The 56,760-nt window shown below is 71.7% G+C and carries 51 protein-coding genes (1 of these 51 only partly in view); 31 read left to right on the top strand and 20 right to left on the bottom strand.

Annotation, left to right across the window (positions count from 1 at the left end):
- Positions 1-655, top strand: partial view of an AI-2E family transporter gene (locus GD970_RS12860; protein WP_152203300.1) — the end only. Its footprint begins 710 nt before the window's first position; 655 of the gene's 1,365 nt are visible here — the last part of the coding sequence; its start codon lies off the left edge, out of view; it ends in the stop codon at positions 653-655.
- Positions 652-1,866 (top strand): threonine ammonia-lyase, encoded by a 1,215-nt coding sequence (gene ilvA, locus GD970_RS12855; protein WP_226925326.1) that lies wholly within the window; start codon positions 652-654, stop codon positions 1,864-1,866. The genes GD970_RS12860 and ilvA overlap by 4 nt, the downstream gene beginning before the upstream one ends.
- A 93-nt stretch (positions 1,867-1,959) precedes the next feature.
- Here the strand turns inward: ilvA and greA are convergent, their stop codons facing one another.
- Positions 1,960-2,469 carry a transcription elongation factor GreA gene (gene greA / locus GD970_RS12850; RefSeq protein ID WP_152203299.1) on the bottom strand — a complete coding sequence of 170 codons (510 nt, stop codon included), beginning with the start codon at positions 2,467-2,469 and terminating at the stop codon, positions 1,960-1,962.
- Positions 2,470-2,611: 142 nt separating this feature from the next.
- Positions 2,612-3,052 carry a DUF4307 domain-containing protein gene (locus GD970_RS12845; RefSeq protein WP_152203298.1) on the bottom strand — a complete coding sequence of 147 codons (441 nt, stop codon included), beginning with the start codon at positions 3,050-3,052 and terminating at the stop codon, positions 2,612-2,614.
- Positions 3,053-3,210: 158 nt separating this feature from the next.
- On the opposite strand from GD970_RS12845, the gene mca reads away from it, so the two are divergent.
- Together mca and GD970_RS12835 are read left to right on the top strand one after the other, a co-directional pair.
- The gene (gene mca / locus GD970_RS12840) at positions 3,211-4,230 is read left to right on the top strand and encodes a mycothiol conjugate amidase Mca (protein WP_319593465.1); all 1,020 of its coding nucleotides are present in this window, start codon (positions 3,211-3,213) and stop codon (positions 4,228-4,230) included.
- The gene (locus GD970_RS12835; RefSeq protein ID WP_152203297.1) at positions 4,227-4,595 is read left to right on the top strand and encodes a hypothetical protein; all 369 of its coding nucleotides are present in this window, start codon (positions 4,227-4,229) and stop codon (positions 4,593-4,595) included. The genes mca and GD970_RS12835 overlap by 4 nt, the downstream gene beginning before the upstream one ends.
- 69 nt (positions 4,596-4,664) lie before the next feature.
- Here GD970_RS12835 and GD970_RS12830 read toward each other — a convergent pair whose 3' ends face one another.
- The gene (locus GD970_RS12830) at positions 4,665-5,645 is read right to left on the bottom strand and encodes a PPK2 family polyphosphate kinase (RefSeq protein WP_152203296.1); all 981 of its coding nucleotides are present in this window, start codon (positions 5,643-5,645) and stop codon (positions 4,665-4,667) included.
- A 52-nt stretch (positions 5,646-5,697) separates the two neighbouring features.
- Positions 5,698-6,399 (bottom strand): PAQR family membrane homeostasis protein TrhA, encoded by a 702-nt coding sequence (gene trhA, locus GD970_RS12825; protein ID WP_152203295.1) that lies wholly within the window; start codon positions 6,397-6,399, stop codon positions 5,698-5,700.
- 185 nt (positions 6,400-6,584) lie between these two features.
- Between trhA and GD970_RS12820 the strand changes: the two genes are divergently transcribed.
- Both GD970_RS12820 and GD970_RS12815 read left to right on the top strand, forming a co-directional pair.
- The gene (locus GD970_RS12820) at positions 6,585-7,343 is read left to right on the top strand and encodes an isoprenyl transferase (RefSeq protein WP_211489757.1); all 759 of its coding nucleotides are present in this window, start codon (positions 6,585-6,587) and stop codon (positions 7,341-7,343) included.
- A gap of 308 nt (positions 7,344-7,651) precedes the next feature.
- A complete protein-coding gene (locus GD970_RS12815; RefSeq protein ID WP_152203293.1) occupies positions 7,652-9,064 on the top strand; it encodes a PhoH family protein in 1,413 nt (470 codons plus the stop codon).
- A gap of 76 nt (positions 9,065-9,140) precedes the next feature.
- On the opposite strand, the gene GD970_RS12810 is transcribed toward GD970_RS12815, so the two are convergent.
- Both GD970_RS12810 and GD970_RS12805 read right to left on the bottom strand, forming a co-directional pair.
- On the bottom strand, positions 9,141-10,460 hold the full coding sequence (locus GD970_RS12810; protein WP_346266131.1) for an NAD(P)/FAD-dependent oxidoreductase: 1,320 nt from the start codon (positions 10,458-10,460) through the stop codon (positions 9,141-9,143).
- A gap of 31 nt (positions 10,461-10,491) precedes the next feature.
- On the bottom strand, positions 10,492-11,142 hold the full coding sequence (locus GD970_RS12805; RefSeq protein ID WP_152203291.1) for a carbonic anhydrase: 651 nt from the start codon (positions 11,140-11,142) through the stop codon (positions 10,492-10,494).
- 230 nt (positions 11,143-11,372) lie between these two features.
- Between GD970_RS12805 and GD970_RS12800 the strand changes: the two genes are divergently transcribed.
- From GD970_RS12800 to GD970_RS12785, 4 genes are read left to right on the top strand one after another with little or no spacing between them, the layout of a single operon-like run.
- A complete protein-coding gene (locus GD970_RS12800; RefSeq protein ID WP_152203290.1) occupies positions 11,373-12,659 on the top strand; it encodes an extracellular solute-binding protein in 1,287 nt (428 codons plus the stop codon).
- Entirely contained in the window at positions 12,656-13,645 is a 990-nt protein-coding gene (locus tag GD970_RS12795; RefSeq protein ID WP_152203289.1) for a carbohydrate ABC transporter permease, read from the top strand. Before GD970_RS12800 ends, GD970_RS12795 begins: the two co-directional genes overlap by 4 nt.
- A gap of 2 nt (positions 13,646-13,647) precedes the next feature.
- On the top strand, positions 13,648-14,487 hold the full coding sequence (locus GD970_RS12790) for a carbohydrate ABC transporter permease (RefSeq protein WP_152203288.1): 840 nt from the start codon (positions 13,648-13,650) through the stop codon (positions 14,485-14,487).
- A gap of 29 nt (positions 14,488-14,516) precedes the next feature.
- Positions 14,517-15,791 carry an ABC transporter ATP-binding protein gene (locus GD970_RS12785; protein ID WP_152203287.1) on the top strand — a complete coding sequence of 425 codons (1,275 nt, stop codon included), beginning with the start codon at positions 14,517-14,519 and terminating at the stop codon, positions 15,789-15,791.
- A 239-nt stretch (positions 15,792-16,030) separates the two neighbouring features.
- Here GD970_RS12785 and GD970_RS12780 read toward each other — a convergent pair whose 3' ends face one another.
- The 4 genes from GD970_RS12780 to GD970_RS12765 all read right to left on the bottom strand — a co-directional run bounded on the left by GD970_RS12780 (position 16,031) and on the right by GD970_RS12765 (position 19,427).
- The gene (locus GD970_RS12780; protein WP_319593464.1) at positions 16,031-17,170 is read right to left on the bottom strand and encodes a carbohydrate kinase family protein; all 1,140 of its coding nucleotides are present in this window, start codon (positions 17,168-17,170) and stop codon (positions 16,031-16,033) included.
- Positions 17,167-17,481 carry an exodeoxyribonuclease VII small subunit gene (locus tag GD970_RS12775; protein WP_152203286.1) on the bottom strand — a complete coding sequence of 105 codons (315 nt, stop codon included), beginning with the start codon at positions 17,479-17,481 and terminating at the stop codon, positions 17,167-17,169. Before GD970_RS12775 ends, GD970_RS12780 begins: the two co-directional genes overlap by 4 nt.
- 12 nt (positions 17,482-17,493) lie before the next feature.
- The gene (gene xseA / locus GD970_RS12770) at positions 17,494-18,909 is read right to left on the bottom strand and encodes an exodeoxyribonuclease VII large subunit (protein ID WP_226925325.1); all 1,416 of its coding nucleotides are present in this window, start codon (positions 18,907-18,909) and stop codon (positions 17,494-17,496) included.
- Between the two features lie 92 nt (positions 18,910-19,001).
- Positions 19,002-19,427 (bottom strand): DUF3151 domain-containing protein, encoded by a 426-nt coding sequence (locus tag GD970_RS12765; RefSeq protein ID WP_193314932.1) that lies wholly within the window; start codon positions 19,425-19,427, stop codon positions 19,002-19,004.
- 79 nt (positions 19,428-19,506) lie between these two features.
- Here GD970_RS12765 and GD970_RS12760 point away from each other — a divergent pair, with 79 nt between their 5' ends.
- Entirely contained in the window at positions 19,507-20,622 is a 1,116-nt protein-coding gene (locus GD970_RS12760; RefSeq protein ID WP_152203283.1) for a 4-hydroxy-3-methylbut-2-enyl diphosphate reductase, read from the top strand.
- A gap of 134 nt (positions 20,623-20,756) precedes the next feature.
- Here GD970_RS12760 and GD970_RS12755 read toward each other — a convergent pair whose 3' ends face one another.
- Positions 20,757-21,983 carry a DNA recombination protein RmuC gene (locus tag GD970_RS12755; RefSeq protein WP_152203282.1) on the bottom strand — a complete coding sequence of 409 codons (1,227 nt, stop codon included), beginning with the start codon at positions 21,981-21,983 and terminating at the stop codon, positions 20,757-20,759.
- Between the two features lie 122 nt (positions 21,984-22,105).
- Here GD970_RS12755 and ychF point away from each other — a divergent pair, with 122 nt between their 5' ends.
- The 3 genes from ychF (at position 22,106) to GD970_RS12740 (ending at position 26,939) form a co-directional block, all read left to right on the top strand.
- The gene (ychF, locus tag GD970_RS12750; protein ID WP_152203281.1) at positions 22,106-23,191 is read left to right on the top strand and encodes a redox-regulated ATPase YchF; all 1,086 of its coding nucleotides are present in this window, start codon (positions 22,106-22,108) and stop codon (positions 23,189-23,191) included.
- Positions 23,192-23,514: 323 nt separating this feature from the next.
- On the top strand, positions 23,515-24,501 hold the full coding sequence (locus tag GD970_RS12745) for a hypothetical protein (RefSeq protein WP_152203280.1): 987 nt from the start codon (positions 23,515-23,517) through the stop codon (positions 24,499-24,501).
- Positions 24,502-24,581: 80 nt separating this feature from the next.
- Positions 24,582-26,939, top strand: a complete 2,358-nt coding sequence (locus GD970_RS12740) for a hypothetical protein (protein ID WP_152203279.1) — start codon at positions 24,582-24,584, stop codon at positions 26,937-26,939.
- A 408-nt stretch (positions 26,940-27,347) separates the two neighbouring features.
- On the opposite strand, the gene GD970_RS12735 is transcribed toward GD970_RS12740, so the two are convergent.
- Entirely contained in the window at positions 27,348-28,454 is a 1,107-nt protein-coding gene (locus GD970_RS12735; RefSeq protein ID WP_152203278.1) for a tyrosine-type recombinase/integrase, read from the bottom strand.
- 54 nt (positions 28,455-28,508) lie between these two features.
- Positions 28,509-28,748: a helix-turn-helix transcriptional regulator gene (locus tag GD970_RS12730; protein WP_152203277.1), complete on the bottom strand. Its 240-nt coding sequence runs from the start codon at positions 28,746-28,748 to the stop codon at positions 28,509-28,511.
- Between the two features lie 119 nt (positions 28,749-28,867).
- On the opposite strand from GD970_RS12730, the gene GD970_RS12725 reads away from it, so the two are divergent.
- Entirely contained in the window at positions 28,868-29,488 is a 621-nt protein-coding gene (locus GD970_RS12725) for a helix-turn-helix domain-containing protein (RefSeq protein ID WP_152203276.1), read from the top strand.
- Here GD970_RS12725 and mobF read toward each other — a convergent pair.
- Positions 29,478-32,045 (bottom strand): MobF family relaxase, encoded by a 2,568-nt coding sequence (gene mobF / locus GD970_RS12720; protein WP_211489755.1) that lies wholly within the window; start codon positions 32,043-32,045, stop codon positions 29,478-29,480. The two genes, GD970_RS12725 and mobF, sit on opposite strands and share 11 nt — an antisense overlap.
- A gap of 505 nt (positions 32,046-32,550) precedes the next feature.
- On the opposite strand from mobF, the gene GD970_RS12715 reads away from it, so the two are divergent.
- Positions 32,551-33,540, top strand: a complete 990-nt coding sequence (locus GD970_RS12715; RefSeq protein WP_152203275.1) for a phospholipase D-like domain-containing protein — start codon at positions 32,551-32,553, stop codon at positions 33,538-33,540.
- Positions 33,541-33,783: 243 nt separating this feature from the next.
- On the opposite strand, the gene GD970_RS12710 is transcribed toward GD970_RS12715, so the two are convergent.
- Both GD970_RS12710 and GD970_RS12705 read right to left on the bottom strand, forming a co-directional pair.
- A complete protein-coding gene (locus tag GD970_RS12710; RefSeq protein ID WP_152203274.1) occupies positions 33,784-34,248 on the bottom strand; it encodes a hypothetical protein in 465 nt (154 codons plus the stop codon).
- Positions 34,245-35,423, bottom strand: a complete 1,179-nt coding sequence (locus GD970_RS12705; RefSeq protein ID WP_152203273.1) for a hypothetical protein — start codon at positions 35,421-35,423, stop codon at positions 34,245-34,247. Before GD970_RS12705 ends, GD970_RS12710 begins: the two co-directional genes overlap by 4 nt.
- A gap of 703 nt (positions 35,424-36,126) precedes the next feature.
- Between GD970_RS12705 and GD970_RS12700 the strand changes: the two genes are divergently transcribed.
- Positions 36,127-37,059: a diacylglycerol/lipid kinase family protein gene (locus tag GD970_RS12700; RefSeq protein ID WP_170297350.1), complete on the top strand. Its 933-nt coding sequence runs from the start codon at positions 36,127-36,129 to the stop codon at positions 37,057-37,059.
- Here the strand turns inward: GD970_RS12700 and GD970_RS12695 are convergent.
- A complete protein-coding gene (locus GD970_RS12695; protein WP_152203271.1) occupies positions 37,051-37,713 on the bottom strand; it encodes a phosphatase PAP2 family protein in 663 nt (220 codons plus the stop codon). The two genes, GD970_RS12700 and GD970_RS12695, sit on opposite strands and share 9 nt — an antisense overlap.
- A gap of 126 nt (positions 37,714-37,839) precedes the next feature.
- Positions 37,840-37,908, bottom strand: coding sequence for an alanine:cation symporter family protein (locus GD970_RS22690; RefSeq protein WP_211489893.1), 69 nt, complete (start codon positions 37,906-37,908; stop codon positions 37,840-37,842).
- 311 nt (positions 37,909-38,219) lie between these two features.
- Here GD970_RS22690 and glsA point away from each other — a divergent pair, with 311 nt between their 5' ends.
- The 4 genes from glsA (at position 38,220) to GD970_RS12670 (ending at position 42,368) form a co-directional block, all read left to right on the top strand.
- The gene (glsA, locus tag GD970_RS12685; protein ID WP_152203270.1) at positions 38,220-40,022 is read left to right on the top strand and encodes a glutaminase A; all 1,803 of its coding nucleotides are present in this window, start codon (positions 38,220-38,222) and stop codon (positions 40,020-40,022) included.
- Between the two features lie 357 nt (positions 40,023-40,379).
- On the top strand, positions 40,380-40,730 hold the full coding sequence (locus tag GD970_RS12680; RefSeq protein ID WP_152203269.1) for a carboxymuconolactone decarboxylase family protein: 351 nt from the start codon (positions 40,380-40,382) through the stop codon (positions 40,728-40,730).
- A gap of 219 nt (positions 40,731-40,949) precedes the next feature.
- Positions 40,950-41,540, top strand: a complete 591-nt coding sequence (locus GD970_RS12675; protein WP_152203268.1) for a DinB family protein — start codon at positions 40,950-40,952, stop codon at positions 41,538-41,540.
- 123 nt (positions 41,541-41,663) lie between these two features.
- Entirely contained in the window at positions 41,664-42,368 is a 705-nt protein-coding gene (locus tag GD970_RS12670) for a VOC family protein (protein WP_152203267.1), read from the top strand.
- Positions 42,369-42,439: 71 nt separating this feature from the next.
- Here GD970_RS12670 and GD970_RS12665 read toward each other — a convergent pair whose 3' ends face one another.
- Entirely contained in the window at positions 42,440-42,823 is a 384-nt protein-coding gene (locus tag GD970_RS12665; protein ID WP_152203266.1) for a hypothetical protein, read from the bottom strand.
- A 193-nt stretch (positions 42,824-43,016) separates the two neighbouring features.
- On the bottom strand, positions 43,017-43,304 hold the full coding sequence (yidD, locus tag GD970_RS12660; RefSeq protein ID WP_152203265.1) for a membrane protein insertion efficiency factor YidD: 288 nt from the start codon (positions 43,302-43,304) through the stop codon (positions 43,017-43,019).
- A 118-nt stretch (positions 43,305-43,422) separates the two neighbouring features.
- Here yidD and GD970_RS12655 point away from each other — a divergent pair, with 118 nt between their 5' ends.
- The 10 genes from GD970_RS12655 (at position 43,423) to GD970_RS12610 (ending at position 56,602) form a co-directional block, all read left to right on the top strand.
- Positions 43,423-44,226 (top strand): carbon-nitrogen hydrolase family protein, encoded by an 804-nt coding sequence (locus GD970_RS12655; protein WP_152203264.1) that lies wholly within the window; start codon positions 43,423-43,425, stop codon positions 44,224-44,226.
- Positions 44,227-44,333: 107 nt separating this feature from the next.
- Positions 44,334-44,795 (top strand): spore germination protein GerW family protein, encoded by a 462-nt coding sequence (locus tag GD970_RS12650; protein WP_152203263.1) that lies wholly within the window; start codon positions 44,334-44,336, stop codon positions 44,793-44,795.
- Between the two features lie 659 nt (positions 44,796-45,454).
- Positions 45,455-47,074, top strand: coding sequence for a peptide ABC transporter substrate-binding protein (locus GD970_RS12645; protein WP_152203311.1), 1,620 nt, complete (start codon positions 45,455-45,457; stop codon positions 47,072-47,074).
- A gap of 209 nt (positions 47,075-47,283) precedes the next feature.
- Positions 47,284-48,210 carry an ABC transporter permease gene (locus GD970_RS12640; RefSeq protein ID WP_152203262.1) on the top strand — a complete coding sequence of 309 codons (927 nt, stop codon included), beginning with the start codon at positions 47,284-47,286 and terminating at the stop codon, positions 48,208-48,210.
- Positions 48,203-49,189, top strand: coding sequence for an ABC transporter permease (locus tag GD970_RS12635; protein WP_152203261.1), 987 nt, complete (start codon positions 48,203-48,205; stop codon positions 49,187-49,189). The genes GD970_RS12640 and GD970_RS12635 overlap by 8 nt, the downstream gene beginning before the upstream one ends.
- Positions 49,186-50,916, top strand: a complete 1,731-nt coding sequence (locus GD970_RS12630; protein WP_152203260.1) for a dipeptide ABC transporter ATP-binding protein — start codon at positions 49,186-49,188, stop codon at positions 50,914-50,916. The genes GD970_RS12635 and GD970_RS12630 overlap by 4 nt, the downstream gene beginning before the upstream one ends.
- Positions 50,917-51,127: 211 nt before the next feature.
- On the top strand, positions 51,128-52,111 hold the full coding sequence (locus tag GD970_RS12625; RefSeq protein WP_152203259.1) for an ABC transporter permease: 984 nt from the start codon (positions 51,128-51,130) through the stop codon (positions 52,109-52,111).
- Entirely contained in the window at positions 52,108-52,995 is an 888-nt protein-coding gene (locus GD970_RS12620; protein ID WP_152203258.1) for an ABC transporter permease, read from the top strand. The genes GD970_RS12625 and GD970_RS12620 overlap by 4 nt, the downstream gene beginning before the upstream one ends.
- A complete protein-coding gene (locus GD970_RS12615) occupies positions 52,992-54,818 on the top strand; it encodes a dipeptide ABC transporter ATP-binding protein (protein ID WP_226925324.1) in 1,827 nt (608 codons plus the stop codon). The genes GD970_RS12620 and GD970_RS12615 overlap by 4 nt, the downstream gene beginning before the upstream one ends.
- A gap of 107 nt (positions 54,819-54,925) precedes the next feature.
- Positions 54,926-56,602: an ABC transporter family substrate-binding protein gene (locus GD970_RS12610; protein WP_152203257.1), complete on the top strand. Its 1,677-nt coding sequence runs from the start codon at positions 54,926-54,928 to the stop codon at positions 56,600-56,602.
- Positions 56,603-56,760: the final 158 nt, after the last annotated feature.

Raw genomic sequence — 56,760 nt, 5'->3', positions numbered from 1 at the left:
CCGCGGCTGGGTGACCCTGGGCGGCTACGCCCGCACCCAGATCCTCGTGGCGTTCGTCGACGCCGTCGGCATCTCGCTGGGCGCCTTCATCCTCGGCGTCCCGCTCGCCCTGCCGATCGGCGTCCTGGTCTTCCTGTTCTCCTTCATCCCGATCGTCGGTGCCTTCATCTCCGGCGCGGTCGCCGTCCTCGTCGCGCTCGTGGACCAGGGCCCGGTCACCGCGCTGATCATGCTCGCGATCGTCCTGGCGGTGCAGCAGCTCGAGGGCAACGTCCTCCAGCCCTGGCTGCAGGGCAACGCGCTGGCGCTGCACCCCATCGCCATCCTGCTCGCCGTCACGGCGGGCACCGGCCTCGCCGGCGTCCTCGGCGCGCTGTTCGCGGTCCCGCTGGTCGCGGTCGTCAACACGGTGATGCTCTACTTCACCGGCCACGACAAGTACCCGCACCTGGCCACCGACATCCACCGCCCGGGCGGCCCGCCCGGGGCGCTCGAGGCCGCCATCGCCGCCTCCTGGGAGCGGGAGGTGGAGGACGACGGCGCCGAGGCCGGTGAGCCGGCCCGCCCCAACCGCGAGGACGACGACGCCGAGCCCGCCGCCGCGGGCGACCACCTGGCCACGGCCCGGCGCGCGGAGGACGGCGAGCAGCCGTGACCCAGCAGACCGCCGACCTGGCCACCTTCCAGGAGGCGGCCCGCGTGGTCGCGGCCGTCGCCCAGCGCACCCCGGTCGACGCCTCCACCACCCTCGGGCGGCTGCTCGGGGTGCCGGTCTACCTCAAGGCGGAGAACCTCCAGCGCACCGGCTCGTTCAAGGTCCGCGGCGCGTACCTGCGCATGGCCCGCCTGACCGCCGAGGAGCAGGCCCGCGGCGTGGTCGCCGCCTCGGCCGGCAACCACGCCCAGGGCGTGGCGCTGGCCGCCCGCGAGCTGGGCATCTCGGCGCGGATCTTCATGCCGCTGGACGCCGCCCTGCCCAAGGTCGCCGCCACCCGGCAGTACGGCGCCGAGGTGGTCCTCGCCGGGCAGGACCTCTCCGGCGCGCTCGACGCCGCCGCGGAGGAGGTGGCCCGCACCGGCCGGGTGCTCATCCACCCCTACGACCACCCCGACATCGTCACCGGGCAGGGCACCATCGGCCTGGAGATCGTCGAGCAAGTCCCCGACGTGCGCACCGTCGTCGTGCCCACCGGCGGCGGCGGGCTGCTGGCCGGCGTGGCCGCCGCCATCCACGCCGTCGACCCGACGATCACCGTCGTCGGCGTGCAGGCCGAGGCGGCGGCGACCTACCCCGAGTCCCTCGCCCAGGGCCACCCGGTGCTCCGCCCCGACGTCCACACGATGGCCGACGGCATCGCCGTGCCGCTGCCCGGGGAGGTGCCGTTCGGGATCATCGCCGAGCACGTCGCCGAGGTGCGCACGGTCACCGAGGAGGAGCTCTCCCGCGCGGTGCTCTACCTCGTCGAGCGCGCCAAGCTGGTGGTCGAGCCCTCGGGCGCGGCCGGCGTCGCCGCCCTGCTCGGCCGGCCCGGCGGGCTGGAGGGGCCCGTCGTCGTCATCCTCTCCGGCGGCAACGTCGACCCGCTGGTGCTGCTGCGCATCATCCGCCACGGCATGACGGCGGCCGGGCGCTACCTGCAGATGCGGGTGATCGTCCAGGACGCGCCGGGCAGCCTCGCGGCGCTGCTGCGCGAGCTGGCGGCGGGCGGGGGGAACGTCGTCAGCGTCGAGCACACCCGCACCGCGGCCGGGCTGGCCGTGGACGAGGTGGAGATCTCCGTGGAGCTGGAGACCAAGGGGCCCGAGCACTGCGCGGCCGTCCTCGACGGCCTGCGCCGCCGCGGGTACACGATCCTGCGGCCCTGACGGGCGGCGGCCGGCGGCGGCCGCACCGAACACGACGGCGGGCCCACCCCGTGGGTGGGCCCGCCGTCGAGTGTGCGAGGAGCGGTGTGCGGCTCAGCCCTGGAAGGGTTTGACCTCGCCGATCTCCACCTTGATCTGCGACCCGTTCGGCGCCTCGTACGAGACCGTCTCGCCGGACTTCCGGCCGACCAGCGCCGCGCCCAGCGGCGAGCTCTCCGAGTAGACCTCGATGTCCAGGCCCGGAGCGGCCTCGCGGGAGCCGAGCAGGAAGGTGCGCTCCTTGCCGGCGATCTTGGCCGTCACCACCATGCCGGACTCGACGATGCCGTCGTCCGCGGGAGGCTCGCCGACGCTGGCGTGGCGCAGCAGCTCGGTGAGCTGGACGATCCGCGCCTCCTGCTTGGCCTGCTCCTCACGGGCGGCGTGGTACCCGCCGTTCTCCTTGAGGTCCCCCTCCTGACGGGCGGCGTCGATCTTCTCGGCGATCTCGGCCCGGCCCTTGGTCGTCAGGTACTCGAGCTCGTCCTTCAGCCGGTTGTACGCGTCCTGGGTGAGCCAGGTGGTGCTCGTCTGTGTCACGGCTCCTCCTCCACATACGGTCATGCCCCGGACGCCAGAGCACGAGGCGGCCGAGGCAGAGGGGGGAAGGTCCCGCCCGGGCGCTCGCACCTCGTGCGCCGCTCCGGGGCGGCGTGTAAAGGCTCAAGTGTACCAGCGCCCCGGCGACACCCGTGTGAGATCCGGCTCAGGGCTGGAGGACCTCGCAGGACTTCACGCTGCCGGTCACCGCCGGCTCCGTCGTCGTCACGTCCGCCTCGTGCGCCGTGCGCGCCGCCTTCACCGGGCCGATCACGACCTCCTTGAAGCCGACCTCGGTGAACTTCGAGTTGAGCGCCGTCAGGGTGCAGCGCACGGTCGCGCCGGGGTCGGTGACCAGGTTGAACCGCACCGTGACGTGGGTGGCGTCCTGCACGGTGAACCCCAGGTCCTCGGTGTGCAGCGTGGTCCGGTTCATCGCGGTGGTCGTCTGCCACACGAGCGCGGCGACGACGACCAGCGCCGCCACGACCGCGGCGACGATCACGCCGCGGCGGCCCTGCCGCGGGCGCCCGTAGCGGGCGGCCATGACGGCCGGATCCACCCCGGCGGGCGGGCGCGGGCCGGGGGCGGGGGGAGTGCTGGGCACGGGCGGGTCCTTCCTCTCGGCGCCGTCCGCCGACGCGAAGGCGGTCGCAATCGGGGCGCCGATGCGCCACCATTGTCCCTGGATTCTCGACGCCGATGCCACGCTCCCCGGCGGCCGGTCCCGACGGCACGGGGCGGCGGCCCCCCGGAAGGAGCACAGTGACCGACGACGCGCGACGCCTCATGGCCGTGCACGCCCATCCCGACGACGAGTCGAGCAAGGGGGCGGCGACGATGGCCCGCTACGCCGCCGAGGGCGCGCGCGTGCGCGTCGTGACCTGCACCGGCGGCGAGCGCGGCGACATCCTCAACCCCCGGCTCGCCGGGCGCGAGGACATCCTGCGGGACATGCCCGGCTACCGGCGCCGGGAGATGGCGGCCGCCGCGGCGGCGCTGGGCGTCGAGCAGGTCTGGCTCGGCTTCGTCGACTCCGGCCTGCCCGAGGGCGACCCGCTGCCGCCGCTGCCCGAGGGGTGCTTCGCGCTCGAGCCGCTCGACGTCACCGTCGGCGCCCTGGTGCGCCAGATCCGCGAGTTCCGTCCGCACGTGATGACCTGCTACGACGAGAACGGCGGCTACCCCCACCCGGACCACATCATGGCCCACAAGGTGGCCGTGGCCGCCTTCGACGCCGCCGCCGACCCGACGGCCTACCCCGAGGCCGGCGCGCCCTGGGCGGTTGAGAAGCTCTACTACGACGTCTCCTTCTCCATCACCCGCATCGAGGCGGTCGACGCCGCCCTGCGCGAGCGCGGCTACGAGTCGCCCTTCGACGGGTGGCTGCACTCGCGCCGGGACCGCCCCCGGCGCCGGGCCACCGCCCGGGTGCACTGCGCGGAGCACTTCCCCCAGCGCGACGCCGCGCTGCGGGCCCACGCCACCCAGATCGACCCCGACGGGTTCTTCTTCGCCGTGCCCCGCGACGTCGAGGCCGAGGTCTGGCCGTACGAGGAGTTCGAGCTGGCGCGCACCCGGGTGCCGGTCGAGCCCGTCATGGAGGACGACCTCTTCGCCGGCGTCCGGCTCGCGGGCCTGGGGGAGGGGCCGGTGCGCGAGTACCCCGTGCCCACGGCCGGCGACGTGCGCGCCGCGGGCGCCCCGGGCCACGACCGCGAGGCGGTCGAGCGGGCGGGCGCGCGTGCCGGCGACGGCGCCGACGGTGGCAGGCTGGAGGCATGACACCGCTAGTGCTGCTCCTCGCCGCCAGCCCGAGCCCGAGCCCGGCGCCCCGGGAGCTGCAGCCCTGGGACGTCTCCCCGGGCATCGAGGGATTCTTCTGGGGCTTCTTCATCCTCGCCGTGCTCGCCATCCCGCTGTTCCTGTCCTTCACCAAGCACATGCGCCGGGTGGACCACAACGCCCGCCTGCGGGAGGCCGAGGAGGCCCGCCGGGCCGAGGCCCAGGGCGACCGCCGCGAGGACGACGGCGCCCCCGAGGGCCGCGTCATCGAGGGCCGGGCCGTCGACGGTGGCGCCGGCGAGGGGCGGGGAACCACCCCGGTTAGCCCGCCCGACGCCCCGGACGTCCCCCGCCAGCCGCTCTAGCGAGCGCAGCTCCGCCGCGCCGAAGGTTGCTCCGCCGGCGGCGCGGAACGGTTGCGTGCGCGGTCCGCGCTACCGGCGGTCGTCCTCGCCCAGCCGGGCGGCGGCCGCGACGGCCTCGTCGAACTCCGCCTCGGCCCGGGTCACCTCGGGGAGCTTCTCGGCCGCCTCCCGCTCGGCGGCGGCCACCGCCTCGTCGCTCATCGTCGCGGCGAGGCGGCGCTTCTGCGTCTCCACCTGCCAGGTGGGCCGCGGCCAGTCGAGGTCGAGGCCCACCAGCGCCTGCGTGAGCAGCTCGGTGACGGCCAGGCGCGCGTACCACTTCTTGTCCGCGGGCACGACGTGCCAGGGCGCGACGTCGGTGGACGTGCGCGCGAACACGTCGGCGTAGGCCTGCTGGTAGGCGTCCCACCGCGCGCGGGTGTCGACGTCCCCGGGGCTCCACTTCCAGCGCTTGTCGGGCCGGTCCAGCCGCTCCATGAGCCGCACGCCCTGCTCCTCGCGCGAGACCAGGAGGGCGACCTTGACCACCGTGGTGCCGCCGTCGACGACCTGCCGCTCGAAGCGGTTGATCTCGGCGTAGCGCCGCGACCACACCGGCTCGGCCACCAGCCCCTCGACGCGGGCGACGAGGACGTCCTCGTAGTGGGAGCGGTCGAACACGCCGATCAGCCCCGGCCGGGGCAGCGCCCGGCGCACCCGCCAGAGGTAGTGGTGACGCCGCTCCTCGTCCGTCGGCACCCCGAAGGCATGCAGCGCCACGCCCTGCGGGTCGACCATGCCGATGACGTGCCGGACGATGCCGCCCTTGCCGGCGGTGTCGAGGCCCTGGACCACGAGCAGGACGGCCCGCCGCCCGCCGGTGCGCCCGTCGGCGAAGAGCCGCTCCTGCAGCTCCGAGAGGAGCCGGCCCCGCTCGGCCACGTACTCCTCCGCGGCGTCCTTGCCCGCGTCCCAGCCGGGGGTGGCGCCCCGGTCCAGCGCCGCGAGGTCGAGGTCCGGTGCCGGCCGCAGCAGCGGCCGGGGGTCCTGGCGCCAGCCCGCGCTGCCCATGGTGCTCCCTCCCGTGCCGGCAGCGTAGTGCCGTCGGCCGGGGAGGACCCGGTCAGCCGGCCGGGTGCGCGGCGAGGAAGACGGCGACGTAGTGGCACACGTAGCCCACCACCGTGCCGACGTGGAAGATCTCGTGGAAGCCGAACCACCGCGGGCTGGGGTTGGGCCGCTTGAGGGCGTAGACCACCGCGCCGAGCGTGTAGGCCAGCCCGCCGCCGGCGACGAGCCAGACGACGGCCGGCCCGCCGGTCGTCCAGAACTGCGGCAGGAAGCCCACCGCCACCCACCCGAGCGCGACGTAGATCGGCACGTACACCCACCGCGGGGCCGAGAGCCACACCAGCCGGGCGGCGATGCCCAGCACCGCTCCGACCCACACCACCACGAGCAGCACGGTGGCGGTGGCCCGGTCGAGCAGCAGGACGGCGAGCGGGGTGTAGGTGCCGGCGATGAGCAGGAAGATGTTGGAGTGGTCCATCCGGCGCAGCACGGCCAGCGCCCGCGGGGACCACGTGCCGCGGTGGTAGACCGCCGAGGTGCCGAAGAGCACCACCGACGAGGCCGCGAACACCGCGGTGGACACCTTCCCCGCCGTCGTCGGCGCCAGCGCGACGAGCACGATGCCGGCGAGCAGCGCCACCGGCGCCGTGCCGGCGTGGATCCACCCGCGCAGCCGCGGCTTGACGGCGTCGGCGACCTTGCGCACGCCCGCGCCGAGGGTGGTGTCGTCGGGCAGGGGATGGGCTGCTGCCATGGGACCTCCAGGTCCGCGGAAGGAGAGGGGGCCCGGGGCCGCGACCGGCCCGAGCCGGAACCTACGCTACCGTAGGTTCGCGGTGCCGACCTCCCGCGGCGGTAACGTTCCTCCAGCGGGTCCGACGCAGCCTCGGGCCCCGGCGCGGCCGCCGGCCGCGACGGCCGGAGAGGAGTGTCGAGCGGATCGTGCCTGCGGGACTGCTGTACCAGCTCTACGAACGTCGTCTCGTCAGGGGGCTGGACCGGGCGAACGTTCCCCGGCACGTCGGCGTCATCCTCGACGGCAACCGGCGCTGGGCCCGCGGCCTCGGCGCGCCCGTGGCCCACGGCCACCGGCGCGGGGCGGACAAGATCTCCGAGCTGCTGCACTGGTGCGAGGACGCCGGCGTCGAGGTCGTCACCCTGTGGATGCTCTCGACGGACAACCTCGACCGCGACGCCGCCGAGGTCGTCGAGCTGCTGGAGATCATCGCCGGGGCGGTGGAGACGATCGCCGCGTCCGGCCGCTGCCTGCGCGTCATGGGCTCCCTGGACCTGCTGCCCGAGCCCGTCGCGGAGCGGCTGCGCGCCGCCGAGGGGCGGGCCCAGGGCCGGCCCGGCCTGCAGGTCAACGTCGCCATCGGCTACGGCGGGCGGCACGAGATCACCGACGCCGTCCGCGCGCTGCTGCGTGAGCGCGCCGCCGCCGGGCAGAGCATCGAGGAGGTCGCCGCCGAGATCGGCGTCGACGACATCACCGACCACCTCTACACCCGCGGCCAGCCCGACCCCGACCTCGTCATCCGCACCTCCGGCGAGCAGCGCCTCAGCGGCTTCCTGCTGTGGCAGTCGGTGCACAGCGAGTACTACTTCTGCGAGGTCTACTGGCCGGACTTCCGCCGGGTGGACTTCCTGCGCGCGCTGCGCGACTACGCCCAGCGCGAGCGGCGCCTGGGCCGCTGAGCCCCGCGCGTCAGGCTCCCGGCGGCGCCGCCGACATGTCCGGCGGGTGAACAGTTGCCCCCACCGCCGGGGCCCGGGCGTGTTTGTGGAGGACGAAGGGCCCTCCCGGCCGTACCGTGCGATGTGATGGACGGCACACCAGCCGCCCTCCGGGAGGTCAGCCCATGCAGCACCCAGCTGTGGACGGGAGGGGCCGGCCGGTCCCTCCTGGGCCGGCCTGTCGCCCCCCCCCACCACGCACGACGGCCCGCGACCCGCGGGTCCGCCGCGCAGCTGAGCTCGGCGCCACGGCGCCGGAGGGAGCCCTCGTGAGCATCGATCGCACCATCAGCACCCCGGAGCACGCCTCCGCCGCCCCCGCGGCCGGAGCCGCCGTCGCCGCCGAGCTCGGTGTCGCCGAACCGGTCGGCACGGCGCTGCGCACCTACGTGCTGGACACCTCCGTGCTGCTCTCCGACCCGCGCGCGTTCCTGCGCTTCGCCGAGCACGACGTCGTCGTGCCCGTCGTCGTCGTCACCGAGCTCGAGGCCAAGCGGCACCATCCGGAGCTGGGCTACTTCGCCCGCTCCGCCCTGCGCCTGCTGGACGACCTGCGGGTCAAGCACGGCCGGCTCGACAGCGCCGTGCCCGTCGGCGACGACGGCGGCACGGTGCGCGTCGAGCTCAACCACTCCTCCGACCAGGTGCTGCCCTCGGGCCTGCGCCTGGGCGACAACGACACCCGCATCCTCGCCGTCGCCGCCAACCTGGCCGCCGAGGGGCACGCGGTCACCGTCGTCTCCAAGGACCTGCCCATGCGGGTCAAGGCCTCCGCCGTCGGGCTGAACGCCGAGGAGTACCGCGCCCAGCAGGTCCTCGACACCGGCTACTCCGGGATGACGACGGCGGAGCTGACCGAGTCCGAGATGGCCCAGCTGTGGGGGGAGGAGAGCGTCGACGTCGCGGACCTGGCCACCCCGGGGGACGTGGCGTCCCAGCCGGTCAACACCGGCGTGGTGCTGCACTCCCCGCGCGGCTCGGCGCTGGGCCGCCTCGGCGCCGACGGCCGGCTGCACCTGGTGCGCGGGGACCGGGAGGTCTTCGGGGTGCGCGGGCGCAGCGCGGAGCAGCGGGTGGCCATCGACCACCTCACCAACCCTGACATCGGCATCGTCTCTCTCGGCGGGCGCGCCGGCACCGGGAAGTCCGCCCTGGCCCTGTGCGCGGGGCTGGAGGCCGTCATGGAGCGGCGCGAGCACCGGAAGGTCGTGGTGTTCCGGCCGCTGTACGCCGTCGGCGGGCAGGAGCTGGGCTACCTGCCGGGGGACCAGGCCGAGAAGATGAACCCCTGGGCCGAGGCAGTCTTCGACACCCTCGGGGCGCTGGTCGCCCCGGAGGTGCTCGAGGAGGTCCTCTCCCGCGGGATGCTCGAGGTGCTGCCGCTGACCCACATCCGCGGCCGGTCCCTGCACGACGCCTTCGTCGTCGTCGACGAGGCCCAGTCCCTTGAGCGCAACGTCCTGCTCACGGTGCTCTCCCGCATCGGGCAGAACTCCAAGGTGGTGCTCACCCACGACGTCGCCCAGCGCGACAACCTGCGGGTGGGCCGCCACGACGGCGTCGCCGCCGTGGTCGAGGCGCTCAAGGGCAAGGAGCTCTTCGCGCACGTCACCCTCACCCGCTCCGAGCGCTCCGCCGTCTCGGCGCTGGTCACCGAGCTGCTGGAGGGCGTGGACATCTGAGCCGGCCCGCTCCCGCCCGGCGCGCGCCGGGCGGGAGCGGCCGTCCGCCGCGCTGAGGCGGGCCGCCACCTGTCGGTCAGCGCAGCGGGTCGAACGGCCACAGCTCGGCGGGCACCTGGCCGCCGGTGACCAGGTCGGCGACGAGCTGGCCGGTCAGCGGGCCCAGCGTGATGCCCCACATGCCGTGCCCGCCCGCGGCGACCACCCGGGGGGAGCGGGTGGGCCCGATGAGCGGCAGGCCGTCGGGGGTGACGGGGCGCGAGCCGACCCACTCGTCGACCCGGTCGTCGAGGTCGCCGGCGAGCAGCGGCCGGGTCGCGTCGACGATCGCCTTGATCCGGCGCGGGTCGAGCGGGTCGCCGGGCCTGCGGAACTCCATCATCCCGGCCACCCGGTAGCGCCCGCCCAGCGGCGTGCAGGCCACCCGCTGGATGGGGAAGTACAGCGGCATGGTCGGCATGGGGTCGACCGGGACGGTGAAGGAGTAGCCGCGGCCGGCCTGGACCACCATCCGAACCCCGAAGGGCCGGGCCAGCTCGCCCAGCCACGCCCCGGTCGCCAGGACGACGACGTCGGCGCGCAGGATCTCCTCCCCGTCGCGCCGGGCGGGTGCCTCGGTCTCGCTGCCGCCGGGCACGGGCTGGGTCGGGCGGGTGCGCACGAGCGCGGGCCGGGTCTCGGTGCCGCCGTCGACGGCGAGGACGCGGACCCCCTCGCGCAGCTCCACCCCCGCCGCCACCACCGTGTCGGCCAGCGCCAGCATGTACCGGGGCGGGTCGATGAAGCGGGTGCCCGCCAGCCGGATCCCCGCGGTGACCTCGGTGCTCAGCGCCGGGGCGAGCGCGCGCAGCTGCGCGCCGTCGAGCAGCTCGGCCTCCACCGGCTGCCCGGCGGCGCGGATCGCGGCGAACTCCTCGAGCAGGTCCCGGCGCTGCCCGGGACGCCGGTAGCAGGCCAGGAAGTCGCCCGTCGGCACGGTCGGCTCGGCCACGCCGGCGGCGGCGAGGACGTCGAAGGCCTCCAGCGCCCGCCGGTTGAGCGGGACGTAGGCGGCCATGGCCCGCCGCCACGCCCGCCCGGTGCTGTGCCGGACGAAGCCGAGGAGGAAGCGCAGCAGGTCCAGGTCGGGGCGCAGCGGGACGTACACCGGGGAGGCGGGGGAGACCAGCGCCCGCACGCCCGAGCGCAGGATGGCCGGCTCGGGCAGCGGGGTCGTGATCGGCGGGGTGAGCCAGCCGGCGTTGCCCCATGACGACCCGGCGGCGACCCGGTCCTGCTCCAGGACGGTCACGTCCAGGCCGGCGCGGCGCAGGAACCAGGCGGTGGACAGCCCCACCATGCCGGCGCCGACGACGACGGCGCGACGCGGGGACGCGGAGGTGCTCATGCGGGTCATCCTGTCCGATGACGGCGGCCCGCGCCGAGGCTTACAGGTTGCCGATCTGGTGGACCAGGTTGGCGGTGCCGTCCGCGAGGGTGTACTCCACGCCCACGATCGCGGTCCGGCCCTCGGCGACGGCGGTGGCCAGCGAGACCGAGTAGTCGTGCAGCTGTGTCACCGTGGCCGTCACGTGCTGGCGGCGGAGGTCGGCGTCGTCGGCCAGGCGCACCCCGCGGGTCGGCCCGGCGGCCGGGGCGCCGCCGTCCTCGGTGGGCGCGAGCAGCGAGGGGATGACGCGGTCGACCACGGCGCGCACGAACCCGGTGGGCATCTCGCCCGTGAGCAGGGCCCTGGTGGCCGCGCCGACGGCGCCGCACCTGTCATGCCCGAGCACGACGACCAGCGGGGCGCCGAGCACGTCCACGCCGTACTCGATGGAGCCGATGACCGTGGTGTCGAGCACCTGCCCGGCGGTGCGGACGACGAACAGGTCGCCCAGGCCCTGGTCGAAGATGAGCTCGGCGGCCACCCGGGAGTCGGAGCAGCCGAAGAGGACGGCGTAGGGGTTCTGGTCCTGCGCCACCTCGGCGCGTCGGTCGGCGCCCTGGGAGGGGTGCTGCATGTTGTCGGCGACGAAACGGGCGTTGCCCTCCTGCAGGCGCTGCCACGCCTGGGCCGGGGTGAGGTCGGTGCTCATGGACCCCCATCTTTCCACCGTGGCCGGAGGGCTTCCGCCGCAGGGGCGCGTGCGGTGGCGCGGGCGGGGCCTAGGAGCACGCACCGACGGGGCCCACAACGCCGCACCGACCGCGCCCCCTGCGGTGCGGCCCCGCAGGCCAGGGGGCGGACGGCGGCCGTCGCCTCTCCGGTGGCGGACAACGGTCGTTCGCGGTTTCCTGAAGACCGACGACAGGTGAAGGAGGTCACGTGCGACGGCGCAGACTGGTGGGGGCGGGCCTCGCGCTCGCCGTGGCCGCGGGCATAGCCGCCTGCTCCGCCGAGGCCAGCACTCCCACACTGACGTGGTACATCAACCCCGACAACGGCGGTCAGGCGGAGATCGCCAAGCAGTGCACCCAGGAGGCGGGCGGCAAGTACAAGATCGAGACCGCCCTGCTGCCCCGGGACGCCGCCTCCCAGCGCGAGCAGCTCGCGCGCCGGCTGGCCGCCAAGGACAGCTCCATCGACATCATGAGCCTGGACCCGCCGTTCATCCCCGAGCTCGCCGAGCCCGGGTTCCTCGCCCCCGTGCCCCAGGACGTCGCCCAGAAGACGACCGACGGCGTGGTGCAGGGCGCCATCGACGGCGCCAGCTGGAAGGGCGAGCTGGTGACGGTGCCGTTCTGGGCCAACACCCAGCTGCTCTGGTACCGCAAGTCCGTGGCCGAGGCCGCCGGGCTCGACATGTCCAAGCCGGTCACGTGGCAGCAGATCGAGGACGCCGCGAAGAGCCAGGACAAGCTCCTCGCCGTCCAGGGCGCCAAGGCCGAATCCCTGACGGTGTGGATCAACGCCCTCGTCGCCTCCGCGGGCGGGCAGATCGTCACCAACCCGGAGGCGCCGGGCACCGAGATGCAGCTCGGGCTCGAGTCCGACGCCGGGCGCAAGGCCGCGCAGATCATCGGCGACATCGGCAAGTCCGGCATCGGCGGGCCCAGCCTGCCCACGGCTGACGAGTCCGCCTCGCTCACCCTGTTCCAGGGGGACAAGGGCTCGTTCATGGTCAACTGGCCGTTCGTGTGGTCCTCGACCGTCACCGGCGTCGAGCAGGGGACCTTCGACAAGGCGCTGCTCGACGACATCGGGTGGACGACCTACCCGCTCACCGACGAGGGCAGCAAGCCGGCCCCGCCCTACGGCGGGATCAACCTCGGCGTCGGCGCCTTCAGCAAGCACCCCGACTTCGCCTACCAGGCCGTCGAGTGCATCGTCACCCCCGAGCACCAGGCCACCTACTTCGCGACCAACGGCAACCCGGCGGCGAACACCAAGGCCTACGAGGACCCCAAGGTGCAAGAGGCGTACCCGATGTACCAGGAGATCCGCGACTCGCTGCAGCAGGCGGTGCCGCGGCCGCAGACGCCGTACTACAACGAGGTCTCCACCGGCCTGCAGCAGACGTGGTACCCGCCCAGCAGCGTCAACCCGGACACCACGCCGCAGAAGTCCACGGATCTCATCACCTCCGTCCTGCGAGGGGAGAGCCTGCTATGAGCTCAGCAGTCCCACCGGCCGCGCCCCAACGGCAGGCCGCGCCGGCCCCGGTCGTGACGGCCGGCGCCCAGCCCGGGCCGACGGGCGGGATCAGCGAGCGCACCCGCTCCGAGCGACGGCTCGGGTGGTGGCTGGCCGGGCCCGCCTTCGGCGTCATGCTGCTCGTCACCCTGTACCCGATCCTGCAGGCCGTCTACGACTCCCTGTTCGCCTACCGCCTCACCGCCCCCGGCGAGCGCCGGTTCGTGGGCCTGGGCAACTACGGCGTCGTGCTCTCGGACCCGGTGTGGTGGCGCGACCTGGCCGTGACCGTGTTCATCACCGTGGTCACCGTGGTCATCGAGCTCGTCCTCGGCTTCGCGCTCGCGATGATCATGCACCGGGCGCTGCGGGGCCTGCGCGGGCCGCTGCGCACGGTGATCCTCGTGCCCTACGGCATCATCACCGTCGTCTCGGCGTTCGCCTGGTTCTACGCCTTCGACGTCACCTCCGGCTACATCAACAACTGGTTCGACTGGGTGCCCGGCATCAGCCCGGACCTCAACTGGTTCGCCAGCCAGGGCACCTCGCTGTTCGTCATCATCGCCTCCGAGGTGTGGAAGACGACGCCGTTCATCTCCCTGCTCCTCCTCGCCGGCCTGGCGCAGGTGCCGGGCGACATGGAGGAGGCGGCCAAGGTCGACGGCGCCACCCCCTGGCAGGTGCTCAGCCGGGTGATCCTGCCGAACATGAAGGCCTCGATCATGGTGGCGGTGCTCTTCCGGGCCCTGGACGCCTTCCGCATCTTCGACAACGTCTTCATCATGACCAACGGCGCGAACGGCACCGAGACGCTGTCGCTGCTGGCCTACCGCACCTCCATCGGCCGCCTCGAGATCGGGCTGGGCTCGGCTATCTCGGTGCTGCTGTTCCTGTGCGTCCTGCTCATCGCCTTCGGGGCGATCAAGCTGTTCAAGGTCGACCTGTCGAGCGCGAGGGGGGAGTAGCCGTGCGCCTCACGACGCGGCAGAAGGTGGCCTGGACGATCATCGCCGTCCTGGTCCTCGTCTACGCCCTGTTCCCGGTCCTGTCGATCTTCATGACCTCGCTGAAGGCCAGCAGCGAGATCAACTCCGGCACGTTCCTCCCGCCGCACCCGACGTGGGAGAACTACGACCAGATCCTCGTCGGGTCCGCCCAGAGCCTGTTCCTGCCGGCGCTGCGCAACTCCATCGGCATCTCGCTGATCGCCACCGCGATCGCCGTCGTGCTGGCGACGTTCTGCGCCTACGCCATCGCCCGCCTGGACTTCCCCGGCAAGCGGATCATCCTCACCACCGCGCTGGGCGTGTCCATCTTCCCGGTGATCTCCATCGTCACGCCGCTGTTCAACCTGTGGCGCAACATCGGGCTGTACGACACCTGGCCGGGCCTGATCATCCCCTACCTGTCCCTGACCCTGCCGATCTCGATCTGGACCCTGTCCGCGTTCTTCCGGCAGATCCCCTGGGAGCTGGAGCAGGCGGCGCAGGTGGACGGCGCCACCCCCTGGCAGGCGTTCCGCAAGGCGATCGTCCCGCTGGCCGCCCCCGGGGTGTTCACCACGGCGCTCATCGCGTTCTTCATCGCCTGGAACGACTTCGTCTACGGCATCTCGCTGACCTCGACCAGCGCCGCCCGGCCGGTGCCCGCCGCGCTGGCGTTCTTCACCGGGGCGTCCTACTTCGAGGAGCCCACCGGCGCCATCTCGGCCGCATCCATCATCGTCACCATCCCGGTCGTGATCCTCGTGGTGCTCTTCCAGCGCCAGATCGTGTCCGGACTGACCCAGGGAGCCGTCAAGGGCTGACCGCCCTGACGCGAAGGAGGAGAGCCCCAATGGCATCCATCACCATGGACCACATCGTCAAGCAGTACGGCGACGGGTTCCCGGCCGTCAACGACGTGTCCCTGGCGATCGACGACGGCGAGTTCGTCATCCTCGTGGGGCCCTCGGGCTGCGGGAAGTCCACGCTCCTGCGGATGATCGTGGGCCTGGAGGACATCACGTCGGGCACCATGCGCATCGGCGACGAGGTCGTCAACGACAAGGCCCCCCGTGACCGCGACCTGGCGATGGTGTTCCAGAACTACGCCCTGTACCCGCACCTGACGGTCTACGAGAACATCGCCTTCCCGCTGCGGCTGCAGAAGGGCCACTTCAGCAACGAGGAGATCGACCAGCGGGTGCGCCGCGCCTCGAGCCTGCTCGAGCTCGACGAGCACCTCGACCGCAAGCCGGCGAACCTCTCCGGCGGCCAGCGCCAGCGCGTCGCCATGGGCCGCGCGATCGTCCGCGAGGCCCGGGCGTTCCTCTTCGACGAGCCGCTGTCCAACCTCGACGCCAAGCTGCGCGGGCAGATGCGCACCGAGATCGCCCGCCTGCAGCGCAACCTCGGGATCACCACGGTCTACGTCACCCACGACCAGACCGAGGCCATGACGCTGGGCGACCGGGTGGCCGTGCTGCGCCGCGGCATCCTGCAGCAGGTGGCCAGCCCCCGCGCGCTGTACGAGCAGCCGGTGAACCTCTTCGTGGCCGGCTTCATCGGCTCCCCGCCGATGAACTTCCTGGCCGGGTTCGTCGAGGGCGACGTCCTGCGCCTGCCGATCGCGGACGTGCCCATGGACGACCGGCTGCGCGCCGCCATCGGCAACAGGGATTCCGTGATCGTGGGCATCCGGCCCGACGGCTTCCAGGACGCCGACGCCGTCACCGAGGAGAAGCGCGCTCGCGGGGTGAGCTTCGAGGCCAACGTCGACGTCACCGAGTGGCTCGGCGAGGTGCTCTACGCCTACGTGCCCTACCAGATCCACGAGAGCGTGCGGGCCAAGCTCGAGGAGCTCGACCGCGAGCTCGAGGGCGAGGGCGTGCGCTCGCAGCTGGTCGTGGCGCTGGACGCGGCCAGCCCCATCGGCGACGGGGACGTCGCCACCCTGTGGTTCGACCCGACGACGATCCACGTCTTCGACCCCGAGTCCGGCGACAACCTCACGCGCGACGACGCCCGCGCCGAGCAGCTCGACGAGAACGCCAAGCGGCAGCGCCAGCGGGCCCTGGAGCGGGCGAAGCAGCGCGCCGCCGAGCGGGAGACGGCCACCCAGCCCGCCTGACCCCTCGCGGCGAGACGTCAAGTTGGGCGCGAGACGTCAAGTTGGGCGCGAAACGTCTAGTTCGGCGCGCGACGTCCGGCACCACGCGCACGAGGATCGCCGGGGCGTTTCCGCGGAAACGCCCCGGCGCATGACATCGCCGCGCGGATGCGCCCGTGCGCTGGCCGCGGTGACCCCCGCCGGTGCGCTATCCGGGGTGGCCTCCGCCGGCGCGCTACTCGGCCGCGGCGCCGCCTGCGCTACTCGGCCGTCAGTTCGGCCCGGGTGGGCGGGTTCGCGCCCTCGCGGGAGACCGTGATGGCGGCGATCCGGGCCGCCTGGTCCAGCACCCGCTCGAGGGTGCCGGCGTCGATGGACCGCAGCGACTCGCGGTGGTCGGCCCCCAGCAGCCCCGCGGCCCACAGCCCGTCGAGGAGGCCGGCGGTGAAGGAGTCCCCGGCACCGACGGTGTCAACCACCTGGGAGGGTGCCGCCGGCACGCGGTGCTCCAGGCCGCCGGCCGTGACCGCCCAGGCCCCGCCGGGGCCGTGCGTGACGACGACCAGCGCCGGGCCGGCGGCCAGCCACCGGCGGGCGACCTCCTGCGGGTCGGCCCCGGGGGCCAGCCAGGCCAGGTCCTCGTCGGAGACCTTCACGACGTCGGAATGCGCGACGAACCGCTCCACGACGGCCAGGGTCTGGCGCGCGTCGCCCATGAGCGCGGGCCGGATGTTGGGGTCGTAGCTGATCGTCGCGACGTCGCGGTAGCGGGCCACCGTCTGGGCGACCGTGGCGGCGCCGGGCTCGAGCACCGCCGCGATCGACCCGGTGTGCAGCACGACCGGCGCGACGACGGGCTCGGGGACGGGCGGGGCCCACTCGAGGTCGAACTCATAGGTCGCGCTGCCCGCGGCGTCCAGGCGGGCCCGGGCGGTGGAGGTCCGCACGGCCCGCGCCGAGGCCGCCGAGAGCCGGACGTTCTCCAGCTCCAGGTGGGACCGCAGGACGCTGCCGTGCGCGTCGGCGGCGAACCAGCTGACCAGCTCGACGTCGCGGCCGAGCCGGGCCAGGCCGACGGCCACGTTGGCCGGCGAACCGCCCGGGTGGCCCGAGGGCTCCTCGCCGGGCCGCTCGACGATGTCGATGAGCGCCTCGCCGACGACGAGCGCGGCGCCGTCGTCGTGCTCGCCGGGCAGCCGGTGCTCCCCAGGGCGATAGGCGAGGGAGGTGGCGGGCGGGCGAGCCGTCAGCTCGGGGTCGCCCGTGGGGCGGAACGGGTCGTGCTTGGCGGGCGCCTTGGGCGACCGGGCGGGCACGTCCTGTGCGGTGCCGCCCGGGGCGGCGCCCGCCCGCGCGGGCGGGGCGTCGTCGGGCTCCATCGGACGGTGGCCCTGGCTCATGCGTCCTCCTCGCCCAGACCGGCGGCGGCGTCCTCGAGGGCGGCCTCGCGCGCGGCCTCCGGGTTCTGGGCCGACGGGGCGCGGCGCTCGCCGTCGCGTGCCCGGGCGGCGTCCAGGCGCTCGCGGGCGCCGTCGAGCCAGGCCTGGCAGCGGGACGCCAGGGCCTCGCCGCGCTCCCACAGCGCCAGGGCGTCCTCCAGGGTGGTGGAGCCGGCCTCGAGGCGGTGGACCACCTCGAGCAGTTCGTCGCGGGCCTGCTCGTAGGACAGGCTGGACACCTCCGGCCGCTCGGCCGCGTCTGTCTGGCTCACGGGTTCAGTCTCCTACAGGGCTCGGGCGTCCGCAGACGGCGCGGTCTGGCCGTCGGCAGGCGTTTCGGTCGGGGGCGCGGCGGGGGCGGACTTGTTATCCGCGGCGGCGTCGGTCGGGTTGTCGGCGGCCGGGTCGATCTGACCGTCCGCGGTCGGGTCGGTCTCAGCGGGTTGAGGGAGGACCTCGACGCCGAGCCGGCCGGCCGCGAGCAGCGCCTCGAGGCGCTGGCCGGTCCGGACGTCGTCGGGGGAGCGGACCACTCGTCCGGTGTCGTCGCGCAGGACGGCATAGCCGCGGGCGAGGGTGGCGGCGGGGGAGAGGGCCCGCAGCTGGGACCGGGCGCCGCGCAGCTCGTCCGCCGCCCGGTCGGTGCGCCAGGTGACGGCCCGCAGCGCGGTGGCGCGCAGCCGCTCGACCTCCTCCGCGCGGGCGGTGACGAGCGCGTGGGGGTTGGCCACGACCGGCCGGGAGCGCAGGTGGTCCAGGCCGCGCTGCTCGGCGGCGAGCCGTGCGGTGATGGCCGCACGGATGCGCTGGCGCGACTGAGCCAGGCCGCGGCGCTGCTCGGCGACGTCGGGGACGATGTGCTTGGCGGCGTCGGTGGGGGTCGAGGCCCGGTAGTCCGCCACGAGGTCCAGCAGCGGGCTGTCGGTCTCGTGGCCGATGGCGGAGACCAGCGGGGTGCGGCAGGCCGCGGCGGCGCGGACCAGGGCCTCGTTGGAGAAGGGCAGCAGGTCCTCCACCGCCCCGCCGCCGCGGGCGACGACGATGACCTCCACGGCCGGGTCGGCGTCGAGCTCGCGCAGCGCAGCCATGACCTCGGGCACGGCCCGGGCGCCCTGGACGGCGACCTCGCGGATCTCGAAGCGCAGCGCGGGCCAGCGGGCGTGGGCGTTGACGACGACGTCGTGCTCGGCCTTGGACTCCCGCCCGCAGATCAGCCCGACGCAGCGGGGCAGGAAGGGCAGCGTGACCTTCCGCTCGGCGTCGAACAGCCCCTCGGCGGCCAGCACGCGCTTGAGGTGCTCGATGCGCGCGAGCAGCTCGCCCACGCCCACCGGGCGCAGCTCGTCGGCCTGCAGTTGCAGCGAGCCGCGCTTGGGCCAGAACGTCGGCTTGGCGTGGACGACGACGTGGGCGCCCTCCTGCAGCGGGGTCGCCATCGCGGCGAGCACCCGGGACTGCACGGCGACCGGCAGGGACATGTCGGCGTCGGTGTCGCGCAGCGTGAGGAAGGCCAGGGTGGCGCCGGGGCGTCGGTTGAGCTGGACGATCTGCCCCTCGACCCACAGCGGTGCCATGCGGGCGATGTAGTCGTTGATCTTCGACGACAGCAGCCGCACCGGCCAGGGGTTCTCGGCCGTGGTCTCCAGGGCGCGCGTGGCGAGGCGGCGCGGGGCGGGCGCGGCGTGGTCGGTGCTGCTCACGCCCCCCACCCTCTCACCGCCCGCCGACGCCGGGCACGAGCCGCCGGCGGGGCGGTGGACACAGCGCGCGGTGCGCCGGGCGCTGGCGTCGGTCAGCGCCCGGCGGCGAGGACCTCGCGGGCGGTGGGGTCGGAGTCGTCGAGCAGCTTGCGGCAGCGCACTGCCTCGTCGTCCTCGCCGATCGCCGCGGCGGCGTCGGCCAGGGCCAGGACGGACAGGAGGAAGCCGCGGTTGGGTGCGTGGGCGGCGGGCACCGGCCCGGCGCCGCGCCACCCGGCCCGCCGCAGCGCGTCGAGGCCGCGGTGGTAGCCGGTGCGCGCGAAGGCGTAGGCCGCCACCGGGTCGCCGGCCTCCAGCGCCGCGCGGGCGAGCGTGGCCCAGGCAAGGCTGGCCGCGGGGAAGCGGGCGGCGACCGCCCGCGGGTCCTCGCCGGCCTCCAGGGCGGCGCGGGCCGGCACGTCGGGGTGGTCCTCGGGCAGCAGGGTCGGCGTGGGCTCGCCGAGCAGGTTGGTGGGCATGGCGCCATGCTGCCATGGCCGGGTGTGGGGTCGGACACGGGGCATGGCCCGTCCGGCGGGCCCCACGTACCCTGGCCCCATGACCACCGCACCCCTCGCCACCGGCCCCGCCGCGCCCGCGGTCCCGGCCGGCTCCTCGCTCGCGGGCGCCTCGGCCTTCCCCTCCTCGATCCCGTCCGAGCCGGCGCCCGACGGCAAGCGGATCCTCCTCGCCGCCCCGCGCGGCTACTGCGCCGGGGTGGACCGGGCGGTCGACGCCGTCGAGAAGGCGCTGGCGCTGTACGGCGCCCCGGTGTACGTGCGCAAGGAGATCGTGCACAACAAGTTCGTCGTCGAGACGCTGTCCGAGCGCGGCGCGATCTTCGTCGACGAGACCGACGAGGTGCCCGAGGGGGCGCGGGTGGTCTTCTCCGCCCACGGCGTCTCCCCGGCCGTGCACGCGGCGGCCGCGGCCCGCCGGCTGGCCACCATCGACGCCACCTGCCCCCTGGTGACGAAGGTACACAAGGAGGCCGTGCGCTTCGCCAGCGACGACTACGACATCCTCCTCATCGGCCACGACGGGCACGAGGAGGTCGAGGGCACCCAGGGCGAGGCCCCCGAGCACATCCAGGTGGTCAACGGCCCGCACGAGGTGGACAAGGTCGAGGTCCGCGACCCCGAGAAGGTCATCTGGCTCTCCCAGACCACCTTGTCGGTGGACGAGACCATGCAGACCGTCAACCTGCTGCGCGAGCGGTTCCCGCACCTGCAGGACCCGCCCAGCGACGACATCTGCTACGCCACCCAGAACCGCCAGGTCGCGGTCAAGAAGCTCGCCCCCGACGCCGACGTCGTCATCGTCGTGGGCTCGGCGAACTCCTCCAACTCGGTGCGGCTCGTCGAGGTGGCGCTGGAGGCGGGCGCGGGCGCGGCCTACCGGGTGGACAAGGCCGACGAGATCGACCCCGCCTGGCTCGAGGGCGCTACCACCGTGGGGCTGACCTCCGGGGCCTCGGTGCCCGAGATCCTCGTGCGCACCGTGGTCGACCGGCTCAAGGACCTCGGCTACACCGGGGTCGAGGAGGTGCGCACCGCCACGGAGGACATCATGTTCTCGCTGCCCAAGAACCTGCGCGCGGACCTCAAGGCCGCCGGCGAGCAGCCGGACCGGCCCCACAAGGTGCGCCGGGAGCGCGTCCGCGCCGACGGCTGAGCCGGCAGCTGGCCGCGCATGCCCGAGGCCCAGGCTGACGGCCTCGGCCTCGTCCCGCACACACGCACGAGCCCCGACGTCGGACGCCGACGTCGGGGCTCGCGCGCTGCCGGCGGGAGTGCCGGCGTGGGCGGTCAGGCCGAGCGGCCCTCCAGGTCCGCCAGTGCCAGCTCCGGCGCGGTGAAGGTGCGCACCTGGGCGTCGTCGGTGGCGATCGCCTCGACGTCGAGGTCCTTGGTGGCCAGCGACTCGAAGTCCCGGGCGGTGACCAGGAGCCGCTGCTCGATCGACCCCACCACCTTGTTGTAGTGCTGCACGCTCGAGCGCAGCGACCGGCCCAGGCTGGTGAGGTGCCCGGCGACGACGCCGAGGCGCTCGTAGAGGGTGCGGCCCAGCGCGAGGAGCTCACGCGCCTCGGCGGTGACCTGCTCGGCCGACCAGATCGACGCCGTCGTGCGCAGCAGCGCCAGCAGCGAGGCGGGCGAGGTCGGCGCCACGCCCTGGCGCAGGGCGTGCTCGAGGAGGACGGGGTCGGCCTCTAGCGCGCTGGCCAGCAGCCCCTCGGACGGCACGAACATGATGACCAGCTCGGGGGAGCCGGGCAGCTGGTCGTGGTAGCGGCGCTTGGCCAGGGCGTCCACGTGCCCGCGCAGGGCCCGCGCGTGGGCGGCGAGCAGCCGCTCGCGCCGCTCGGCCTCCTCACCGGTGGCCCGCTCGCCGATGGCGCTGGCCTCGAGGTAGGCGTCCATGGGCACCTTGGCGTCCACCGCGAGGTACTTCTCCCCGGGCAGGTGCACGACGACGTCGGGGCGCCCGGCGTTGGCCTCGCGGCGCCCGCCCGGCGCCCCGGCGGCGCCCAGCGAGTGCTGCTCGACGAAGTCGACGTGCCGCATCATGCCCGAGGCCTCGAGCACCCGGCGCAGCTCGACCTCGCCCCACTGGCCCCGCGCGGAGGTGGACCGCAGCGCCGACTCCAGCTGCGCCGTCGTGCGCTGGAGCTCGACGCCCGAGCGGCGGGCGTGGTGGAGCTGCTCGGTGAGCACGGTGTACTGCTCGGTGCGCTCGCGCTCGAGCAGCGCGACGTGCTCGCCGACCTGGGTGAGCGTGGCCTGCACCGGCGCGAGGGCGCGCAGCACGTCGTGGTCCCGGCGCGCCCGCTCCTGGAGGGACTCCACCTCCTCGGCGAGCCGCTCCGCCCGCGCCTGCGCCGCGGCCGCCCGGGCCCGCAGCTCCGCCGTCTCCGCCGCCGAACCCGCGCCCACGCCGCCGCGCGTCGCCGCCCGGGCGGTGGCCACCGCGAACCCGAGCGCCGCGCCCACGACGAGCGCGAGAACCACCAGCACCACCGTCACCATCTGCATGCCCGGCACCTTCTCAGGCCCCACCGACATCGCGGTCACCGGCTCGCCGCGGCCGCCCCGGGGGGCCGGGGCGGGCAACCTCACGCCGGAGCCGGCGTGGCCAGGACGTAGACTCGGCCCACGTGGCCCTCACCATCGGAATCGCGGGACTGCCCAACGTCGGCAAGTCGACCCTGTTCAACGCCCTGACCCGCGCCAGCGTCGTCGCGGCGAACTACCCCTTCGCCACCATCGAGCCGAACGTGGGCGTGGTGCCGCTGCCCGACAAGCGCCTCGACAAGCTCGCCGAAGTGTTCGGCTCCGAGCGGATCGTGCCCGCCACCGTGTCGTTCGTGGACATCGCCGGCATCGTCAAGGGCGCCTCCGAGGGCGAGGGCCTGGGCAACCAGTTCCTGGCGAACATCCGCGAGGCCGACGCGATCTGCCAGGTCACCCGCGCGTTCCAGGACTCCGACGTCGTCCACGTCGAGGGTCGGGTGGACCCCAAGGACGACATCGAGACCATCTCCACCGAGCTGATCCTCGCCGACATGCAGACCCTGGAGAAGGCGCTGCCTCGCCTCGAGAAGGAGGTGCGCGGCAAGAAGACCGACCCCGAGGTGCTCGAGACCGCCAAGGGCGCCATGAAGGTGCTCGAGGCCGGCACGCTGCTCTCCGCCGGCGCCCAGGCGGCGGGGCTCGACCCCGAGGTCCTCGCCACCTTCCAGCTCATGACCTCAAAGCCGTTCATCTACGTCTTCAACACCGACGACGCCGGGCTGGCCGACGAGTCCATGCAGGCCGAGCTGCGCGAGCTCGTCGCGCCGGCCGAGGCAATCTTCCTCGACGCCAAGTTCGAGTCCGAGCTCGTCGAGCTCGAGCCCGACGAGGCCGCCGAGATGCTCGCCGAGACGGGCCAGGACGAGGCCGGCCTGGACAAGCTCGCCCGGGTGGGCTTCGAGACCCTGGGCCTGCAGACCTACCTCACCGCCGGGCCGAAGGAGGCCCGCGCCTGGACCATCCACAAGGGCTGGACCGCCCCGCAGGCGGCGGGCGTGATCCACACCGACTTCGAGCGCGGCTTCATCAAGGCGGAAGTCATCTCCTTCGACGACCTCGTCGAGCTCGGCTCGGTGGCCGAGGCCCGGGCCCACGGCAAGATGCGCATGGAGGGCAAGGACTACGTCATGCAGGACGGCGACGTCGTGGAGTTCCGCTTCAACGTGTGAATCGGAGCGTCTATGCAGGTCAGAGGTGGTGTCGGAGCCTCCAGTCCGCACGAAGTCCGCAGGAGCTTCAGCAGGACGGGCTCGACCGGGCTATTCGTGGGGCCTATCTGTCTCAGGTTCGCTGTTACCCGCTGGCGCTCTGTGACGCCACTTCCCTGAGTGATGGCGGACCTCTGCGGCTGGCGGCAATGGAACGTCGTCTTACGAGCCGAAGGGTTCGGCTGGCCGGAGCAGGTGCCGGGCCGTCGCTAGATCCGGCATGAGGGACTTGGAGCATGCTGACCGCGACTTAGCGACAGCGACCGGGGATAGAGGAGCCGGACATGGATGTGCGCGCAATCTTCGAGTTGCCTGTCCCAATTTGGGTCACGCGCGAGACGCTCGGAGCAAGCTACCCGACTGGATACGGCGCGCTCCAGTTTGACATCGTTATGCCGCACGATCATCCACCTGTGGGTGCACCGCCCGCCGTGCCCGGAATAGAGATGTCAACCTTGAGCGGCGAGTTGGTTGTCTGGGCGCAGGAGTACGGTGCGTTCATTCCGGAGTCTCGTCGGCCCGCCACAGCCGTTCACCGCGTCGGTGTGGCAGTTGTTAAGGGTCCGACCTATGACCATCGATCATGGTTCACGCCCGATCACCAGCTGGCGGAGTCCATCGATGGCTGGTTCGACAATGTGCGCACCTGGGTGGAAGTTGTGACCGGACAGGACCTAGATCCCCGTCACCGCGTATACGACGCGGAGGTGGTTGGCGCCGGATTAACTTTCATTGAGCCACCCCACGAGGGCGCTCTTGGCCTCGTTGCCGCTACGCCCCGCGTCACGCCGCTCCACAGAAGTGAATGGGCGGAGATCCTTAATTACGTCCAGCAAGGGACTGAGCCACCGCTCGAGGAGGTCCTGAGCCGAGATGCGCGCGCTGCCCAGAGGCGCAATGCGAACCGACGCGCGATCATCGACGCGGCGACCGCGCTTGAGATCGCCATCGGGCGGCACGTCCGCGAGCACGAGGCCGACCTGCCCGAAGTTCAGCGTCGCAGACTCAATACCAGGAGCGCGCTCGGTGACTACATCTCGATCGCCAAGGAGTCCGGCTTAGAGCTCGCTGTGCCGATCGCTCAATTGCGCCGACTTAACAGGCTCCGCAACGATGCCGCGCATCGGGCCGCCACAGCGAGTAACTGGGAGGCGGGCGAGGCAGTTCAGGTGATGATTGAATTCCTCGGCGCGCACGGCACCTATCGCAGGACAGGCGAAGGTGAGCCCGACGGAGGAGAGTTCGTTGTGGCTGAGCCGGAATCGTCGTAACGCGTCTCGCCCGTTGGCGTGGGGACGCAAACGCCTGAGCGTGTTCTGGCTCTTCGCGGGCTCGCCACTAAGGTCATGGCGTGACCCAAAGCATGGAGTTCGCGGGCTTGATGGCCTCATTGCGTGCGCCGAGGGTCGCCATTGCGATCCCGGACGAGGACTGGGAGTACTTCGCCTTCCGAGGGATGGAGTTCTTCAGTAGGACATGGGGAGGGGCGGGCGGCGTTCTTCTCCCGGTCTCCCAGGGGAGATTCGCTCCTGCGGTGGCCCGCCTTTTGCGACATTACGACCCCGACTACCTCACCACCCTTCAGGTCACAGTGGGTGACAGGGAGGCGCTACAACCTGGACTGCTTCCGATCACGGTTGACGGAAAGACTCTCGAAGGACAGGAACGCAAGGACTTCCTCGCACAGACTGAAGAGCATGGCCGGCAGGTGATTGCCGTGACCATCGGTCGCGACAGTCTCACAGCGTTGGCCAGCGATTTGTCGACGTTCGGGGATGACGACGGCGATCAGAGGATCTACTCCGTGCACCCGATGGGCAGCATGCCAAGTGAGCTCTCTGCGGTCGAGGGCGACCATGCCCACCAGATCCTGTTGGAGTCTGGCGACGAACTGGTTGACTTGGCGATAGCGATCCGGAACGGCCGACCAATCAGCCCTCTCGAGGTGCGGCGGATATCAGATGGCTCACTGAGTCATAGGGAAGTGGCCGGCCTACTAACGCGCGACGACGCCATCCAAGTGGGATCGCCATTCGAGGCAACGAGACGAGGCCTGTCGTGGATCAGCCACGGCTTCGTGCGCAAGAGTCCCGTGTTGGTCTTGGGCAGAACCGCGAACGACATGGCTATCGCAATGCTCTGGGACCGCTTGGTCGGGACTGGTATCTGGTTGCCATTCACTGGCAGGCACAAGCGCTGGCACCGGTGGCTCGGTAGTGCCGTCGACTGGAGCCGACTGAGAGCCGACCGCAAGTTCGTAATTACGAGCGCGTCGTGGTCTGAAGAGCAGTGCATGGACTTCATGAGGCGGCTCTGGGCGGCGCGGTCCATGTGGGATCCCTCCGAGACTGAGGAGCCGTGGAAATACGTACCGCCCGAAGAGCTGGACTCGCCGGGACGGATCGATCTGCGTCTGAACGATCGGTGGGATGAGCGGTTCGCTGTACCGGTCACGATCTCTGGCGATGGATCAGCGGAGATGGCAACGACGTTCCCTCTCCTGGCCCCCGAGGACCTAGCTAATAGCCCTCGGGGATGGATCGTCGACACCGAGTGGTCTGAGCACCCGATTCATTCGCACCCTGCTGTTCGTGGCAGTGACCTCATGGCTTCCGTGCAAGACAAGTACGAGACCTTCGTTCGGCCGTCTGGTCGGTCGATCTCCTTCGAATCCGGGCGCTTCGACTTTGTTGCCTCCGGCGCATCCAAGTACGGCCAACTGGCGCAGCCGCGGTTGCGGTGGCCTGGCTTAATGAACACACTCGGTCTCGCCGCGGCGTCCAGCGGGCACCGGGTTCAGTCTTCGCATGCGGGGCGAACGGGTCGGCTCGCTTCAGAGCTCTGGCGCGGCCGCGAGCGCCTTGCCGATGACCTTGCCGGTAGCCGGCGTGTCCTATTGGACGCTCTCACAACGACGAAGACCAAGAACGGTCCGATTGACAAGGGCGATGGGGTCACCAACGAGAACGCCCGGCTAATGGTTTCGGGAATCTGCGTTGTTCCTCTAGCGGCCCTCGAACGAATCGCAGACAGCGCCGTAGCGCGCCCAGGCATCCGATCCTGGCTCGACGAACTGATCGAGGCTGGGGCCATCAGGATGGGACTCGTCCTTGAATGTGCCATCTGTCCGTGGCCGGACTTCTATCGGATCGACGAAGTCGGAACACACTTCGACTGCAAGCGGTGTGGGTCGCGTAATGCGCTCGCTCAAGAGCGCTGGCGCGATCCGAAGGGCGAGCCGAGGTGGTACTACAGCCTTCATCCCACGGTCACTCAGTTCCTTCAAAGCAACGGTGACGTTCCGATCCTGGCGGTCCGGCAGTTCGCTGCTGCTCGACGCGCTTACGACGTCGAGTTCGAACTCGAGATTCTCGTCGAGGGTGAGATCCGCCCGAAAGTGGAGATCGACTTCGCTTTCATGTCACGTGACGGGCTCGTGATAGGCGAGGCGAAGAGCGTTGGCAAGCTCGACGGTCAGAATGAGAAGGAGCGAGTCCGCGACGTGACCAAGTTGCTGGATGCCGCAGAGATCCTGGGTGCGCGCGAAGTCTGCTTCGCGACGACTATGACCTGGGGCTCGGAGTCCATGAGGGCCATCGACATCGCCGTGGGGCGAGCAAGGAGGGCAGTGACGGTGTCAATACTCGAGCAGCTCGGATCGTCCGCGCCGGCAGCCCGACGGGTTCTACACAACCCGGCTGGCCCCTAGCCTCGATCGTTCCTCGAGCCAGAGAGCAGGGTCGTGCGCGCGATCGCGCTGGATGCCGTCAAGCGTCGGTTCAAACAAGGCAGGAGGTTTGCGGGCAATGAGTAGATGGCAAAAAGTTCGCGCAACGTTGGAAGGTATCGGCGGAATCATCATCGGCGGCGTGGCATTCCTGTTCTGGGGGCCTTTGTGCTCGGAGCGCTGGCGCTGGTCGCCTATCTCTTTTTTACGGCTACCGGCTCGAACCGCTACGACGGGTGATGCCGCGGCCGCCTTCCCGGTGTCGCTGCGAATCTCTCTTGGGACCACAGGAATCTGGCGAGGCCGTGTCTAGACGGCGAATGCGGTCCCGCACGCAAGACCGACGGCCCCACGTCGGGCCACCCCACCCGCTCCATTGGTCGATCGAGACTAAGTCGTGACCCTCGCCAACTCGGCGGGCTGGTCAAGCGACGCCGACATGATCGATTCCGCTGCCTTCCTCGTGCGGTCCTCGGCGGTGGGCCAGAGGTGGGCGTAGGTGTTGAGGGTCGTCGTCGCCTTCGAGTGGCCCAGCGAGCGCTGGACGGTCACGACATCGCAGCCCGCAGCGATCAGCCCGGAGGCGTAGAAGTGCCGCAGGTCGTGGAGTTTGATTCCGGACAGTCCGGCGTTCCGCAGCGTCTGTCGCCACCAGTAGGCGACGGTGTTCTGGTGTGGCGGGCCATCCTCCTCGCCGGTGAAGAGCCAGCGATTCTTGCCCGTGGTGCCGTGGTTGGTCACGTGCTCGGCGAGCAGGTTGACGAGGCTGTGGGCGATGTAGACGACGCGCTCGGAGCCGTACTTCGGCGGTCGGACGTCGATCCCGCCGCCGTTGATGCGCTGAACTTGGCGGGAGACCTTGAGCGACCTGCGAAGGAAGTCCACGTCGCCGAGCTGGACTCCGGCGGCTTCGCCGAGCCGTAGGCCGGCGAACGCGCAGAGGGCGATGAATGGCTGGAACCGCTCGTCACCCGCAGCCATGAGCTGTCCCACCTCCTCCGGAGTGGGGATCGACATCGCCACATCCGCCCGACGACCACGGGGGAGGCGTACGCCGTCGGTCGGGTCGGAGCCAATCACCCTGTCCTTGACGGCGGCACGGAACACCGACCTGACGTTGACGTACCGCGTCTTGATCGTGCCAGGGGCGAGGCCCGCGGCCTCCATGTGCTTGATCCAGGTCTCGACATCGGAACGGCGGACCTGCTTCATTGGCTTGCCCATGAAGGGCACTGATCTGGCCGCCAGCGACATCGCGAGCACGGTTCCGGGCGCCCAGACCTGCCGGGCCGACCACTCGCCGAAGAACGCCGCGAACGTTATCCGTCCGGCCTGGGGATCGGCGTACGTGCCCGTGACCACCGCCGAGGTGACCTGGTCCAGCCACTGCTGGGCGTCGATCTTGCGATCGAAGTGCCGTGCGTGCTCCTTGCCGGCCTCGTCGCGGTACCGCGCCCGCCACTTGTCGTTGGCCCGTTTAGCGATGTTCCCCGCCATGACGCTCCCTCCGGGATGACTCCATCGTCCGTCTGCCAGCCGACGACGGCGGTGTCAGCGGTGGTTCTGTGGACGGTTGGCCTGCTCGGCCAGCCAGCGGACGACGTCGGCGCGCCAGTAGCGGACGTGGCGGCCGATCTTGAAGCTGCGCGGTCCCGCGCCGAGGTGGCGCCAGTAGCGCAGGGTGCCTTCGGGGATACGGAGGTAGGCGCAAACTTCCTGAAGGGTGAGCATCTCGTCGCCGGGGTTCTTGATGGGACGGTTCTCACTGGGGTTGGTCGGTGATGCGGTCATGATTGCTGCTCCTTGGTGCATTCGACCCCGCGGGGTCGTCGGCCGGTGTTTCCGGCCTCAGCAAGGAGGTGTGCATAGCAATCCAATCGATGATCGGCGATCATTGACGAGTGGAACCGATGACGGTGATCGAGTTCGCCCGCCGGGCGGCGGGCTTGTCGCAGCGTCGGTTGGCCGAGTTGGCGAGGACCCAGCAGTCGTCGGTCTCGGAGTACGAGTCGCGCCGCAAGTCACCGACACTGGAGGTCGTCGAGCGGTTGCTCGATGCGGCTGACGCGGAGCTCGCGGTGAAGCGTCGGGTCGAGTTCGTCTATGTGGAGGACCCCGCGCTCGGGTCGTTTCCGGTGCCGAACCGGCTGTGGCAGGTCCCGGTGCCTTTGTGCTTCTCGCGCGTCCAGGTCTTCCCCTTCGGGGCATACGCCGACGGCAAGGAGATCTGGGACCTCTCGGATCCGAGTGAGCGGGCCGAGTTCTACGAACTGGTGTTGTGCCGCGGCCTCGACGACATGCTCCTCGAGACTGTCGACGCCGCCCTGCTGGTCGAGGCCTGGCCCAACATGGACCTTCCTGACTCGGTCCGCGCGGCCTGGCAGCCGTTGATCGATGAGGCCAACGGTGGCGCCTCCCGGGACGATCCGCCGCGCGACCCCGCAGGGATCAACGCGCGGATGGCAGCGGACATCGGCATGGTCTGGCCACGAAGGGCCAAGGGAGGGCGGCGCCGTCCTGTCACAGCCTGAGGCTGCGGTCGCCGGCCGCCCGGACCGGCCGATGCCGGCGCTGAGGGCCGTAGCGGTCGATCGCGCCGATTGCCTGGCGTCGGGCGTGCGCTGGCCCGAGGTCGGCGCGGTCGCGGCTGAAGATCTCGATCCATCGGTTGCGGGCCTCGTCGACGTTGGCAGCGACAAGGTGCGCGACGTTGGTCTGTCGGCCGCGGGTCATGGCGACGTACGCCGACGCGGCACCGGTGTGTTCACCGATGGCGACGTGAGCCTTCGTGACGGTGCTTCCCTGGGCGCCGTGGACGGTGGTGGCGTAGGCGAGCTCGACGAACCGGGTCGCATAGTCGGACGGGATCTCTCGATCCCGGCCCCGCCCGCGCAGAAGGAGGCTGCCATCCTTGCCGATCCCGGTGACGGTCCAAGTCTGGCGGTTCGTGACCTGCAGGTCGGGATCGTTGCGTCGGGTCGCGACTCGGTCCCCGATCCCGATCCGATCGCCGGCAGCAGTGGTGATGGCAGAGCGGGCCCTGTCGTCGCCGTAGCGGTCGCGGATGGCGGCGTTGAGCTCGGCGACCTGTTCGCGGGTGTCGGCGATGACGAGGTCCCCGCTGGTGCCGGCGTCGGAGAGGGCGGCGGTGCGTTCGGCCTCGGAGGGGTGAATCACGATGTGTCCGCGGCGGTGGAGGGCGTCGAACACGCCGCCGGCGTCGTCGCCGTTACGCATCCACAGGCTGAGCGCGGCGTAGTCGGGGTCGGTGAATCGGTGGACCTTCTCCAAGGTGGCGACGGCGGCTGGGTGCGCCCACGCCACCGCGTGGTCGAAGACGCCGCCCCGCCCGACGGCCGGAAGCTGGTGCCGGTCTCCGACGAACGCCACCCGTGCGCCGGTCTCGTCGGCGATGGTGAGCAGCGCTCGGGCGGTGTCCTGGTCGAGCATCCCGGCCTCGTCGATGAGCAGCAGGTCCCCGGCCCGGAGCCGTGCGCTGGGATCGGGGGCTGCGTCCGGCTGCCGGGCCCAGTGTCCGTCGGCGTCCCAGCGCCATCCGTGCTGGTGGATCAGCCAGGCAGCGGAGTGACCGTCGGCGCCGGTTTCTGCTGCGGCGACCTCGGCCGCCTTCAACGTCGGCGTCACCACCATCAGCCGATGTCCCCTCAGGGACAGCAGTTCCCGAGTGCACCGAAGCGTGGTGGTCTTCCCGGCACCCGCGGCACCTTCGACCACCACGAGGGGTCCGTCGCCGGCCAGGGCACCGGCCACGGCGGCTTGGGCCGGGTCGATCCGGACCAGGCCGCGCCCGCCCATGCGCACCTTGCGGGCGGGCTGGGCCGCCCGGCGTGCGAGCCGAGCGACGATCTCCGCCTCGACCTCGAGAACCCGCGGTGAGCTGAACGACCGGATATGCTCGGGCACGTCGGTCCGGGTGAGCAACCTGACGCACCGGTTCGTGGCCCGGGCCGTGATGTCCTCGGCGAGCTCGGCTCGCGCGGCCGGGTCGGCGAGGAGGCAGGTCTGTGCGAGGAGGACCTCGGTCTTCCCGCGGATGTCGGCGGTGTTCCATGCCGACCTCTTCGCCCCGAGGATGGCGACGACGAGGTCGGCTGCGGCATCGCGGTCGATCCAGCCTGGGCGTGTCCCCGCCAGGGGAACAGGTTCGGTCGGGTCGCGGTAGCCCAGCTCGCGCAGCTCGCCGTTCCAGCGTGCCACGAGGTCCCGGCCGTCCGTCGGGACGACCTTGTCTGGGCGGGCTTGTGTCCACGCCCGCCGGCCCCACGCCTCTCGCAGCCGGGGACCCGGCTCCTCGCCGGGGTGCTTGCTGCGCCACTCACCTTCGTAGCGGTTGACGTTGCGACGGATCTGCGCGGTCCGGGCGCTGAAGGCCCCAACGTACGGGATCAGCTGGCGAATCTCGCTCGTTCCCGGATCGAGCGTCAACCCGTGCGCCGCGAGCACCGCCCGGAACCGCGGGTCGGTCGCGACCGCGACATGACCAATGCCGTTGATCGCCTCGATACTGTCGCGGATTCCTACAGAATGGATACCGCGCCAGGCGCCGGCCGCGTAGACGCGGGCATTGAGCTGCAGATGAAGATGCCGGTGCGGATCACCTGCACGAGAGGTGTAGTGCCGGATGGCCGCGGCCTCGATTCTCTCGACCGGTACCTGCACCTGCCCTCCACGCGGCCCGACGCGCGTCGTCGCATGCTGGGCGACCCAGCCGACGATCTCGGTGGCGGCTCGGTCCTGGGCTTGGTCCAGCGCGGCAGAGACCTCCGGATAATGCGCGGCGGCGAGCGACCAAGTCTTGGGGCCGTTGACGGTGACCTCGACGAATCGCAGCGCGTTAGCGTCCTTGCGGATCCAGCCCTTCGGCCGGCCCGTGTCGATGTCGATGCCGGCGACCCACTGCTCATAGGTGTCGCCGTCCATTGACCCCGCGCGCTCGACGCTCTCCGGTGTCGCGGTGAGTCGCCCGGCGACGCCGGTTCCCTCACCGAGGTAATAGTCGTCAGCTCGGGACCGATCGCGCTCGACGTAGGCCCGGGCGGCCTTCGCCGCGCCGCGGTAGAACTTCACCCCACCATGCACCCGGACCACCGCCCCCACGACGTCCGTCGATAACCAACGGACCCCTAAAAATGCCGCGTGGGCCGCCCGATCCCGGGCGGCCCATCCACGTCCTTCGTAGCATGCGTGCCGCTTGATAGGGAGGGCGTGAGAGGGGCCGGGAGGTAATAGGTGGGAGCAGATTCTGGCGGCAGTGGAATGTCAACGATTTCCAGCGACGGGTGCGCAACGGAGTGGGGAAGGGGGGCTCTCCGGGGGTGGCCACGTCGTTATTGCTCGGCGCGCCGTTGAGGTGCGGCCGAGGTGGGCGGGCTCGGCCTGGGTGATCGGCACGCCGGGCCGAGGGAGGTGATCGGCGGGCTGACCCTCGTCCGGCCCGGCTCCCGGAAGGCGGGAACTAAGCGAAGTGGCTATGTCAAGGCGAGCGAAAGTACTGTCAGGCACCCTTCAGGCGATCGACGCGCCAACCCCCGGCTATACCCTCAATCGCGAAGTGCCGCATTACCGTTTATCCATGGGGTTGCAGAAGCAATTGCTCGAGTCGGCGTGGGACTGGCTGAAGGATTCACTGGCTGATCTCGACGGTGATGTGGTCCTGACCAGTCCGTACCTAACCTTCGAGGTCTGCAACCGCCTTGCACAGACTGCTCACGCCACCTCCGTGTCATGGCTTCTTGCGACGAGTCTGGACCCGAGCGCCGTCGCCAACGGGTACCTATCAGTGCAGGGGCTGCGCCGCATGCTCGATTCCGGTTTCGAAGTACGTCACGTCGAACGGCTGCACGCCAAGTGCTTCGTGCTCGGCAGCAGAGGCATGCTCGGATCCGCCAATCTCACCGGGGCCGGTCTGGGCAGCTCTGCCGGGGCGAACCGCGAACTGGGGGTCGAGCTCGATCCAGCCCAGGCCGAACAAGCACGAGCGGTGATCCTCGCTTGGCCCGCTCGGGTTATCGGGCATCGTGACCTCGATGAGCTGTTGGAGGAGTCGCGCCGCCTGACCAGGACCTCCGTGCGAGGGCAGGAGCACGAACTCGATGCCGCCTCGGCGCTGAAACTGGCTGAAGAGCTCCTTGCCGACGCGCGCGACCCCCAGCGGTCCCTGTGGCTCAAGCTCGAGTACGGCGAGCCCGGGCTCGACGGCTGGCGACAGGAGTCGTGGATCGCCAGCCCGAAGAAGGGCAAGCCAGGTTTTCGTCCCGGCGACCTCGTCATCATCTGCGCGAAGGCCACCTACGACTGTTACGCAGTCGTGGAAGTGATCTCCGATCCAGAATTCCAGCCGCAGGACTACGCCGAGTGGGCGGCCGGATACACGCCGGACGCACTGGCCCGCTGGCCGTGGATCAACCGCACTGCGCCGCGCTTAGTCCCTTCCACGCTCATGGAGCTCAAGCTCGAAGAGTTGGGGATTCGGGGCCAAGGGCTCCAGAACGGCCACGTCAGCCTAAAGTTTGATCAATTCACGGCAGGGGTGCGCGCCCTCGCGCGCCTCGCATCGAACTGACCGCGGTTCAATTCGCACGGCTTGTCGGTGGGCGGCGTAGGAACCTCCACCTTCGGAATGCCTGCCTCCCCATCCACCCAACGACGCGCCCACCCCGCTACACCCTCAACTGCGAATAGCCCGATTGGGGCCGCTCGTAGTCGCCGGGGTTTCCCACTCCTGACCAGGACTTCTCTTTTGCTGTGCCGGCCGTGCCGCGCCGCTCCCAGGGAGCGCTCACAGGCAGGTGCCGGCAGTCGGGAGTCATTCCGGCGTGCCGGAGTCCTCCGCCGTGTCGATCAGGGCCGCGAACTCGGTGTTGCTGAGAACCCGAAGCCCGAACTCTTCAGCCTTGGCGCGTACCGCGTTGTCGGCGGTCACCACGGCCCATTCCTGGGGGTTGAGGTACTGCCTCTCGCGGTCCCGGCCGTCCAGTGCACACGCGACGACCAGGGGGTCCGCGCCGCCGCGGTTGGCGTACAGGTCGACGAGCCTCGTGTCGTCCATCGGCACCGTCGCCATGACCCGGGTCAGCCATTGCAGCACCGAGGGCGTGGTCGGGTGTTCGAGCCCTTGCAGCGCTTGGAGATCGTGGAACTGGTCGGCCTCGTGCAGGACCTCGCTCGGGATTCTCGCCTTCTCCAGAAAGAACGTGCCGGCGCGCCGCCGCCGTCCCAGCTGGCTGAGAGTGTTGGTGTCGACGACGTACACGGTCCCGAAGTCGGTCAACCCACCGCCCTCCTCAGGTCGCTTATCTGGTCCTGTCCGAGCTTGTTCAGGCACACCGCGCGGCAGAACTCTTTCGGGGTCATGCCGCCGGAGTCCATGACGTCGAGCATCCTGCGGGACAGCTCCCGGCCGGCGTACTTGCGCACGGCGTTCTCCGGCCTGATCGGGGTCATGCCCTTCCTCTCGGGGCGTCCGCAGAACTCCTCGCGGAGCTGGTCCAGGTGGGCGCGCGCTGTCTCCCCGCTGATCTGCCCCAGCCGCATCGCCCGGACGGTCACAGCGCTCGGGGTGACCTTGAACTCGTCGGCCGCGCTCTTCATGTCGTCGAGCGACGCAGGGCCCAGTGCCCGCATCCGCTCCGTGGGCATGAGCATCGCCCCCGCAACGTCGTATTCGCGTCCGAAATCGGTTCCTGTGCTCTGGCCGTCCCAGGTGACGGGTTTGAAGATCCTGCGCGCCACGAGCACGGACATCAGGGCCAGGGTAAAAAGCGTGCGCCCAACCGGTTCCTGGTGGTCGCCGTGGTCGCCGCCCGCCAGGAACACGAAGGGCACCTTTGAGTCCCGGACGGTCATCCCGCTGAAGCTCACATGGGTCAGGCGCTGCGGCATGTAGTGCTGCACGCTCCGGGCCACTAGGACCTGGTTGGCCTCCAACCGCTCGATCATCAGCTCCAGCGCCACCTCCTTCTTCCGGCACGAGCGCAGATCCGCGTGGGTCAGTCCGATAGCGGACATGAGCCGGGCCGCATCCGCCTCGGGCGACGCGCCGGGCTTGCGCAGCACACCGACGATCTTGTTCCTCGCGAGCGAGCCGTCGTGCCGCTTGAGCAGCTCCTGCTTGCGGATCAGGTCCTTGACGATTAGCTCCACGTCCCGGAGCTCCACCTTCTCGCGGGTGCCGATCTGGAACGTGTCCCTGCTGACCCCCGCCAGCAGTTTCCGGGTCTTGGCCGCCACCTGGGCCTCGACGAGCCGGAGCGGCGCGAAGAACAACGGGTACGGGATGTCGCCCTTGCGCGCTAGCCGGACCAGGGCGGGAAAGGGAATCGAGCCCGCAGCGAGCGCCTTCTCGTAGTCGACGTACGTCCCTGCGACCGAGTTATCGAGCAGCGTCCTGAACACCGCTTCGTCGATGGGGACGGAATCGCCCTCCAGGAGAACGTCAATGGTCATCCCGCGTATCCGATCTTTATGAACCAAGCGTACCGAATAGGGAGCCTTTCACCGGACAGTTTTGCGGGCGTGTCATATGGGACAGGTGGGCACCACGTGATCCCGCGGACGGCCAGGCGTCCGCAAGGTGTCCCCTAAGCATCGATGCCACGCCGAGCGAGCCAGCGCTTCGAGCTCGGCGCGCCAGCCGGCCTCGTCCCGCACGTGTGCCGGGCGCCTAGCAGTCCGCAAACAGTCCGCAAGAAGATCCGCGGAGCCCGATGACAACCAACCAGACCCAACGGTCTGATAGTGACGTTCGCCCAGGTCAGGGCATGTTTCCGTCGTCTACCGACGAGGACCGCAATCAGTCAGAAACCGGCGGAATCGTTCCGCTTCAACGTCTGAATCGCCTCATTTCCGCAGACGGGGTAACGGGACTGGCAGTCCGACAGGAATCCCGTCGGGCGCAACAGCCGGTAGGGACTCCCCGACACGACGCGCTGCCCCAGGTGTCGGATGCGGTCTCGGGCGGCGGGAACGGTGAGGCGGCTGTGCGGAGCTTCGCTCGTCTAGCCATGTACCGACGGGCTAGGTCGAGGACGGCGTGGGTGAGTACCGGCGAGGTACGCTGGGCTTTCCGGGTCAGCAAACCCCGTGACGACCTGACTTGGACGCCCCCATGACTGAGTCGCCGGTTGGCCGTACGAAGTCCGCACATGGAGTGAGCCGGTACGGATGGAGTCCTGCCGATCCGCCCGAGCGGCCGGCGCTGTTCATCAACCCACGATCGGGCAACGGTGCGGCCACGCGGGCGGGGCTCGCCCAGAAGGCCCGTGACCGTGGGATCGACGTCGTCGTCCTCGAGGCGGGCCACGACCTGTCACAACACGTGCACGATGCCGTGACAGCGGGCGCGGACGCGCTCGGGATGGCGGGTGGGGACGGATCTCTCGCCGTGGTGGCCACGGCCGCCGCGAAGCACGGCCTCCCCTTCATCTGTATCCCCGCCGGCACACGCAATCATTTCGCGGCCGACCTGGGTGTGGATCGGCGCGACCTGGACGGCGCCTTGGACGCGTTCAACGGCGTCGAGCGCCGGATCGACCTGGCCGAGGTCAACGGCCGCACCTTCCTGAACAACGTCTCCCTGGGCATCTACGGCGAGGCGGTCAGCCAGTCGACCTATCGCGACGCCAAGGTGCGCACCCTGGCGCAGGTCGCCCAGGCGGTGCTGTCTCCCATGGGAGGGGCATCCACGCTGCGTCTGACCGACGATGCCGGACGCGAGCACGCACAGCTCGCCGTCGTGCTCGTGTCGAACAACCCCTACGCGCTCGACCCGCCCGTCCCCGGGGGGCGCGCGTCGCTCGACAGTGGTCTGCTGGGCATCCTCATCCTCGATGCGCCAGACCGTGGCCCCGGTCGGGGCCGCGCCTGGACCGCCCCGGAGTTCGAGATCCTCGCCGGCACCACGGTGGACGCGGGTGTCGACGGGGAGGCGGTGGCGCTGAGCTCACCGCTCCGGTTCGCCATGCGCCCACGGGCGCTCCGGGTGCGCATCTCGCCGCGCCATCCGGGTGCCTCGCCCGCGGCACGCCGGCGGATGGCGACGCCGGGGCGGAGGCTGCCCACCGTCCGCCGTGGGTCAGGGTAGGTGGCCGCGCACCGGCTGCTCTCGTGGCGACAGCCGGTCCTGGAGCGCGGCCGTCACGACGGCGGCCGTCCCGGCCCCGATGAGCGAGCCCAGCACGACGTCGCTCGGGTAGTGCACGCCGGTGTGGACCCGGGAATACGCAACCGCGGCCGCCAACAAGCCGACCGGCAGCGCAAGCATCGAGTAGCGGCGGCTCACCGCATACGCGAAGGCGAAGGCCGACGCGGAGTGGCCGGACGGAAACGAGGTGGACGTCGGCGTGGGCACCATCCGCGCCGGGCGCCGCGCAGACGCCGAGCGCTCTGGACGCCGCCGACGGACGACCGGCTTGATGCCGAGGTTGACGGCCGCGGAGGTGGCGGCGATGGACAGCACGCCCTCCAACGCGGCCAACCGACCGCGTCTGCCCCCCAGCATGGCGATCGCCCCCGCCATACCGAGCCACAGCCGCGAGTGGTTCGCGGCCGTCGAGAGCAGGCGGAAGACGTCGTCCAGGTGAGGCGTGGGCGTCACCGCCACGGCGTGATACACCGCGCGGTCGAGCGCCCCAAGCTCGCGCAGCGCGTGCGGCATCGGGCGCCGCCCTCCCCGCCCCGCGTGCGATCCCGGCGCGACAGCCGTGGCCGTCCGGTGCTCGTCGACCCGCCGGGACATGGTTGCGATGGTACGGCGGGCACCGTCTCGACAGGGCCGGCCGTAACTCATCGACTTGTGCCACCAGTGTGTGCTGCTGCCCACGCCCCGTGGCAGCGGTGCGTGCGCCCAGGCCACACACCACATTCAGAACACGGCGCCTGGGCCACTCAGGGTCAGCGCGATCGCGACGCCGGCGATGTTTCCCGTTCCCACCCGCGAGGCCCGGCCCTACGCAGAACGCCTGAAAGGAGGAGACGCCCTCGCCGCCGCCTTCCCGGGACCCACGCAGCTGCCGCACCAGTCGACCAAACATCCGGACTGCACGAACTTGGTCCGGAAAGTCAAGTAGAACCCCGCGCCCAGGAGCAACCAGATCAGCAGGAAGCTCCACGGGAAGTTGCTGATCGGGTCGATGAACTGCTGTTGGACGAAGTCCACTGCCCACCTCCGTTAGCCTGGGTGCCCTGGCACTCAGACCCACAGTTGGGGCTGCTTCCGACCGCTTCCCGCTGGTGGAGGTGCAGATGACCGGCAGTCCTGTCAGCGACTTTCTCAGTCGCCTCCATGCGCAGATCGTCCCTCAAACCGGTGGCGATGTCGCCACCTACATCCCGGAGCTCGCGCAGGTCGATCCGGACAAGTTCGGGCTTGCCGTGGCTGCGCTCGACGGGGTCGTCTACACAGCCGGGGACGCGGAGCAGCCGTTCACCATCCAGTCGGTGTCCAAGCCGTTTGTGATGGCTCTGGCCATCCAGGACCGTGGCCTGGAGGGACTGTTGTCTGTCGTTGGCGTGGAGCCGACGGGCGATCCGTTCAATGCGGTGACCCTCGAGGAGGACACGGGACGTCCGTTCAATCCGATGGTCAATGCCGGCGCGATCGTCACCTCGGCGCTGGTTGCCGGCGACGACCCGCAGCAGGGGTGGCAACGCATCCTCTCTGGTCTCGCTGCCTTCGCCGGACGGCCCCTCGGTATCGACGAGCGGGTGCTGCGCTCCGAGCTCGAGACCGCGGACCGTAACCGCGCCATCGCGTACCTGATGCGCTCGATGGGGGCCTTGCGGCTCGGAGTCGAGGAAGCGCTCGGGGTCTACTGCCGCCAGTGTTCCACCCTCGTCACGGCGCGCGATCTGGCCGTCATGGCGGCCACGCTGGCTCACGGGGGGCGCAACCCCGTCACCGGTGAACAGGTGGTGCGACCCGAGGTGGTCACTTATGTGCTCTCCGTCATGCTGACCTGCGGGCTGTATGACTTCTCGGGGGAGTGGATGTTCCGCACCGGGATGCCGGCCAAGTGTGGCGTCGGTGGCGGCATCAGCGTCGTGCTGCCGGGCCAGTTGGGCATCGGAACCTTCAGCCCCCGGCTGGACCGGCAGGGCAACAGCGTCCGCGGGGTCGCCGCGTGCGAGGTGCTTTCCCGGCGGCTCGACCTGCATGTGATGCGCCCGCGGGCCGACGCCACGCCCGCGGTCCACCGCCACCTACACGGCAGCCAGGTGCGGTCGCGGCGCGGCAGGCCAGCGCGCGAACGGGCGGTGCTGGATGCGGCGCGGGCCATCGCCGTCATCGAGCTGCAAGGCGTCCTGGCCTTCAAGGAGGCCGAGTTCACCTCCCGGCTGATGGCCGATCAGACATGCCGGTGGCTCGTGCTCGACGCCGCCCGCGTTGACTTGGTCGATCCGGTCGCCCGACGCCTCCTGGACGCCACCATCCGGAAGCTTGACGTGGATGGTGCGACGGTGCTCCTGTCTGGGCCGTGGCCACCTACCTTGACGGCCGGGAGGACCCACTTCATGAGTGCCTCGGATGCCGTGGAGGCCTGCGAAGACACGCTGGTGCTCGAGGCGGGCCTGCCCGGCCCCCGGGAAGCCGTCCCGCTCACCTCAAACGACCTGTGTGCGGGGATGTCCGGCGAAGACGTGGCGCTGATCGAGTCACTCGGCGAAACCTTGGACTTCGATCGAGGCGATGTCATCGAACGCTCCGGCACCGAGGGGTACGCGTTGATCTTCGTCATCCGAGGGGTGATCGCCATGCAGTCCGCGGCCGATCAGAAGCCAAGCACCGCTTCCCTCGGCGATGCGTTGAAACTGACTTCGCGCTCCGCCGGCACCGCAGTGTCCTCACTCGCATTCGGGACGACGAACGCTCTTCCCCGCCTCGTTGCACAGACGCCCGCCACGGTCACCGCGCTCACCGGTGAAGCACTGCAGACGGTAGAGACCGAGCACCCCACCGTGGCGGTCAGGCTCTATCGAAACGCGGCAGTTGCCGTGGCCGCCGAGTACCGATGGTCGGCGGCCGAGAACGTCGCCATGTCGCGCTGACCGACGCCGCGCCGGCGGGGACCTTCCAGGCGGGCGACCCACGGTGACCTTGCGCCGGCTCCGTCTGATGTGTCATCGGGCAAAGCGGTCCGAGTTGTATCCCTGAATTGCCGCCCCAGTCGGGCCGCCCGAACGCCGACCGGGTCGGCAACGAACCGGTCGCGGCCATATCCGTGGCCGTTGGGACGACCGATTCATGAGCGCCGAGCGCCGCGGCCGGGCCGCAGCTGTGGGCTAGGGAAGAGGGCTGTCCAGCCTGTCCGATCACCACCGGTTTCACCCACGCAGGGTGAAGCCGGACGACGGCCGCGCCGCGAGGCTCGGATTGCAGTCCCACCCACGGGTAAAGGAGGAGCCATGAGCCAGAGCGACCCCAAGGACAACCTCAGCAGTGTCGCTGAGGGGGACCACCCGGTACTCGAGACCGTGTTTGCGATCAACATCGATGCCCTTGAACGTTCCGGCCTGGACCAAGACACATATCTCCTCGTGCGCCTGGCCGCTCTCGTCGCCCTGGACGCGCCCCCGGTGTCCTATGCGGTGACCCTCGGCGCCGCCGTCGACTCCGGTGTGACCGCTGAGAAGGCGCAGGCAGTGCTTGTCGCCATCGCGCCGCTGGTCGGCACGCCGCGGATCACCGCTGCCGCCGGCAACATGCTGCGCGTCCTGGGTGGCATGGAGGCACTGGCCGAGTCCGAGCCCGAGTAGCCCCAGCAGTCGATCAACTTGTGCCCTGACGGCAGGGAGCCTGTTTCGCCACGGTGGCGGCCATCGGTCTGGGAAATGCTCGCCCACCTGCAGCCCACCTACCCCTCAATGGGGATGAGCCGCTGCAAGGGCGATACTCGGGCACGTCGGGGGTTGCAGGTGCTCCCTTTCCGCGCCAAGCGAAGGTCCGTGAGCGCCGCACCCGGATAGCGTTCGCCGATGGAGACGCTCAAGGACGACCTCGGCCGCTACCTCGACGGGCTCAACGACGCGCTGCTCTGGAAGCTCGACGGCCTCGGCGAGTACGACCTGCGCCGGCCCCTGACGCCGACCGGCACCAACCTCCTCGGCCTCGTCAAGCACGTGGCCGGCGTCGAGGCCGGCTACCTCGGCGAGGTCTTCGACCGACCGTTCCCCGAGAGGTACCCGTGGATGGAGGACGACGCGGAGGACAACGCCGACATGTGGGCCACGGCGGAGGAGTCGGCGGAGTGGATCACCGACCTGTTCGGCCGCGTGCGCGCCCACTGCTCCGCCACCATCGCCGCGCTCGACCTCGACGCCGAGGGCTACGTGCCGTGGTGGGGCGAGCAGAACCGGCACGTCACGCTGGGCAGGATCCTCGTCCACGTGACCACCGAGGTCGCCCGGCACGCCGGCCACGCCGACATCGTGCGGGAGAAGATCGACGGCGCCTCCGGCCTCCGGCCGTCCGCCATGAACCTGCCCACGGGCGACGGCGAGTGGTGGGGCCGGTACACCGACCGTCTCGAACGGGTGGCCCGCGAGGTTGCCGCCCCGACCCGATAGGTCGTCGACACGTAGCAGCCCTTCAGCGGCTGGGGGACGGGACACCGCCGCGGGGCCAACGCCCTTCCTGGGCACCCCCAAAATCCCTTGTCGTCGTGACGGCGCCACTTCTAGCGTGCGCGCATGCCTCGACTCCTGGCGGTGACGTACGACGCGCACGACCCGGCCCGGGTGGCGCGGTTCTGGGCCGGGCTCCTCGGCCGGGAGGTTGTCGAGGACGCCGGGGACGCCGTCCTGGCCGGCGACGAGACGCAGCTCGGCCTGCGGTTCGTGCCGAACCTCGCGCCGAGGGTGGGACGCGACCGCATGCACCTCCACCTGACCAGCGCCAGCCTCGACGCCCAGCGGCAGACCGTGGCGACCGCGCTCGGGCTTGGCGCCGATCACCTCGACGTGGGCCAGCGTCTCGAGGAGGGACACGTCGTCCTGGCCGACCCCGAGGGGAACGAGTTCTGCGTGATCGAGCCGGGCAACTCCTTCCTCGCCGGGTGCGGCTTCCTCGGGGAGATCGCCTGCGACGGCACCCGGGAGGTCGGCCTCTTCTGGAGCACGGCGCTGGGCTGGCCCGTGGTGTGGGACCAGGACGGGGAGACGGCGATCCAGTCGCCGCACGGCGGCACCAAGGTCGCGTGGGGAGGGCCGCCCGTCGCCCCGCACCTGCGGCGGAACCGGCAGCGCTTCGCCGTCGCCCTAGCCGGTGGCGAACTGGGTCCGGAGATCGACCGTTTGGTCGGCCTCGGGGCCACCCGGCTCGAAGGCGACGGGGACGACGACGTGGTGGCGCTGGCCGACCCGGACGGCAACGAGTTCGAGCTGCACGCCGGCTAACTCCGGCGCCCCGTGGGGTGGGCCCTCTGCTGATGGGCGGGCCCTGCGCCGGGCCCGCCCTCGAGAGCCGATCAGGAGCTGGACCCGAACACGGCCGACCACAGGTCGTTCTCGGCGTAGAGGTCGTCGACCTCGGCGAGCTCGACGTCGGCCAGCTCGGGGGAGCCGTCGGCACGGTCGGCGACCCACCACTCCGCTCCCGCAAGGCCGGCCGAGGCGTAGGCGCGGGTGCCCGGCTCCTGCCGCGCGTACGAGGGTCGCGGCTGGGCGACGACCTCGCCGTGCGCCGGCTCCCACAGCCGGACCGACCCGTCGTCGTCTGTGCCGAGCACCACCGCGTCGAACCACCGCCACACCACGGCCTCGGCGCCGTCCGGCCCGGTGGCCACCGCGACGAGATGGCCTGGAGACACCCGCTCGACGCGCGGGGAGGGGAACATCGGGGCGAACCCCACCGAACGAAGTACGCCCTGGCCATAGACGTCACAGGCGTGTTCGCGGACGCGGACCACGCGGGCAGCGCAAAGTCGGCGCGCGGCGAGGGCGGCCCTCGACTCCTGAGTCATGCGCCGAAGTCTTGCGGACACACGCCACATCGGAGACGACGTCCGTCGTGTCCGGCCCGTCGTGTCGCCACTGGCGCGGGTCTTACCGCCGCCTGAAGCGGAAAGGGATCGGGATCCCGCCGCAGCAGCACACGCCCTCAACATCTGTCGAGGCCAGCAGCGCCGCCGCCCGGTAGCACGCAAGGAAGCGCACCGCCGACGGGACCAGGGCGCGCAGCACACCCTCGCGAAGGACGGCGTCGCGCACGGCGGCCGAGCAGGACTGGCCGCCGTGCGCCACGAGGTGGGCGCACGTCCAGCCCTTCCGCGGTGAGATCCGGGCCTGGTAGAGGCGGATCGCGGCGTCGGCCGCGCGGGTCGCCGGGCGCATGCAGGCACGCTACCGGCCGACCCGCCGGGCGGCGCGGGAAACCGGCAGCTCGGGCCGACGGCGCCGCGCACGTGGCAGAGTCGGGCACGACCGCCGGGGGGCGAGCCGAGGAGGAGACATGCAGGTCGCGGTGGCGCAGATGGGCGCGACGACGGACAAGGCGGCCAACCTCACGGCCGCGACCGACCTGATCGCCCGCGCGGCCCGCGCCGGGGCCCGGTTGGTGGTGCTCCCCGAGTACGCCATGGCCTGGGACCCCCGGCCCACCCCGGAGGCGCTGGCCGCCGAGGCGGAGGGGCTCGACGGGCCCTTCGTCGCCGCGCTGGCCCGTGCGGCCCACGCGCACGGCGTCACCGTCGTCGCCGGCATGACCGAACGTCACGGCGACGGCCCGGCGCGGCCCTACAACACGGTCGTCGCCGTCAACGCCGGCGGGGAGCTCATCGGCGCCTACCGCAAGGTCCACCTATACGACGCCTTCGGCGACCGCGAGTCCGACCGGCTCGCCCCGCGCCCGCCCGAGGCGCTGGTCCTCGCGCTGGGGGACCTGCGGGTGGGCGTGATGACGTGCTACGACCTGCGCTTCCCGGAGATGGCCCGGTTCCTCGTCGACGCCGGCGCGAACGTGCTCGCGCTGCCGGCCACCTGGATCGCCGGGCCGGGCAAGCTCGACCACTGGCGCACCCTGGCCAAGGCCCGCGCCATCGAGAACACCGTGTACGTGCTCGCCGCCGGGCAGACCGGCCGGTACCGCACCGGCCACAGCCTCGTCGTCGGCCCCTCCGGGGAGGTGCTCGCGGAGGCGGGGGAGGAGCCGGGCGTCGCCGTCGCCGAGGTCTCCGGCGCCCAGGTCCAGGCCGTGCGCGAGCGCAACCCCAGCCTGGCGAACCGGCGCTTCGAGGTCCGGCCGGCCGACGCCTGACCCCGGGTGGCCGCCTAGGTCAGGTCGCGACGACGACGGCGGTACCGCCTCCCAGCGGGCCGCGCGCCCGTACCCTGGGCGCCACGGACGACCCCATCGGAGGCATCATGGCCCAGCCCACCACCGGCAACGTCAACCTGCCGACCGAGACCGCGCGCGAGGTACTCACCGTGCGCCGCGTCTTCGGGGACGCCTACGAGCGTGACGGGGTCACCGTCATCCCCGTCGCCAAGGTCATGGGCGGCAGCGGCATGGGCTTCGGCAGCGGCGCCATGGGCAAGGAGCAACAAGGCGCCGGCGAGGAGCGGCAGGCAGCCGCCCCGGACCGGCCCGCGGCGGGCGAGCACGGCGGGCACCGGCGTCCGGGCGCCGGGGAGGGGTCTGGGGGAGGCGGCGGGTTCGGGGTGCGGGCCCGGCCGGTGGGCGTCTACGTCGTCAAGGACGGGAAGGTGTCCTGGCAGCCGGCGCTCGACCTCAACCGGGTGATCCTCGGCGGGCAGATCGTCGCGACCGTCGCGGTCGTCGCCCTGTCCTGGGCGTTGCGCCGTCGGCGGTTCACCCGGCGCTGATGCCGACGGCCGCACTCGTGCCGGCACCGAACGCCCGGATGTTCCTGGCCCAGCCGCCGGACGGCGACGCGTGGTTCGGGCCGTTGCAGTCGTGGACCGGGCCAGCGGGCTCGTGGTCGGCGGGATCGGGCTGTTCGGCCACCTGACACCGGCGGCACGGTGCAGCTCGGCTATGGCGTGGCACCGGAGGTGGAGGGACAGGGTAATGCCACCGAGGCGCTGTGCGGCCTGTTGAGGCATGCCTTCGCCACCGGTCGGCGCCGGACCGGCGCACCATCGCCGACACCTCGTTTGCTCGGGTCGACGTCCGATCCGGTCGGGGACACGGTGTCCGTTGAACTGGTGGCACAGGCACCAGGTGCGTCCGGAAGCCGGTTCACGCCGGTTCGGGGCCGGCCCGGTGTCACGTGTAGCGCACATCACCGCAGGCCCTGGCGCCAGCCGCTGTTCCGCGGACCCACCGCCGCACGTTTCCGGCGTCTCACATGGCGGTCACGATCCCGTAACGATGTCACCGGTTATTTCGTTCCGGGCCACCCTCGCGCCTATTGTTTCGGCATCCCGCGCCAGCGAGGCGGCCGTGCCGTGTTGCACTGCGGCCCGGTGCCGGGCCAGAGCGAACAGCTCAGCTATCAGGAGGAACATTGAAGACCAGGCGTATGGCTGGCGTGGCCGCCTCGATCCTCGCCGGATCGCTCGTGCTCGCCGCGTGCAGCTCCAGCAGCCCTGACGACAACGCGTCGGAGGGCGCTGCCACCGAGGGTGGTGCCAGCACCGGCGTCGTCACCGCGAACGGCAGCGAGCCGCAGAACCCGCTGATCCCGACCAACACCAACGAGGTTGGCGGCGGCAAGATCCTCGACCTCATCTTCGCGGGTCTCGTGTACTACGACGCCGACGGCGCCGTGCACAACGAGGTCGCCGACTCCATCGAGACCGAGGACAACCAGAACTACACGATCAAGATCAAGGAAGGCTGGAAGTTCACCGACGGGACGCCGGTGACCTCCAAGTCCTTCGTCGACGCGTGGAACCAGGGCGCCCTGCTCAGCAACGGCCACCTGTCGAGCTACTTCTTCGAGCCGATCGAGGGCTACTCCGACACGGAGGACTCCGAGCTCACCGGGCTCAAGGTCGTCGACGACCAGACCTTCACGGTCAAGCTCAAGCAGCCCGAGGCCGACTTCCCGCTGCGCCTGGGCTACTCGGCGTTCTTCCCGCTGCCCCAGGCGGCGTTCGACGACCCCGAGGGCTTCGGCGAGAACCCGGTCGGCAACGGCCCGTACAAGCTGGCCGGCGACGGCGCATGGCAGCACAACGTCCAGATCGAGCTCGTCCCGAACGAGGACTACGCCGCGGACCGCAAGGCCCAGAACGGCGGCGTGACGATCAAGTTCTACGACACGCAGGACGCGGCCTACAACGACCTGCTGTCCGGCAACCTCGACGTGCTCGACGCCGTGCCCGACTCGGCGTTCGGCACCTTCGAGCAGGAGCTGGGCGACCGTGCGGTCAACCAGCCGGCGGCGATCTTCCAGTCCTTCACGGTCCACCAGGAGCTGAAGCACTTCGCGGGCGAGGAGGGCCAGCTGCGTCGGCAGGCCATCTCCCACGCGATCAACCGCCAGGAGATCACCGACACGATCTTCCAGGGCACCCGCACCCCGGCCTCGGACTTCACCTCCCCGGTGATCGACGGCTGGTCGGACTCCGTGCCCGGCTCCGAGGTGCTCGAGTTCGACCCGGAGAAGGCCAAGGAGCTGTGGGCCGAGGCCGACAAGCTCTCCCCGTGGGACGGCAAGTTCACCCTCGCCTACAACTCCGACGGCGGCCACCAGGCCTGGGTCGACGCGACGATGAACTCCATCAAGAACACCCTGGGCATCGAGGCGGAGGGCCAGCCCTACGCCCTCTTCGCCGACCTGCGCACCGACGTGACCGACCGCAAGATGACCGGTGGCTTCCGCACCGGCTGGCAGGCGGACTACCCGGCCCTCGGTAACTTCCTCGGCCCGATCTACGGCACCGGCGCCGGCTCGAACGACGGCGACTACTCGAACCCCGAGGTGGACGACCTGCTGAAGCAGGCCGCGGCCGCCCCGTCCATCGAGGAGTCCAACGCGCTGTACCAGAAGGTCCAGGAGATCCTCTTCAAGGACCTCCCGGCCATCCCGCTGTGGTACTCGAACGTGACCGGCGGCTACGCCGAGACGGTCGACAACGTTGAGTTCGGCTGGAACAGCGTGCCGCTGTACTACGAGGTCACCAAGGCCGAGTGATTCGGCCCCCTCACGGGGACCGCTGACAGCAGCACACACACGGTTGGGGGCGGGACCTCTCGGTCCCGCCCCCAACCTCTTTTTGCGGTAAGAGTCACGCCAAGAACGGCTACACGGATTCCGTCTCGGACGGTGCCGGGGCGTATCGTCGGACGGCGTGCCTGGCGGCTGCCTGGGTGCAGCCACGACATCAACGAGGAGGCGACTCGATGCTCTCGTACATCGGGCGCAGGGTCCTGCAGGTGATCCCTGTGTTCCTGGGGGCCACGCTGCTGATCTACTTCATGGTCTTCGCCCTGCCCGGCGACCCCGTGGCCGCCCTGGGCGGTGACCGCGGGCTCTCCGAGGGTGTGCAGGCGCAGATCCGGGAGCGGTACAACCTGGACGAGCCGTTCATCGTCCAGTACCTGCTCTACCTCAAGGGCATCTTGAGTCTCGACTTCGGCGTGACCTTCTCCGGCCGCGACGTCATGGACGTGATCAAGGAGGCCCTGCCCGTCACGTTCAAGCTGGGCGTCATGGCGCTGATCTTCGAGGCGATCTTCGGCATCGTGCTCGGCCTGATCGCGGGCCTGCGCAAGGGCGGCTTCTTCGACGGCACCGTCCTCGTCATCTCCCTGCTGGTCATCGCGGTGCCGACCCTGGTCATCGGCTTCGTGCTCCAGTTCGTCGTCGGCGTCCAGCTCGGCTGGCTGCCGACGACGGTGGGGGCCAAACCGACGTTCATCAGCCTGCTCATGCCGGCCGTGGTGCTCGGCGCCGTCTCCCTCGCGTACGTGCTGCGCCTGACCCGCACCTCCGTGTCCGAGAACCTCACCGCGGACTACGTGCGCACCGCGACCGCCAAGGGCCTCTCCCGCCGGCGGGTCGTCACCGTGCACGTGCTGCGCAACTCGCTCATCCCGGTGGTGACCTTCCTCGGCGCCGACCTCGGCGCGCTCATGGGCGGCGCCATCGTCACCGAGGGCATCTTCAACATCAACGGCGTCGGCGGCACGCTGTACCGGGCCATCGGCCAGGGCGAGTCCGCCACCGTCGTGTCGCTCACCACCGTGCTCGTGCTCGTCTACATCGCGGCGAACCTGGTGGTCGACCTCCTGTACGCGGCCCTGGACCCGAGGATCCGTTATGCCTGACATCGTTCACACGGGCCCCGGTGCGGGCCCCGCCCCCGTGACCGTCCGTCGTCACCAGGAGCACTTCTTCGCCGAGCTCGACGAGACCGGTCTCGGTGCCGTCGACGCCGTCGCGGAGTCCGGTGCACCCTCCAGCATGTGGAGCGAGGCATGGGCCAAGCTCCGCCGTCAGCCGATGTTCTGGGTCTCTGCCGTGATCATCGTGCTGGTCTGCGCCGTCGCGGCCTTCCCGCAGCTGTTCACCTCCCAGGACCCGAAGTTCTGCGAGCTGGCCAACAGCTACGGTGAGCCGACGGCGGGCCACCCGTTCGGTTACACCCGGCAGGGCTGCGACATCTACGCCCGCACCATCTACGGGGCGCGAGCCTCGGTGACGGTCGGCGTGCTCGCGACCCTCGCCGTGTTGATCATCGGCACCGTCATCGGCGCGATCGCCGGCTTCTTCGGCGGCTGGTTCGACACGATCCTCTCGCGCATCACCGACATCTTCTTCGCGATCCCGCTGGTGCTGGCCGCGATCGTCGTCATGCAGATCTTCAGCGGCAGCCGCACCTCGGTGACCGTGGCCGCGGTCCTCGCCTCCTTCGGCTGGACCCAGATCGCCCGCATCACGCGCGGGTCGGTGATGAGCGTGAAGAACAACGACTACGTCACCGCCGCGAAGTCGCTCGGCGTCAGCCGCACCGCGGCGCTGGCCCGGCACATCCTGCCCAACGCCGCCGCGCCGATCATCGTCTACACCACCGTCGCGCTCGGCACGTTCATCGTCGCCGAGGCCACGCTGAGCTTCCTCGGCATCGGCCTGCCGCCGTCGGTCGTGTCCTGGGGCGGCGACATCCAGCAGGCCCAGACGGCGCTGCGGTCCCAGCCGTCGGTGCTCTTCTACCCGGCCGGTGCCCTGGCCCTGACGGTGCTCGGCTTCATCATGATGGGCGACGCCGTGCGCGACGCCCTCGACCCGAAGGTGCGGGAGCGATGACCACGACGAACCAGAAGACGGCGCCGGTCGCCACCGGGCTGGACCCGCACGCCCCGCTGCTGGAGATCCGCGACCTCGAGGTGGCGTTCCGCTCCTCCACCGGCCTGGTGCCCGCCGTGCGTGGCGCGAACCTGACGATCTACCCCGGCCAGGCCGTGGCGATCGTGGGCGAGTCCGGCTCCGGCAAGTCCACGACGGCGCACGCCATCATCGACCTGCTCCCCGGCACCGGCAAGGTGACCGGCGGGTCGATCAAGTTCCTCGGCCGCGACCTCGCCACGGCCTCCCGCAAGGAGATGGAGGCCCTGCGCGGCAAGGAGATCGGCCTGGTGCCCCAGGACCCGATGTCCAACCTCAACCCGGTGTGGAAGATCGGCTACCAGGTCAAGGAGGCCCTCACCGCCAACGGCATGGACCGCGCCGACGCCAAGGAGCGCGTCAACGAGGTCCTCGCCCAGGCCGGCCTGCCCGACGCCGAGCACCGCGCCAAGCAGTACCCGCACGAGTTCTCCGGCGGCATGCGCCAGCGTGCCCTCATCGCCATCGGGCTGGCGGCGCGGCCCAAGCTGCTCATCGCCGACGAGCCCACCTCGGCGCTCGACGTCACCGTCCAGCGCCAGATCCTCGACCACCTCGAGCACCTCACCAAGGAGCTCGGCGCGGCGGTGCTGTTCATCACCCACGACCTGGGCCTGGCCGCCGAGCGCGCCGAGCACCTCGTGGTGATGCACCGCGGCCGCGTGGTGGAGTCCGGCCCGTCCCGGCAGATCCTGTCCAACCCGCGCCACCCCTACACCCAGCGGCTCGTCTCCTCGGCGCCGTCGCTAACCTCACGGCGCATCCAGAGCGCCAAGGAGCGTGGCGAGGAGTCGGAGGAGCTGCTCGCCGACGTCGACGCGGCCGTCAAGGCGCCGAACATCGTCGAGGTCGAGCACCTCACCAAGGAGTTTCACCTGCGCGGGGCCGTGCCGGGCGCCGGCCGGACGTTCAAGGCCGTCGACGACGTCTCCTTCGCGATCCCGCGCGGGGCGACGATGGCCCTGGTCGGGGAGTCCGGCTCGGGCAAGTCGACGGTCGCGAACATCATGCTCAACCTGCTCGAGCCGACCTCCGGCCGGGTGGTGTTCGAGGGCACCGAGGTGGGCAAGCTCGGCAAGCGCGAGCTGTTCACCTTCCGCCGTCAGGTCCAGCCGATCTTCCAGAACCCCTATGGGTCGCTGGACCCGATGTACTCGATCTTCCGCACGATCGAGGAGCCGCTGCGGGTGCACAAGGTCGGCGACAAGAAGTCGCGCGCCGCGAAGGTGGCCGAGCTGCTCGAGATGGTGGCCCTGCCCAAGTCCACGATGCGGCGGTACCCGAACGAGCTCTCCGGCGGTCAGCGCCAGCGCGTCGCCATCGCCCGGGCGCTGGCCCTGCAGCCCAAGCTCATCGTGTGCGACGAGGCGGTCTCCGCGCTCGACGTGCTCGTGCAGGCGCAGGTGCTGACCCTGCTCAACGACCTGCAGGCCGAGCTCGGGCTGACGTACCTGTTCATCACCCACGACCTGGCGGTGGTCCGGCAGATCGCCGACTTCGTCGCGGTCATGGAGAAGGGGCGGATCGTCGAGCAGGCCACGACGGACGAGGTCTTCGACCGCCCGTCCCAGCCCTACACCCGCGAACTGCTCGCGGCGATCCCCGGCGCCAGCCTCCAGATGGAGGTGGCGGGGCCGGCGGGCCCGTGAGCCGACGGCGCAGCCTGGGCGAGCCCCGGTCCCCACGAGGGGCCGGGGCTCGCCGCTTCCCGGAGGCACGCCGCCGCTCCGGCCGCAGCCAGATTGGCAGCCAGTCGCAGCCAGAGTGGCTAGCCGGGCGCGGGAGGAGCGCCGCCGCTTCCGGACGCTGACCGGCATGTACCGTGGGCCACGTCCTGGCGCGACCCACGAAGGCTGGCCGATGCTCCGCTACCTCGCCCGCAGGTCGGCGGGGTACGCGCTGCTGCTCGTCCTCGCCGTCAGCCTCACCTACCTCCTCGCCGCCAGCGTGCTCGACCCCCGCTCCCTGTACGAGTTGCGCAACCCGCCACTGCCGCCCGAGGCCGTCGAGGCCACGCTGCGCGCGGCCAACCTCAGCGACGCCGTCCCGCTCGCTGAGCGGTACCTGACCTGGCTGCGCGGCGTGGCCACCGCCTGGGACTGGGGCCGCACCCCCACCGGGGCCAGCGTGAATGCCGAGGTGGGCGCGCGGCTGTGGGTCTCGCTGCGGCTGGTCACCCTCGGCACGCTGCTCGGCACCGTCGCCGGCGTCGCGGTCGGCGCCTGGGCCGCCGTGCGCCACCACCGCGCCGGTGACCGGCTGGTCACCCTCGCCGCCCTGGTCGTCATCTCCACGCCCACGCTCGTCCTCGCCGTCGTGCTGCAGATCGTCGCCGTGCGCGTCAACGCCGCCGCCGGCGTCCAGGTGTTCGAGTTCCTCGGCGAGAGCGGCGCCCACGGCCCGGGCTGGCTCGCGGCGACGGGGGACCGCCTGCAGCACCTCGTGCTGCCCACCCTCACCCTCGCCGCCGGGCAGGCCGCGTTCTTCAGCCGGATCCAGCGCGGCCTCCTCCTCGACACCCTCGGCGCCGCCTACGTGCGCGCCGCCCGGGCGCGGGGCCTGCGCCGCGCGGTCGCGGTGCGCCGGCACGCCCTGCGCACCGCGCTGGTGCCCACCGGGACCTACCTGGCCTACACCGTGACCACGCTCGTGCTCGGCGCGGCCTTCGTCGAGTCCGTGTACGGCTGGCACGGGATGGGGATCTACGGCGTGCAGGCCATCGCCGGCCAGGACGTCAACGGCACCGTGGCCGTCGCCGCGTTCGGCGGGGCGTGCGTGCTCGCCGGCGCGCTGCTCGCCGACCTGCTCACCGTCGCCCTCGACCCGCGGGTGCGGCTGTCATGACCCCGCCGCTCCCGCTCGCCCCGGCCCGCCCCGCCCGCGGCCGGCTCGTCCTGCGGCGCCTGCGCCGCGACCGCCCCGCGCTGGCCGGCCTGGCGGGGCTGGCCGGCCTCGTGGTCCTCGCCGCCATCGGCCCCGTGCTGGCCCGCTGGGGCGCCGGGGAGGTCGACGCCCGCGCGTTCCTCGCCGCCCCGAGCGCCGCCCACTGGTTCGGCACCACCCAGGCCGGGCGCGACGTCTTCGCCCTGACCGTCGCCGGTCTGCGCACCTCGCTGCTCGTCGGGCTCGGCGCCGGGCTGCTGCAGACGGCGATCGCCGCCGTCGTCGGCACCCTGGCCGCCTACCACGGCGGCTGGCCCGACCGGGCGCTGCGCTGGGTGGTGGACCTGCTGCTGGTCGTCCCGTCCTTCTTCCTCGTCGCGATCGTCTCGGTGGGCACCGGCGGCCGGGCGGGCTCCGTGCTGCTCCTCGTCCTGGTGCTCGCCGGGCTGGGCTGGATGCTCTCGGCGCGGGTGGTGCGGGCGGCCACGCTGACCCTGACCGGGCTGGACTACGTCACCGCCGCCCGGTACATGAACGTCCCTGCGCACCGGATCATCGGCCGGCACATCCTGCCCAACCTCTCCTCCCTCCTGGTGGTCGACGCCACCCTCGCCGTCGCCGGCGCCGTGCTGGCGGAGTCCTCCCTGTCCTTCTTCGGCTTCGGGGTGCAGCCCCCGGCGACGTCGCTGGGCACGCTCATCGCCGAGGGGCAGCGCACCGCGACCACCTTTCCGTGGGTCTTCCTCGCCCCGGCCGGCACGCTGGTGGCCCTGCTGACCTGCGTCAACCTCGTCGGGGACGGCCTGCGCGACGCCCTGGACCCCTCCGACGGCGGGCGCGCGTGAGCGCCCGGCCCGCCCTGGAGATCGCCGGGCTGGACGTGCGCCTGCGCTCGGCCGACGGCGTGGTGCACGCCGTGCGCGGCGTGGACCTGGCGGTGGCGCCGGGGGAGGTGCTCGCCGTCGTCGGCCGGTCCGGCTCGGGCAAGTCCGTCACCGCCCTCGCCGCGCTGGGGCTGCTGCCCCCGTCGGCCCGCGTCACCGGCTCGGTGCGGCTGGGCGGGGAGGAGCTCCTCGGCCGCGGCGACGCGGAGCTGTCCCGGGTGCGCGGCGCCCGCATCGGGTTGGTCGAGCAGGACGCCCAGGCGGCGCTGACCCCGGTGTACCCGGTGGGCGAGCTGCTCGTCGAGGCGCTCCAGGCCCACCGCCGGATCGGCCGCGCCGCGGCCCGCGCCCGCGCCGTGGAGCTGCTCGAGCTCGTCGGCCTGGACCGGCCGTCCGCCCGGTTCGGCGCCTACCCGCACGAGCTCTCCGGCGGCATGCGCCAGCGGGTGGCCATCGCCCTGGCCGTCGCGAACGACCCGGAGGTGCTCATCGCCGACGAGCCGACCTCCGCCCTCGACGTCACCGTCCAGGCGCAGCTCCTCGACGTGCTGCGCACCGCCCGGGAGGAGGCCGGTGCCGCGCTCGTGCTCATCACCCACGACCTGGGCGTGGTGGCCGGCCTGGCGGACCGGGTCGCCGTCATGGACGCCGGGCGGGTGGTCGAGGACGGCGACGTCGAGCGCGTCTTCGCCCGCCCGCGCGCGGCCGCGACGGCCGCCCTGCTCGCCGGCGTGCGCCGGGCCGCGCCCGCCGAGCGCCCCGCCCCGCGCGCGGACCGCCCGGTCGTGCTTCGCGTGCACGACCTCCGCCACCACTTCCCGCTGCGCCGGCCCGGGCTGCTGCGCCGGCGCGCCGGCACGGTCCGCGCCGTCGACGGGGTCAGCCTCGAGGTGCGCGCGGGGGAGGTGCTCGCCCTGGTGGGGGAGACGGGCAGCGGGAAGTCCACCACCGTGCGCGCCGTCCTCGAGCTCACGGCGCCCCAGGGCGGCACCGTGGAGGTGCTCGGCCGCGACGTGGCCCAGCTCGACCGGGCCGCCCGGCGGGCGCTGCGCCGCGAGGTCCAGGTGGTCTTCCAGGACCCCGACGCCGCGCTCGACCCGCGCCTGCCCGTCGCCGACCTCGTCGCCGAGCCGCTGCTCGCGGACGGGCGCCGCGGGGAGGCGGTGGCCCGGCGGGTGGCGGAGGTCCTCGACCTCGTCCGGCTCGAGCCGGCGCTCGCCCACCGCTTCCCCCGCCACCTCTCCGGCGGGCAGCGCCAGCGGGTGGCCATCGCTCGGGCGCTGGCCCTGCAGCCCCGCCTGCTCGTGCTCGACGAGCCCGTCTCCGCCCTCGACGCCCCGGTCCAGGCCGACATCCTCGACCTGCTCGCCGACCTGCGCGCCCGCCTGGCCCTGAGCTACCTCCTCGTCTCTCACGACCTCACCGCGGTGCGGCGCCTGGCGGACCGCGTCGCCGTCATGCACCTGGGCCGGATCGTCGAGGCCGGCGCGGCCGCCGCGGTGCTGAACCGCCCCGCGCACCCCTACACCCAGGCGCTGCTGTCCGCGGTGCCGCTGCTGGACCCCGCCGTCGAGCGCCGCCGGCCCCGCACCCTGCTCGTGGGGGAGGTGCCCTCGCCGGTGGACCCGCCCGCGGGGTGCCGCTTCCGCACCCGCTGCCCGCTCCACCTCACCCTCGACGACGCCGCCCGGGCCCGCTGCCGCGCCGAGGACCAGCGCCTCGCCGCCCTGGGCCCGGACCACCAGGCGGCCTGCCACGCGGTCGGGCGACACGCGGTGGAGTGAGACGCGCCGGTCCCGTGCCCCCAGGACGTGGTTCAGTACTGCCAGGACGCTGCACGGCCGGAACCCCTCCATCGGTCTGCCGTGTCCCTGGAGGAGGACACCCACCGATGAGAAGGCGTGCGACAGCACTGCTCACCGGCGCGGCGCTGGCGCTCGCGCTCGTGGGCTGCGCCGCGGACGACGGAACCGGGCCCGGGCCGGCCCCCACCACCGCGGGCGAGCTGGCCGATGTCAACGCCACCCCCCGCGACGGGCTCGCCGAGGGCGGCACGCTGCGCCGCGCCGTCGAGCGCCTGCCCGCCCAGTGGAACCCGCTGCACGTGGCCGGCGGCGACGTGTCCGCGTCCGAGATCCGCGGCCCCATCAGCGTCACCAACTGGGACACCGACGCCCGTGGCGTCACCACCCCGAACGACAACTTCGTCGTCGACGTCGAGGACGAGGTGGTCGACGGGCAGGAGGTCGTCACCCTTCACCTCAACCCCGACGCCGTGTGGAACAACGGCGAGCCCATCACCTGGGAGGACTACGCCGCCACGGTCGACGCCTGCTCCGGGGGACGGCCCGACTTCGAGTGCGCCACCGGAGCCTTCGCGGCCGTCGAGTCCGTCGCGCAGGGCGAGAGCGAGTTCGAGGTCGTCGTCACGTTCGCCGCGACGTTCCCGGACTGGCCGGCGCTGCTGGGCACCGTGCTGCCCGCCGAGGGCGTGGCCGACGCCGAGGCCTTCAACACCGGCTGGCTCGACCACCCGGAGGAGTGGTTCACCGGCCCCTTCCGCATCGGCGAGGTCGACACCGCCCAGCAGGTCGTCACCCTGGTGCCCAACGAGCGGTGGTGGGGCCCGGCGCCGAAGCTCGACACGATCGAGTACCGCGCCGTCTCGGCGGACGCCGCGGCCACCGCCTTCGCCAACCACGAGCTCGACGTCCTCGACATCGGCGCCGACGCCAACGCCTACGAGCGCGCCCGGGCGGTGCCCGACGCCGAGGTGCGCCGCGCCGCCGGGCCCGACTGGCGCCAGATCACCTTCAACACCACCGCGGGTCCCCTCGCCGACCCCGCCGTGCGCCAGGCGATCGCGCGGGCGATCGACCGCGACGCCGTCGCCGCCTCCAGCCTGGCCGGGCTGCCGGAGGACCTGCAGCGCCCGCTGAACAACCACATCTTCATGCAGGGCCAGGACGGCTACGAGGACAACGCCGGGGAGTACGCCTACGACCCGGACGCTGCGGCCGCCCAGCTCGACGACGCCGGCTGGGTGCTCGACCCCGCCACCGGCGTGCGCGCGCGCGACGGGAAGTCGCTGACGCTGCACTACACCGTCTTCAGCGGGGTGCCCGCCTCGACCAACGAGGGTCAGCTCGTCCAGGCCCAGCTCAAGGAGGTGGGCATCGCCGTCGTGCTCGACCCGGTGCCCGAGACCGCCCTGGGCCAGGTGCTCGGCGAGGGCGACTTCGAGCTCGTCAGCTTCTCCTGGTACGGCTCGCCGTACCCGCTGCTGGGCGTGGCGAACCTCTACGGCGACCCGGCCACGACGCCGATGAACTACGCCCGCCTGGCCGTGCCCGGCCTGGACGACCTCCTCGGGCAGATCATGACCGAGACCGACCACGCCACCCGCCTCGACCTGGCCGACCGGGCCGACGAGCTGCTCTGGGAGGCCCTGCCGATCCTGCCGCTCTACCAGCGGCCGCAACTGGTGGCCACGGCGAGCGACCTGGCGAACGTCGGCGCGGCCGGGCTCGGGTCCACCCGGCCCGAGGACTGGGGCTACGTCAGGTAGCCGGCACCGGCCCGGTCAGAGCGCGACGGCGAGGACGGCCAGCGCGATCGTCGCGCCGAGCAGCCCCACCGCCAGGGCGTTGACCCGGGCGCGGGGCGCGTCGGAGCCGGCCGCGCCCGCGCCAGCCGCGGCGGCGGCCGCCCCCGCGGCCGCCCCGG

Origin of the sequence: Georgenia thermotolerans (assembly GCF_009193185.1) — a bacterium.
GTDB lineage: Bacteria > Actinomycetota > Actinomycetes > Actinomycetales > Actinomycetaceae > Georgenia > Georgenia thermotolerans.
This window is presented reverse-complemented; position numbering and strand designations above follow the sequence as displayed.

Bases quoted from the DNA above. Each gene is read 5' to 3' on its own strand.
- greA (WP_152203299.1), bottom strand. From the start codon at position 2,469: ATGACCGTATGTGGAGGAGGAGCCGTGACACAGACGAGCACCACCTGG.
- GD970_RS12835 (WP_152203297.1), top strand. From the start codon at position 4,227: ATGACACCGCTAGTGCTGCTCCTCGCCGCCAGCCCGAGCCCGAGCCCG.
- GD970_RS12830 (WP_152203296.1), bottom strand. From the start codon at position 5,645: ATGGGCAGCGCGGGCTGGCGCCAGGACCCCCGGCCGCTGCTGCGGCCG.
- trhA (WP_152203295.1), bottom strand. From the start codon at position 6,399: ATGGCAGCAGCCCATCCCCTGCCCGACGACACCACCCTCGGCGCGGGC.
- GD970_RS12810 (WP_346266131.1), bottom strand. From the start codon at position 10,460: ATGACCCGCATGAGCACCTCCGCGTCCCCGCGTCGCGCCGTCGTCGTC.
- GD970_RS12805 (WP_152203291.1), bottom strand. From the start codon at position 11,142: ATGAGCACCGACCTCACCCCGGCCCAGGCGTGGCAGCGCCTGCAGGAG.
- GD970_RS12795 (WP_152203289.1), top strand. From the start codon at position 12,656: ATGAGCTCAGCAGTCCCACCGGCCGCGCCCCAACGGCAGGCCGCGCCG.
- GD970_RS12785 (WP_152203287.1), top strand. From the start codon at position 14,517: ATGGCATCCATCACCATGGACCACATCGTCAAGCAGTACGGCGACGGG.
- GD970_RS12780 (WP_319593464.1), bottom strand. From the start codon at position 17,170: ATGAGCCAGGGCCACCGTCCGATGGAGCCCGACGACGCCCCGCCCGCG.
- GD970_RS12765 (WP_193314932.1), bottom strand. From the start codon at position 19,427: ATGCCCACCAACCTGCTCGGCGAGCCCACGCCGACCCTGCTGCCCGAG.
- GD970_RS12760 (WP_152203283.1), top strand. From the start codon at position 19,507: ATGACCACCGCACCCCTCGCCACCGGCCCCGCCGCGCCCGCGGTCCCG.
- GD970_RS12755 (WP_152203282.1), bottom strand. From the start codon at position 21,983: ATGCAGATGGTGACGGTGGTGCTGGTGGTTCTCGCGCTCGTCGTGGGC.
- GD970_RS12745 (WP_152203280.1), top strand. From the start codon at position 23,515: ATGGATGTGCGCGCAATCTTCGAGTTGCCTGTCCCAATTTGGGTCACG.
- GD970_RS12735 (WP_152203278.1), bottom strand. From the start codon at position 28,454: ATGGCGGGGAACATCGCTAAACGGGCCAACGACAAGTGGCGGGCGCGG.
- GD970_RS12730 (WP_152203277.1), bottom strand. From the start codon at position 28,748: ATGACCGCATCACCGACCAACCCCAGTGAGAACCGTCCCATCAAGAAC.
- GD970_RS12725 (WP_152203276.1), top strand. From the start codon at position 28,868: ATGACGGTGATCGAGTTCGCCCGCCGGGCGGCGGGCTTGTCGCAGCGT.
- GD970_RS12715 (WP_152203275.1), top strand. From the start codon at position 32,551: ATGGGGTTGCAGAAGCAATTGCTCGAGTCGGCGTGGGACTGGCTGAAG.
- GD970_RS12705 (WP_152203273.1), bottom strand. From the start codon at position 35,423: ATGACCATTGACGTTCTCCTGGAGGGCGATTCCGTCCCCATCGACGAA.
- GD970_RS12695 (WP_152203271.1), bottom strand. From the start codon at position 37,713: ATGTCCCGGCGGGTCGACGAGCACCGGACGGCCACGGCTGTCGCGCCG.
- glsA (WP_152203270.1), top strand. From the start codon at position 38,220: ATGACCGGCAGTCCTGTCAGCGACTTTCTCAGTCGCCTCCATGCGCAG.
- GD970_RS12680 (WP_152203269.1), top strand. From the start codon at position 40,380: ATGAGCCAGAGCGACCCCAAGGACAACCTCAGCAGTGTCGCTGAGGGG.
- GD970_RS12675 (WP_152203268.1), top strand. From the start codon at position 40,950: ATGGAGACGCTCAAGGACGACCTCGGCCGCTACCTCGACGGGCTCAAC.
- GD970_RS12670 (WP_152203267.1), top strand. From the start codon at position 41,664: ATGCCTCGACTCCTGGCGGTGACGTACGACGCGCACGACCCGGCCCGG.
- yidD (WP_152203265.1), bottom strand. From the start codon at position 43,304: ATGCGCCCGGCGACCCGCGCGGCCGACGCCGCGATCCGCCTCTACCAG.
- GD970_RS12655 (WP_152203264.1), top strand. From the start codon at position 43,423: ATGCAGGTCGCGGTGGCGCAGATGGGCGCGACGACGGACAAGGCGGCC.
- GD970_RS12650 (WP_152203263.1), top strand. From the start codon at position 44,334: ATGGCCCAGCCCACCACCGGCAACGTCAACCTGCCGACCGAGACCGCG.
- GD970_RS12645 (WP_152203311.1), top strand. From the start codon at position 45,455: ATGGCTGGCGTGGCCGCCTCGATCCTCGCCGGATCGCTCGTGCTCGCC.
- GD970_RS12640 (WP_152203262.1), top strand. From the start codon at position 47,284: ATGCTCTCGTACATCGGGCGCAGGGTCCTGCAGGTGATCCCTGTGTTC.
- GD970_RS12635 (WP_152203261.1), top strand. From the start codon at position 48,203: ATGCCTGACATCGTTCACACGGGCCCCGGTGCGGGCCCCGCCCCCGTG.
- GD970_RS12630 (WP_152203260.1), top strand. From the start codon at position 49,186: ATGACCACGACGAACCAGAAGACGGCGCCGGTCGCCACCGGGCTGGAC.
- GD970_RS12625 (WP_152203259.1), top strand. From the start codon at position 51,128: ATGCTCCGCTACCTCGCCCGCAGGTCGGCGGGGTACGCGCTGCTGCTC.
- GD970_RS12620 (WP_152203258.1), top strand. From the start codon at position 52,108: ATGACCCCGCCGCTCCCGCTCGCCCCGGCCCGCCCCGCCCGCGGCCGG.
- GD970_RS12610 (WP_152203257.1), top strand. From the start codon at position 54,926: ATGAGAAGGCGTGCGACAGCACTGCTCACCGGCGCGGCGCTGGCGCTC.